48 protein-coding genes and 1 tRNA gene are annotated in these 55,255 nt (G+C 34.2%); 24 read left to right on the top strand and 25 right to left on the bottom strand.

Annotated features, from left to right (window positions below; genetic code table 11):
* Positions 1 to 98: 98 nt before the first annotated feature.
* Together AB1410_01955 and AB1410_01950 are read right to left on the bottom strand one after the other, a co-directional pair.
* Positions 99 to 440: a hypothetical protein gene (locus AB1410_01955; GenBank protein ID MEW6455465.1), complete on the bottom strand. Its 342-nt coding sequence runs from the start codon at positions 438 to 440 to the stop codon at positions 99 to 101.
* Positions 437 to 880 (bottom strand): Rrf2 family transcriptional regulator, encoded by a 444-nt coding sequence (locus AB1410_01950; protein MEW6455464.1) that lies wholly within the window; start codon positions 878 to 880, stop codon positions 437 to 439. Before AB1410_01950 ends, AB1410_01955 begins: the two co-directional genes overlap by 4 nt.
* Positions 881 to 1,063: 183 nt before the next feature.
* On the opposite strand from AB1410_01950, the gene glp reads away from it, so the two are divergent.
* From glp to AB1410_01920, 6 genes are all read left to right on the top strand, one after another.
* Entirely contained in the window at positions 1,064 to 2,290 is a 1,227-nt protein-coding gene (gene glp, locus AB1410_01945; protein MEW6455463.1) for a gephyrin-like molybdotransferase Glp, read from the top strand.
* A 105-nt stretch (positions 2,291 to 2,395) separates the two neighbouring features.
* Positions 2,396 to 3,310, top strand: a complete 915-nt coding sequence (locus AB1410_01940; protein ID MEW6455462.1) for a DUF6599 family protein — start codon at positions 2,396 to 2,398, stop codon at positions 3,308 to 3,310.
* A 30-nt stretch (positions 3,311 to 3,340) separates the two neighbouring features.
* Positions 3,341 to 4,936 (top strand): D-aminoacylase, encoded by a 1,596-nt coding sequence (locus AB1410_01935; protein ID MEW6455461.1) that lies wholly within the window; start codon positions 3,341 to 3,343, stop codon positions 4,934 to 4,936.
* A gap of 370 nt (positions 4,937 to 5,306) precedes the next feature.
* Positions 5,307 to 6,377, top strand: coding sequence for a N(4)-(beta-N-acetylglucosaminyl)-L-asparaginase (locus tag AB1410_01930; protein MEW6455460.1), 1,071 nt, complete (start codon positions 5,307 to 5,309; stop codon positions 6,375 to 6,377).
* Between the two features lie 222 nt (positions 6,378 to 6,599).
* Positions 6,600 to 8,660 (top strand): PilZ domain-containing protein, encoded by a 2,061-nt coding sequence (locus AB1410_01925; GenBank protein ID MEW6455459.1) that lies wholly within the window; start codon positions 6,600 to 6,602, stop codon positions 8,658 to 8,660.
* 36 nt (positions 8,661 to 8,696) lie between these two features.
* Positions 8,697 to 10,646 (top strand): HD domain-containing phosphohydrolase, encoded by a 1,950-nt coding sequence (locus tag AB1410_01920; protein ID MEW6455458.1) that lies wholly within the window; start codon positions 8,697 to 8,699, stop codon positions 10,644 to 10,646.
* A 2-nt stretch (positions 10,647 to 10,648) separates the two neighbouring features.
* Here the strand turns inward: AB1410_01920 and AB1410_01915 are convergent, their stop codons facing one another.
* The 6 genes from AB1410_01915 to AB1410_01890 all read right to left on the bottom strand — a co-directional run bounded on the left by AB1410_01915 (position 10,649) and on the right by AB1410_01890 (position 16,144).
* Complete coding sequence (locus AB1410_01915; GenBank protein MEW6455457.1) at positions 10,649 to 11,458, bottom strand: methyltransferase domain-containing protein; 810 nt, start codon at positions 11,456 to 11,458, stop codon at positions 10,649 to 10,651.
* Positions 11,459 to 11,460: 2 nt separating this feature from the next.
* Entirely contained in the window at positions 11,461 to 12,843 is a 1,383-nt protein-coding gene (locus tag AB1410_01910; GenBank protein MEW6455456.1) for a radical SAM protein, read from the bottom strand.
* A gap of 84 nt (positions 12,844 to 12,927) precedes the next feature.
* Positions 12,928 to 13,380: a DUF488 domain-containing protein gene (locus AB1410_01905; protein ID MEW6455455.1), complete on the bottom strand. Its 453-nt coding sequence runs from the start codon at positions 13,378 to 13,380 to the stop codon at positions 12,928 to 12,930.
* The gene (locus AB1410_01900; protein ID MEW6455454.1) at positions 13,381 to 14,634 is read right to left on the bottom strand and encodes an ABC transporter permease; all 1,254 of its coding nucleotides are present in this window, start codon (positions 14,632 to 14,634) and stop codon (positions 13,381 to 13,383) included.
* Entirely contained in the window at positions 14,631 to 15,545 is a 915-nt protein-coding gene (locus AB1410_01895; protein ID MEW6455453.1) for an ATP-binding cassette domain-containing protein, read from the bottom strand. The genes AB1410_01900 and AB1410_01895 overlap by 4 nt, the downstream gene beginning before the upstream one ends.
* An 89-nt stretch (positions 15,546 to 15,634) precedes the next feature.
* Positions 15,635 to 16,144 (bottom strand): Mut7-C RNAse domain-containing protein, encoded by a 510-nt coding sequence (locus AB1410_01890; protein ID MEW6455452.1) that lies wholly within the window; start codon positions 16,142 to 16,144, stop codon positions 15,635 to 15,637.
* Between the two features lie 100 nt (positions 16,145 to 16,244).
* On the opposite strand from AB1410_01890, the gene AB1410_01885 reads away from it, so the two are divergent.
* Positions 16,245 to 16,727 (top strand): adenosine-specific kinase, encoded by a 483-nt coding sequence (locus tag AB1410_01885; protein MEW6455451.1) that lies wholly within the window; start codon positions 16,245 to 16,247, stop codon positions 16,725 to 16,727.
* 13 nt (positions 16,728 to 16,740) lie between these two features.
* Here the strand turns inward: AB1410_01885 and plsY are convergent, their stop codons facing one another.
* Positions 16,741 to 17,400: a glycerol-3-phosphate 1-O-acyltransferase PlsY gene (gene plsY, locus AB1410_01880; GenBank protein ID MEW6455450.1), complete on the bottom strand. Its 660-nt coding sequence runs from the start codon at positions 17,398 to 17,400 to the stop codon at positions 16,741 to 16,743.
* A 329-nt stretch (positions 17,401 to 17,729) separates the two neighbouring features.
* Here plsY and AB1410_01875 point away from each other — a divergent pair, with 329 nt between their 5' ends.
* On the top strand, positions 17,730 to 19,808 hold the full coding sequence (locus AB1410_01875) for a S46 family peptidase (protein ID MEW6455449.1): 2,079 nt from the start codon (positions 17,730 to 17,732) through the stop codon (positions 19,806 to 19,808).
* A gap of 6 nt (positions 19,809 to 19,814) precedes the next feature.
* Here the strand turns inward: AB1410_01875 and AB1410_01870 are convergent.
* Both AB1410_01870 and AB1410_01865 read right to left on the bottom strand, forming a co-directional pair.
* Positions 19,815 to 19,889 (bottom strand) — tRNA-Ala (locus AB1410_01870).
* A gap of 769 nt (positions 19,890 to 20,658) precedes the next feature.
* Positions 20,659 to 20,781 (bottom strand): hypothetical protein, encoded by a 123-nt coding sequence (locus AB1410_01865; protein ID MEW6455448.1) that lies wholly within the window; start codon positions 20,779 to 20,781, stop codon positions 20,659 to 20,661.
* A 207-nt stretch (positions 20,782 to 20,988) separates the two neighbouring features.
* Here AB1410_01865 and AB1410_01860 point away from each other — a divergent pair, with 207 nt between their 5' ends.
* The 3 genes from AB1410_01860 (at position 20,989) to AB1410_01850 (ending at position 22,657) form a co-directional block, all read left to right on the top strand.
* Positions 20,989 to 21,669: a type IV toxin-antitoxin system AbiEi family antitoxin gene (locus AB1410_01860; protein ID MEW6455447.1), complete on the top strand. Its 681-nt coding sequence runs from the start codon at positions 20,989 to 20,991 to the stop codon at positions 21,667 to 21,669.
* Complete coding sequence (locus AB1410_01855; protein MEW6455446.1) at positions 21,662 to 22,450, top strand: GSU2403 family nucleotidyltransferase fold protein; 789 nt, start codon at positions 21,662 to 21,664, stop codon at positions 22,448 to 22,450. The genes AB1410_01860 and AB1410_01855 overlap by 8 nt, the downstream gene beginning before the upstream one ends.
* 84 nt (positions 22,451 to 22,534) lie before the next feature.
* Positions 22,535 to 22,657 (top strand): hypothetical protein, encoded by a 123-nt coding sequence (locus tag AB1410_01850; GenBank protein ID MEW6455445.1) that lies wholly within the window; start codon positions 22,535 to 22,537, stop codon positions 22,655 to 22,657.
* A 223-nt stretch (positions 22,658 to 22,880) separates the two neighbouring features.
* Here AB1410_01850 and AB1410_01845 read toward each other — a convergent pair whose 3' ends face one another.
* On the bottom strand, positions 22,881 to 23,117 hold the full coding sequence (locus tag AB1410_01845; protein MEW6455444.1) for an Lrp/AsnC ligand binding domain-containing protein: 237 nt from the start codon (positions 23,115 to 23,117) through the stop codon (positions 22,881 to 22,883).
* 122 nt (positions 23,118 to 23,239) lie between these two features.
* Between AB1410_01845 and AB1410_01840 the strand changes: the two genes are divergently transcribed.
* Together AB1410_01840 and amrA are read left to right on the top strand one after the other, a co-directional pair.
* Positions 23,240 to 23,662 carry a hypothetical protein gene (locus tag AB1410_01840; protein MEW6455443.1) on the top strand — a complete coding sequence of 141 codons (423 nt, stop codon included), beginning with the start codon at positions 23,240 to 23,242 and terminating at the stop codon, positions 23,660 to 23,662.
* Positions 23,655 to 24,209 (top strand): AmmeMemoRadiSam system protein A, encoded by a 555-nt coding sequence (amrA, locus tag AB1410_01835; protein MEW6455442.1) that lies wholly within the window; start codon positions 23,655 to 23,657, stop codon positions 24,207 to 24,209. Before AB1410_01840 ends, amrA begins: the two co-directional genes overlap by 8 nt.
* Here the strand turns inward: amrA and AB1410_01830 are convergent.
* From AB1410_01830 to AB1410_01805, 6 genes are all read right to left on the bottom strand, one after another.
* Positions 24,202 to 25,212, bottom strand: coding sequence for an SAM-dependent methyltransferase (locus AB1410_01830; protein MEW6455441.1), 1,011 nt, complete (start codon positions 25,210 to 25,212; stop codon positions 24,202 to 24,204). The two genes, amrA and AB1410_01830, sit on opposite strands and share 8 nt — an antisense overlap.
* A 65-nt stretch (positions 25,213 to 25,277) precedes the next feature.
* A complete protein-coding gene (locus AB1410_01825; GenBank protein ID MEW6455440.1) occupies positions 25,278 to 26,027 on the bottom strand; it encodes a radical SAM protein in 750 nt (249 codons plus the stop codon).
* 153 nt (positions 26,028 to 26,180) lie between these two features.
* Positions 26,181 to 26,606 (bottom strand): NUDIX domain-containing protein, encoded by a 426-nt coding sequence (locus AB1410_01820; protein ID MEW6455439.1) that lies wholly within the window; start codon positions 26,604 to 26,606, stop codon positions 26,181 to 26,183.
* The gene (locus AB1410_01815) at positions 26,603 to 27,364 is read right to left on the bottom strand and encodes a DUF72 domain-containing protein (protein ID MEW6455438.1); all 762 of its coding nucleotides are present in this window, start codon (positions 27,362 to 27,364) and stop codon (positions 26,603 to 26,605) included. Before AB1410_01815 ends, AB1410_01820 begins: the two co-directional genes overlap by 4 nt.
* A gap of 280 nt (positions 27,365 to 27,644) precedes the next feature.
* The gene (locus AB1410_01810) at positions 27,645 to 29,834 is read right to left on the bottom strand and encodes a GWxTD domain-containing protein (GenBank protein ID MEW6455437.1); all 2,190 of its coding nucleotides are present in this window, start codon (positions 29,832 to 29,834) and stop codon (positions 27,645 to 27,647) included.
* Between the two features lie 323 nt (positions 29,835 to 30,157).
* Positions 30,158 to 32,974: a carboxypeptidase regulatory-like domain-containing protein gene (locus tag AB1410_01805; GenBank protein MEW6455436.1), complete on the bottom strand. Its 2,817-nt coding sequence runs from the start codon at positions 32,972 to 32,974 to the stop codon at positions 30,158 to 30,160.
* Between the two features lie 403 nt (positions 32,975 to 33,377).
* Here AB1410_01805 and tmk point away from each other — a divergent pair, with 403 nt between their 5' ends.
* Positions 33,378 to 34,058 carry a dTMP kinase gene (gene tmk / locus AB1410_01800; protein ID MEW6455435.1) on the top strand — a complete coding sequence of 227 codons (681 nt, stop codon included), beginning with the start codon at positions 33,378 to 33,380 and terminating at the stop codon, positions 34,056 to 34,058.
* A gap of 83 nt (positions 34,059 to 34,141) precedes the next feature.
* Here the strand turns inward: tmk and AB1410_01795 are convergent, their stop codons facing one another.
* From AB1410_01795 to thiL, 3 genes are all read right to left on the bottom strand, one after another.
* A complete protein-coding gene (locus tag AB1410_01795; protein MEW6455434.1) occupies positions 34,142 to 36,457 on the bottom strand; it encodes a PBP1A family penicillin-binding protein in 2,316 nt (771 codons plus the stop codon).
* A gap of 278 nt (positions 36,458 to 36,735) precedes the next feature.
* A complete protein-coding gene (locus tag AB1410_01790; protein MEW6455433.1) occupies positions 36,736 to 38,544 on the bottom strand; it encodes a DUF6600 domain-containing protein in 1,809 nt (602 codons plus the stop codon).
* 180 nt (positions 38,545 to 38,724) lie between these two features.
* The gene (gene thiL / locus AB1410_01785) at positions 38,725 to 39,702 is read right to left on the bottom strand and encodes a thiamine-phosphate kinase (GenBank protein MEW6455432.1); all 978 of its coding nucleotides are present in this window, start codon (positions 39,700 to 39,702) and stop codon (positions 38,725 to 38,727) included.
* A gap of 96 nt (positions 39,703 to 39,798) precedes the next feature.
* Here thiL and AB1410_01780 point away from each other — a divergent pair, with 96 nt between their 5' ends.
* On the top strand, positions 39,799 to 40,098 hold the full coding sequence (locus AB1410_01780; GenBank protein ID MEW6455431.1) for a hypothetical protein: 300 nt from the start codon (positions 39,799 to 39,801) through the stop codon (positions 40,096 to 40,098).
* Here the strand turns inward: AB1410_01780 and lon are convergent.
* The 4 genes from lon to AB1410_01760 are packed head-to-tail and all read right to left on the bottom strand — an operon-like array spanning position 40,080 to position 44,435.
* Positions 40,080 to 42,470, bottom strand: coding sequence for an endopeptidase La (gene lon, locus AB1410_01775; protein MEW6455430.1), 2,391 nt, complete (start codon positions 42,468 to 42,470; stop codon positions 40,080 to 40,082). The two genes, AB1410_01780 and lon, sit on opposite strands and share 19 nt — an antisense overlap.
* A gap of 12 nt (positions 42,471 to 42,482) precedes the next feature.
* Positions 42,483 to 42,923: an Hsp20/alpha crystallin family protein gene (locus AB1410_01770; protein ID MEW6455429.1), complete on the bottom strand. Its 441-nt coding sequence runs from the start codon at positions 42,921 to 42,923 to the stop codon at positions 42,483 to 42,485.
* 8 nt (positions 42,924 to 42,931) lie between these two features.
* A complete protein-coding gene (gene nrdR / locus AB1410_01765; protein ID MEW6455428.1) occupies positions 42,932 to 43,387 on the bottom strand; it encodes a transcriptional regulator NrdR in 456 nt (151 codons plus the stop codon).
* A gap of 1 nt (position 43,388) precedes the next feature.
* On the bottom strand, positions 43,389 to 44,435 hold the full coding sequence (locus tag AB1410_01760) for a lysylphosphatidylglycerol synthase transmembrane domain-containing protein (GenBank protein ID MEW6455427.1): 1,047 nt from the start codon (positions 44,433 to 44,435) through the stop codon (positions 43,389 to 43,391).
* Positions 44,436 to 44,993: 558 nt separating this feature from the next.
* On the opposite strand from AB1410_01760, the gene AB1410_01755 reads away from it, so the two are divergent.
* The 9 genes from AB1410_01755 (at position 44,994) to AB1410_01715 (ending at position 54,983) form a co-directional block, all read left to right on the top strand.
* Entirely contained in the window at positions 44,994 to 45,413 is a 420-nt protein-coding gene (locus AB1410_01755; GenBank protein MEW6455426.1) for a secondary thiamine-phosphate synthase enzyme YjbQ, read from the top strand.
* Between the two features lie 292 nt (positions 45,414 to 45,705).
* Complete coding sequence (locus AB1410_01750) at positions 45,706 to 46,854, top strand: acyl-CoA dehydrogenase family protein (protein MEW6455425.1); 1,149 nt, start codon at positions 45,706 to 45,708, stop codon at positions 46,852 to 46,854.
* A 251-nt stretch (positions 46,855 to 47,105) separates the two neighbouring features.
* Positions 47,106 to 48,023 (top strand): DmsE family decaheme c-type cytochrome, encoded by a 918-nt coding sequence (locus tag AB1410_01745; GenBank protein MEW6455424.1) that lies wholly within the window; start codon positions 47,106 to 47,108, stop codon positions 48,021 to 48,023.
* A gap of 12 nt (positions 48,024 to 48,035) precedes the next feature.
* Positions 48,036 to 50,285 (top strand): MtrB/PioB family decaheme-associated outer membrane protein, encoded by a 2,250-nt coding sequence (locus AB1410_01740; protein MEW6455423.1) that lies wholly within the window; start codon positions 48,036 to 48,038, stop codon positions 50,283 to 50,285.
* Between the two features lie 269 nt (positions 50,286 to 50,554).
* Positions 50,555 to 52,201 carry a methylmalonyl-CoA mutase family protein gene (locus AB1410_01735; protein MEW6455422.1) on the top strand — a complete coding sequence of 549 codons (1,647 nt, stop codon included), beginning with the start codon at positions 50,555 to 50,557 and terminating at the stop codon, positions 52,199 to 52,201.
* A 53-nt stretch (positions 52,202 to 52,254) separates the two neighbouring features.
* Entirely contained in the window at positions 52,255 to 52,671 is a 417-nt protein-coding gene (locus tag AB1410_01730; protein ID MEW6455421.1) for a cobalamin B12-binding domain-containing protein, read from the top strand.
* Between the two features lie 207 nt (positions 52,672 to 52,878).
* Complete coding sequence (locus AB1410_01725; GenBank protein MEW6455420.1) at positions 52,879 to 53,145, top strand: HU family DNA-binding protein; 267 nt, start codon at positions 52,879 to 52,881, stop codon at positions 53,143 to 53,145.
* A 68-nt stretch (positions 53,146 to 53,213) separates the two neighbouring features.
* Positions 53,214 to 53,534 carry a thioredoxin domain-containing protein gene (locus AB1410_01720; protein MEW6455419.1) on the top strand — a complete coding sequence of 107 codons (321 nt, stop codon included), beginning with the start codon at positions 53,214 to 53,216 and terminating at the stop codon, positions 53,532 to 53,534.
* Between the two features lie 543 nt (positions 53,535 to 54,077).
* Positions 54,078 to 54,983: a DMT family transporter gene (locus AB1410_01715; GenBank protein ID MEW6455418.1), complete on the top strand. Its 906-nt coding sequence runs from the start codon at positions 54,078 to 54,080 to the stop codon at positions 54,981 to 54,983.
* Positions 54,984 to 55,255: the final 272 nt, after the last annotated feature.

Genomic DNA, 55,255 nt, shown 5'->3' with positions numbered 1-55,255 from the left:
AGGAAAAGAAAGTCATCCTTGACTCAATCCAGCCACTCTGAGGTATAATGAAAATTCAGCGTCACTTCGCTCCGACAGGTGGCCGGTTTCAATCAGAATCAGTGGCCAGATTCATCGGAATATGCAGCTTTAATTTCTCCTGCTGTTATATCGAACGCAGGGAGATAAAAACCATGGGAAACCGTATCCACATTCCTTATCAAAATATTTACTTCTTTATCTTTCTCAACTTTGATTTTTTTTGGATACCAGTTTCCTCTTTCAGGAGCTCTTGCAAGAAGCTCTATTTCTGGGTTTGAATTGTTTTTGAACAAAATTGTTCCAAGTATAACGCCTAAGGATGCAATCAATACAAGGAAAAGTGCTATAATTTCTGAAATTAATTTTTTCATGTCTAACTCCATAAAAATAAAAAGAAGAATTGAATCATATAATTTCAAAGTCCCTTCTTTTTTGAGAAAGATTGTTTTTCTAAATTTATCTTTACTAAATCTGCCAGAGTAATCCTTTGAAAAAATGTTACGAATGATTCCTTTATTCTTGACCAGGTAAAATGGAGAGGACATGGATTTTCAGGACCATAGCAATTCTCACTCCAGAAGATACACCGGTTGAATATATCAGGGCCTTCTATTGCAGTAATAATATCTGTCAAAAAAATTTCTTCAGGAGGTTTAGATAGACTGAATCCTTTTTTTCTTCCCTTAAAAGAGGTCACAATTTCTGCGCGTGCCAGCTGGTGGAAAGTTCTTGCAAGCAGTGGCTGAGGCAAACCTTCTTCTTGAGCTATTTTCTTAACCTGGACTAGGCCTTCGTTTTGATAGTTAGCTAAAAAAATGAGCCCTCGAATCCCATATTCAGTTTCTTTACTTAATTTCAATTATTAATACTCCTTAAATCTTTAGTTGATAAAAGATTGTATTTCTTACATTTTTTAATTATAATAAAAAATATGACCATTTCAGTAATATTTTATTTTTAGTAAAATTTATTTGTCAAGAGGAAATTTTATTTTTTTGAGCTGATTTGACAAAAAAAGCTTTGTTTATTATAAGAGATGACTGTGGAAAGAAGAATGGTTTCTTTTGAAGAAGCTTTGAGCATAATATTGAGTAAAATCAATCCGTTGGAATCCAAAGAAACTGAACTTTTGAATTGCCTTGATTTAGTTCTTCAGGAAGATGTAATCAGCCCCATAGACATACCACCATTCAATAATTCTGCCATGGATGGATACGCTGTCAGAAGTGAAGACATTAAAAGGGCTTCTTTTGAAAAACCAGTAGTTTTAGAGGTGATTGAGGAGTTATGGGCAGGTAAAAAAACTAAATGTAAAATTGGGGAAAGAAAAGCAGTAAAAATTATGACAGGAGCTCCTATCCCAGAAGGAGCAGATACAGTTGTAAAAGTGGAAGATACTAAAAAAATTGTAGATAGAAAAGAATATGTAAAAATTTTTGTCTCGCAAAGCCCAGGAGAGAACATAAGATTGGCAGGAGAAAATGTTAAAAGAGGAGAGCTAATCTTGTCAAAGGGAAGGGTATTAGGTCCAGCTGAGATTGGAATGGCTGCTTCCCTTGGTCTTACTAAATTGAAAGTTATAAGAAAGCCTAAAATTGCTGTAATTGCTACGGGGAATGAATTGGTTAAGCCTGGGAAAAAACTAAAAGAATTCATGATATATGAATCAAATCTCTATGCTTTAGCTTCTTTAATAAAGAAATATTCTGGAATTCCTATAAATATGGGAATTGCACGGGATAATTTAGCCAAGATAAAAGATAAGATAAATCATGCAATCATGAAATCAGATTTAATCTTGACCTCAGCAGGGGTCTCGGTTGGAGAATATGATTTTGTAAGGGAAGCCTTAATTTCTATAAATGGAAATATTTATTTCTGGCAGGTTGCTGTCAAGCCAGGAAAACCCCTTGTCTTCGGAGAGGTTCATGGAAAGCCTCTCTTTGGACTTCCAGGAAATCCTGTTTCAAACATTACTTCATTTCTCTTATTCGTAAGACCTGCCATATTAAAAATGATGGGGAAAAAACCAGAAAATCTACCGATCGTAAAAGCAATTCTTGAAGAAGAGATAAAGAAAAAAGGAGGGAGGAGACATTTTTTGCGAGGAATCATAAGGTTTGACGGCGATAGAGCATTTGTAAAAACAACAGGACCTCAAGGATCAGGAATCTTGAAATCAATGGTTCTTGCAAATTGTTTAATCGTTATTCCCGAAGATGTTAAATTTATCCCCCATGGCGAAAAAATTGATTGTTTGCTGATTTGATTTTCCTTTTATTATTAAAAAAATTTAAAAAAAATAAGAAAAATTTCTGCAGATCGAAAATGCAACACTAAATTATATATGTAAAAGGAATATTTGGAGAAAAGAATGAACTTTTTAAAAATTCTTATAATGTTATTTGTAATTTTTACTGTTCTGTGTTTGTTCCCACAGAAATTAACTGATTTGAAGGATTATCTTCCTTTAGAAAAAGATATACCGGGGCTTCGAATCGTTGAAAAACTTAGATATTTTTATCCTAAAAATCTCTACGAATATATAAATGGAGCAGCTGAAGTTTACAATTCTTATGGGTTTAAAAAAGTTATTAACGTTGAGTATGAATTTAAGAGAAAATCCAGATATACGTTTATTGTAGATTTGTATGAGATGAAGGATGTTAATAATGCTTTTGGAATTTATAGCAATGAGAGGCCTCCGGAAGCCAATTTTATAGAGGTTGGAGCTGAGGGTTATTTTGAAGAATTTATACTAAATTTCTGGAAAGATCGATTCTACATCAAAATTCTTACTTTTGATGCGGGAGATGAATTTAAGAATGTACTTATTAAAAGCGCAAAAGTTATTGCAAATAAATTACCCGGAAAGAATGAGAATCCTCCTATAATTTCTCTTTTTCCTGAGCAGAATAAGATAAAAAATAGCGAGATATTCATTAATAAGGGAGTTTTAGGTTATTTATTTTTAAAGGAGGGTTTTATAGCAAATTATAAATACAATGGAAAGCAATTCCGAGTTTTTATTATCTTTTCAGATAATATCAAAGAAATAGAGAAGATGTTTAGTGATTATAAAAATAATTTAAGTCTCCAAGGTATTTTTGCTGAAAAAATATCCGGATTAGGAGAAGAGGCTTTCTTCAGCAGAGATCCTTATCACAGAGAGGTTTATGTAGTAAAATACAGAAAACATTTAATAGGAGTAATTGATGGCATCGATAAAGGTATAGCCTTTTCTTATCTCAGTAAAATCCTCCAAAGAATCAGAGAAAAAAAATCATAAAAATTATATGATTAAGGATGGAGGGGAAGAATGAGGTTAACTAAATATGTGTTCATTTTAATGTATTCTTTCTCCCTTTTTTCTGGATGGATCATTTTTTCCAGAAAATATGATTTTGTTATCAAGAATGGATTGATAATTGATGGCTCTGGAAATCCCTGGTTTATGGGTGATGTGGGGATTATCGATAAAGAAATAAAAAAAGTTGGTGTGATTTCCGAAAAGAAAGCAAAAAAAATTATAGATGCTAAAAACCTTATAGTTTGTCCTGGTTTTATAGATATCCATACACATGCTGATAGAGGAATACTTGAAGTGCCAACCGCTTATAATTATGTGTTACAGGGAGTTACATCAGTAATAGGCGGAAACTGTGGAGGTTCTGTTTTTCCCCTTAAAGAATTTTTTAAAAAAATAAAAAACACAGGTATATCATTAAATTTCGGATCCTTAGTGGGGCACAACACAATAAGAAAAGAGGTTATGGGACTGAAAATGGCTGACCCGACAGAAGAGGAAATGAATAAAATGATGGAGCTTTTAGAAAAAGAAATGAAATCAGGAGCTCTTGGTTTGTCTACAGGTCTGGCATATATGCCAGGAGTTTATTCAAAGACTGAGGAATTGGTAAAGCTGGGGATGGTAGTAGCAAAACACAATGGAATATATGCCTCCCACATAAGAAACCAGGGAAAATACATTGAACAGGCAATTGAAGAAGCTATACTGATAGGGGAGAAAAATAAGATTCCTGTTGAAATATCTCATGTTAAGCTTGCCGATGAAGTGGTGTGGGGTGAAATTGACAAAATTCTCAAACCAATTTTAAATGCAAGAAGAAGAGGGATCGAAGTAACAACAGACCAGTATCCTTATACAGCAACGAGCAGTGGTTTTTCCAGCAGTTTTCCATCCTGGGCTCTTGAAGGAGGAAGGGAGAAATTTATCGAGAGAATCAAAGATAATGAGAATTATAAGAGAATAAGAGATACTATTATAAATAACAGATTGACATCCCAGAGAGGAATAAACAAGCTCCAGGGGATTTACATAGTCAGTTATCCATACGACAGAGCTTTTGAGGGAAGAAATTTGGAAGAAATACTGGATATGATTGGAAAAAAGCCCACTATAGAAAATGCAGCAGATTTAATTATTGAAATTGAAAAAAACGGTGGAGCTCAGGCAATATTTTTTCAGATGGATGAAAAAGATGTGGAAGAGATTATGAAGCTTCCTTTTAACATGATCGGCTCGGATGGAGGAGTTATAAAATATGGAGAGGGATTTCCCCATCCTCGTTCGTATGGGACATTTCCAAGAATTCTCTCCAAGTACGTAAGAGAAAAAAACATGATAGAGCTTGAAGATGCAATAAGAAAGATGACATCCCTTCCAGCCCAGACATTAAGACTTGAGAAAAGAGGGATGATAAAAGAAGGATATTTTGCAGATATAGTAATATTTGATCCAGAGAGGATAAAGGACAGAGCTGATTTCAGTTCTCCCCATCGATATCCTGAAGGTATCAAATATGTATTTGTAAACGGAGAAATTGTTGCAGAGAATGGAAATCATACCCGGAAATTTCCAGGAATGATTCTTTATGGAAAAAAGGCAGATTAATTTTCATTCTATATTGAAGTATGCCTATTTTCATTTTTATCATTTAAAAAATTGAAAAATTTAAAAGCATTAAAGGGCAAGAAATTAGTAAGCTTGAAACATTTCTTTCAACACATCCATCTCCATCAGAGAGAATCGAAAATGTGAATAGAGAGATTAAAAATATCGAGAGGACTAATTTATTAAAATCTACTCTTGCATTTGAAAATGTTAAGTCTTATCTATCAAAGTTACCTCCCCCCAAAGAAAAGCAAAAAATAAAATAGAAATAAAATCATTTTTTCACTTATAATCAATTTATTTTCTCTTGATCTGAGGGTTAAATTGATTTTAAATTGTGTTTAATTTATTTTAATGTAGGAGGACAATTATGTCTAAGGATTTTTCAAGAAGGAATTTTATTAAATCAATCGCTGGTATTACAGCTGGAGTCAGTCTTTTGAACAGATCAAACATTTTTGGGTTTAATAATACAAAAAAAGAAATAGTACATTCAGGTGGTCCTTTAGCCATTTCAAGCAGAAATGGATTGAGGGCAACTGAGAAAGCTATGGAAATGTTAAAAGCTGGTGCTGATCCACTGGATGCAGTTATTGCAGGGATTAATATTATTGAAGACGATCCAGAAGATATCAGTGTTGGATATGGGGGGCTTCCAAATGAGGAAGGAGTGGTTGAGCTGGATGCATCTGTTATGCATGGTCCTACCCATAATGCTGGTGCTGTGGCTTCATTGAGAAACATTAAAAATCCATCAAAGGTTGCAAAACTTGTGATGGAAAGAACAGACCATGTTTTGCTTGTGGGAGAAGGAGCTTTAAAATTTGCAAAAGCCCATGGCTTTAAAGAAGAGAATTTGCTAACAGAAAAATCAAGAAAGATATGGCTCTACTGGAAGGAAACCCTTTCAGATAAGGATGACTGGTTTCCCCCAAAGAAACAAGAGATTGAAGAGGAAATAAGACGGTATGTGGAACATTACGGGACGATAAACTGTTTAGCTATTGACTCTAAAGGAGACATTGGAGGTGTTACCACAACAAGCGGTTTGGCTTTTAAGATACCTGGAAGGGTTGGAGATTCTCCTATAATCGGAGCCGGTCTTTATGTGGACAATGATGTGGGAGCTGCCGGTTCCACTGGAAGGGGAGAGACAAATATTTTAAATTTAGGAAGCTTTACAGTGGTGGAATATATGAGAAATGGACTATCTCCTGAAGAAGCATGTTTAAAAACACTTGAAAGAATTGCATACACATCGAAAAAACAACCCCATCTTTTAGATAGCAATGGAAGACCTAATTTTAATCTGAATTTTTATACATTGAATAAAAAAGGGGAATATGCAGGCGCTGCTATCTGGAGTGGCTCAAGCTATGTGGTTCATGATGGGAAAGAAAATAGAATAAAAGACTCAGCATATCTATTTAAAAGAAAATAAATCAATTTAAATGAGTTAAGCTTTCTCCAATTTTTATTTCTATTTTTCGCTTTCTTTCAATTTATTTTCATTATAAAGTCTTAAGAGAAAGGATTCTTTCCATTTATTTTCTGATGTATTTAATTATTTCAAAGGCAAAAAATTCGACTAACGAAAAACTTAGAAAACTCTATTAAAAGAATGCTTGAATTATAGAGAAATTAGTGATAAATAATGATGAGAATGAGTAATCTACAAAAAATTGCTCAATTGTTTGATCCCGATAACCAGAGAAGCAAATTAGAAGAAGGAAAAAAAATCAGTAAAAAGCATTTAATAAACACTCTAAATTACATTAATTTTCAAGACGGTACTATCTTTGTAAATTTTAAAAACTTGAAATATGGTAATATTATTTCACTTCAAGCCAAGCCCAAGCCATGTGTGGGAAATAACTTAGATTGTTACTGGGTTAGCAAAACAGGGCTTTCCCAAAAAATTAATTTATATAAATTTATAAATTTCATCTTAAATGACGGTATGAAATTGATTCTTGTTAAACCAGAAGTTAAAAAAATAACAGAAGAAGGTATTAGTTTTGACCTTCCTGAAATTTGTTACGAAGTTAGTTCTCGAAAGGTGAAAAGACATCCTTGCGAAGGTATTAAGGTTGAATTTATTCAGAATGGTGTAGTATTTCATGGGATTCTTCTTGAATTTAGTGCCGTCTCTTTTAGCGTAAAGGTATCAGCTGAACCACCCCAATCATTTCAATGGGTTAACCCTGAACATCCAGTTTATGTAATCTTTAAGAATGATCAGGAGACTCTTTATTCAGGGGAATGCAGGATAATCAGACAAACTTTTAATAAAAAAACAAGGATCTTTGTATTAAAACCTATAAAAAATAATATAATAAGGTTTAATCCTAAAGAAATCCGGAGTTCAAGACATAAATTAATGCCTTCGCCAAATGTATTTTTCAGGCATCCTTTTACAAATAAAATGATTACTCTTGAAGTTGATGATCTGTCTGGCTCTGGCTTTTCAGTAGAAGAATATTACGATAGTTCTGTACTTTTACCTGGGATGATTATTCCAGAACTCTACTTAGAATTTGCAAATAATTTTATGATCAGGTGCAAGGTTCAAGTTGTTTATAGTAATGTATATAAAACCGATGAGAAAAGAGCTTTTGTAAAATGTGGTATGGCAATCTTAGATATTGATATTCAGGATCAGGTTAAGATTTCAAGCTTTCTGCATCAATTAACGAATAGAAAATCCTATGTCTGTAATGTAGTGGATTTGGAGGCTCTGTGGAAGTTCTTTTTTGAGTCAGGCTTTATCTATCCTGAAAAATATACATTTATCCATGCAAGCAAGGAGAAGTTTAAAGAGACTTATATGAAGCTTTATGTTCAGAATCCGACAATAGCAAGACATTTCATCTATCAAGATAAAGGAATAATTTATAGTCATATATCCATGCTCCGTTTTTATGAAAATACATGGTTATTTCATCACCACGCAGCTAACCGGTCAGAGTTTAACAGGGCAGGTCTGGTTGTGCTAAATCAGATTGGTCGTTATGTAAATGATTTTTATCGCCTATATTCAACCAGAATGAATTTTATAATCTGTTACTTCAGACCTGACAACAAGTTTCCAAATCGTGTTTTTGGAGGCTTTACCAAATATTTAGATAACCCAAAAGGGTGTTCTCATGACATTTTTGCTTATCTCCATTTCTTAAGAGCTTTTGATCAGTTTGATCAGAAAACTTTTTCAGGAGCATGGTCATTAGAAAAAACTCAGCCTGATGACTTAGTAGAACTAAGTGGTTTTTATGAATACATATCTGGAGGCCTTATGCTTAATGCACTGGATTTAGAACCAGATATGATTGATAGTGATGAACTAAGCAAAGAATATCAAAAGCTTGGTTTTAAGAGGGAAAGGCATCTTTTTTCGTTGAAGAGAGATGGGCTTCTTAAAGCAATTTTCCTGGTAACCATTTCGGATGTTGGTTTGAACATGTCGAGCCTGACTAATTGTATACATGTTATTATCCTTGATTCGGAAGGTCTTCCTCATAATATACTCTTTTCAGGCCTCTCACAGCTATCCAAATATTATGAGCAAGATGAAATACCAATACTCCTCTATCCTGTTAAGGATATTGAAGCAAAATCCATCTCCTCTGACAAAATATATAATCTTTGGGTCTTGAATGTTCCAGTAGCAGGAGAGCATTACTTAAAATATATGGAAGATTTAATCACTCACAATAAATTAGAATAAAATTGAGATATAGTATGTTATTTAGAAGGTGCTTATATGGAATCATTGAAGAGAGATAATCAACCTTTATACAACAGTAGAATAATAAATACATTTATCAAGCTTATTAAAATAAAATATAGTTATGCAAATGTTTCTGAATTGTTAAATTATGCAAAGATAGAGCCTTATCAGGTTGAAGATGAAGGACATTGGTTTACACAAGAACAAGTCGACCTATTCTATGAAAGGCTGGTAAAACTGACTCGAAACGAAAACATCGCAAGAGAAGCAGGCAGGTACTCAGCATCGCCAGATGCAATAGGGGTAATGAGACAGTATATCCTAGGTTTACTCGGCCCATTAAAAGTCTATGAGATAGTAAGAAAAGTTGCCTCTAATTTCACTAAATCATCAGTTTATGAATCAAAGAAGATAAGTTCCAACAAGATTGAAATAACTGTTACACCTTACGAGGGAGTTAACGAGAAACCCTTTCAGTGTGAAAATAGAATCGGATATTTTGAAGCCATTGCTTTGGGATTTAGCTCTCGGTTGCCGAGGATAGAACATCCTGAGTGTCTCTTCAAAGGAGGAAAGGTATGCCGTTACATTGTTTCTTGGAAAGAATCACAGGCTGTTTTCTGGAAAAAAATGAGAAATTATGCAGCTTTATTTTTCTCTGCAGTCTGCTTCGGTTTTTATTCCATGTATTCAGAGGTTGCACTTTTCGTGGCTTTACCAGTTTCGATTTATCTCATTTTACTATTGACCCTGTACGCTAAAAATATAGAAAAAAGGGAATTAAATGCTGCCATAAACAACATTAGAGATTCGACTGATAAACTTTTGGACCAGATTAATGTAAATTACAATAGTGCTCTTTTGATAAATGAGATAGGGCTTGCCCTTAGCAAGGATATAAACATTGATAGTATTTTATGGAAAGTTATACAAATATTAGAAAAACGGCTCGATTATGACCGGGGAATGATTCTTTTAGCAAATAAAGATAAGACAAGACTCGAGTTCAGAGCAGGCTTTGGATACACTGATGATCAATTGAATATCTTGGAAAATGCCAGTTTCCATTTAGATAGACCTGAATCAAGAGGAGTATTTGTTGTCTCTTTCCGTGAACAGAAACCTTTTTTGATAAATAACATAGATGAGATAGAAGAAGACCTTTCACCTCGTAGTGTTGAATTTGCAAAGAAAATGGGTGCAAGGTCTTTTATCTGCTGTCCCATAACCTCCGAGGAAGAGTCATTGGGAATCCTTGCAGTAGATAATATAAAAACGAAAAGACCATTGCTTCAGACCGATATGAATTTGCTCATGGGTATAGCACCTGAAATCGGGATAAGCATTCGTAATGCTATGCTTATGGAGGCTAAGGAGCGTCAATTTAACTCAATATTACAGACTTTAGCAGCAAGCATCGATGCCCGTGATCCACTGACTGCAGGACATTCTGAAAAGGTTACTGAATATGCTGTAGGAATATGTTATGAGATGGGTATGTCAAAGGATTACTGTGAAGTAATTCGAGTAGCTTCATTATTACATGACTATGGCAAAATAGGTATAAGGGATGATATCTTGAAAAAAAAGGGTAAGCTCAACATCGAAGAATATGAAGAAATAAAAAGTCATGTGGAAAAAACCAAAAACATATTGGAAAAGATAGAATTTGAAGGAATTTATAAAAAGATTCCTGAGATTGCAGGGGCTCATCACGAAAAAGCTAATGGAAGTGGCTACCCAAAAAATCTTAAAGGAGAAGAGATTCCCCTGGGAGCCAGAATAATAGCTGTGGCTGACTTTTTTGAAGCTGTAACATCAAAACGTCACTACCGGGTTGCAATGCCCATTGATAAAGCATTTAAACTTCTCAAAGAAAACAGTAGTGTGCACTTTGATAAAGAGGTTGTTGAGGCATTTATCAGGTACTATAATAAAGAATATAATAATAGAATTACCTACTCAGTTAGTCTTAAGAAATAAAATCAGATGGCAGGCTTACGACCCCGACAACAGATGATTGGAGTGTAAGTGAATCGTCCAGGGTTATAAAAATATCTTTTAAATTCCTCGAGGAACTCTTCGAATCCTCCTTTAAATTTTCCAGGTTGAAAATTTATCTTTTTTGAGATAACTTCAATCTTCTTCATCCAGTTAAAGGCATCTCTTTCTTTCAATTTACCGAATATAAGATTATGAGCTCTTACGTCCACATCTATATCCTGGTAACCAAGGTTATAGAGGTAAGAATAGAGTTTTCTTCCTGCATACGGGTCGAAATCTGCCTTTTTCTCTAAATTTTTTATTGCATCAGTGAGGGTTTTTTCTAACTTTTTCGAAAGACCGAAATGAGTCAAACAGTTGTAGTCCAAATCGATGAGGCACAAGATACCATCTGGTTTTACAATGTTGGATATGTTCTTGACTATATGAAAACTTTCGGATAAGTGATATTCAAGGACAAAACGCACCCAGATGAAATCAAACATTCCAAGGTCTTTAAGGGGCTTCCGTATATCTATACGTATAAATTCTATTCCTTTAAGGCCATAGTGCTTTTTTGCATATTCAATTCTTTTTTCTGAAAAATCCACTCCTACTGCTCTCCCGCGGGGTTGAACCAGTTTATGCAGCGTAAATGTAGTTTTTCCTGAGCCACAGCAGATATCAGCGACACGCATACCTGGTTTTATGCCAGCCCAGAGAGCCTGTTTTTCAACAGCTTCGCTATCTGTTTTTATATCCAGACGGAAAGCTTCTTCCTCGCTTTCCATCAGGTATTCAATTTCTTCCACGATTATATCTCCAGATTGTTAAAGCTCAATTGGCTTTTAAATTTTCTTGGATATTTTCCGTAATAATGGGAATTAATCCAATTCCTTTTAAGGGCTTGGTTAAATTTGTAGATAGTATAGAAGTTAGAAATGTTTTTTAGTTTATAAAGGGATTTAAGGAGTCGGAATTGGTATGTGGGGAAGGAATAAATACGGTCTTTTATATAATTGTTTCCGATATATATAGTATCTATATCCACTCCTTGCGGCTGATGAACCATATAAGAGAAGCGGTATTTATCCCAATCATGAGGGAAATCTTTGTAGATTAACCGTTCCTCTTTTTGTATTTGCTCCATTAAATTGGTGCCAGGAAGGGGAGTAAGTACAGTAATCTGGACGCTACTGATGCCAGAATTAACCAAGAAATCCGCCAATTCTTTATAGTATTGAGGGGACTCATAGTCATTGCCGATGATAAATGCACCCAACACTCCAATTCCATATTTATGTAATGTATCTACTACTTTTTTATAGTTTTCTACACCAGTTTTCAGGTTAATCCCTTTTTTCATTTTGTTAAGTATTGTCTTGTTAATAGTTTCAAATCCAATGAATACAAATATACAGCCACTCTCAGCTGCTAATTTGATCACTAGTTCATCGTCAGCTACATTAATTGAAGCCTGCATCCACCACTTTTTTCTTATCCCACGATTTATCATACCTTCAAATAATTCGATTGCCCTTTTTTTACTCTCCTGGCTATAGCCAATAAGATTATCATCCACGAATACTATATGTTCATCTTTTATTTCTTCGAGCTCATCCAGGATGTCTCTAGTTTTACGTTGACGGAACTCTTTACCCAGATATTTGGAAACCGAGCAGAAATTACAATTAAACGGACAGCCACGAGAAGTTTGGACAGATTGCCAATAATATTTAGGGTCAAGCAAATCACGACGAGGAGTGATTTTGAATTGAGTCAAATCAACTTGAGGGCCTATATATTTGGGTAACAGCGTGTTATTCTCAAAATCCTGAATTACCCTTTCCCAGATACGCTCTCCCTCGCCAACCACAACTGCATCAGCATACTGCAAGGCTTCCTCTGGAATCATAGATGCATGAATTCCTCCCATGATTACTTTGATTTTCCGCTCCCGGTAAATCCGGGCAATTTCATAAGCTCTGTTGATATTACTGGTAAAGGCAGTAATGCCTACTAAATCTGCTTCCTCAAACTCAAATTTATTAAAATTCTCATCCACTATTTCGACATCCCAGGTAGAAGGAGTTACTGCAGCTATGTAGGCCAAGTTTAATGGTGGTAATGTGGAGAGTTTGCTTAATAGATAACCAGTTCTTTGTCCTACTGGGTTTATTAATAAAAGTTTTTTCACTATATAAAATTCCTTAATCCGCTATTATAGACAAAATAATTCTGTTTTACAAAGCAATTAAATTTTTTCTTTTATTTTTATTCTCTAAATATGGTGTATTGTCCATCCTTTTTCCTCTAGAATCTTTATGATGAATCTACGATGGCAGCGCATGTAATACCCCTCAGCGCACATAAAAGCTGTTCTTTTTTCAGCAGCAATCTGTTCAAGCATTTCAATTCCTTTTTTAAATTCAGAAGTTTCTGTCCACTTTTCATATCCTCCTTTTCTGAACCCGCCAAGCTCATTTCCAAGCCAGAGATAATCAATTCTCCTTTCTGAAAGAAAATTTTTCAGTGAGTCTTTAAAAAAATGGGGAAATTTTTTTGACCCAGGAAATCTCCTTATATCTACAAGGAGCTGAATATTATTTTTAATAAGTTTTCTAATAAAATCTTCAATCGTTAAGGTCGAATGCCCTATATCCCAGATTTCCACTATTCTGAAATTTCTTCTAATTCTAGTGTTCTTCTGCGGTAAAATTTCTATAGAGTTCATTCATTTTGCTTTTATCCATCTTAGGATTTCTTTAAAATTTGGCCTTTTCCCATACATCAATATTCCGGTTCTGAATATCTTTGCAGAAACCCATGTAGTGAAAAGAGTAGCGATCATCAAAAGAACAATTGAAATAAAAATCTGAATACCAGGAGGAGGTGTAAATGTAATTCTCATGAACATAAGAGTGGGAGTGAACAGTGGAAAAAGGGAAAAGAGCGTTGCAAGCATGGTGTTTGGATTCTGGGCTACTGCGATTCCTAAGATAAAAGGAATTATTAAAAAGTAAGTTATCGGAGCCATGAGTTGTTGGGCTTCATGGAGAGTTCCTGAGATGGCACCAATAGCGGCAAACATTGTTGAATAGAGGAAGTATCCAAGCAGGAAGAAAATTGTGAAATAAATCATCGTGGAGAAATCAAGGAAACCAACCTGCATCCCTTTCATTAAAAATGAACTTCCTCCTAAAAGATAGATGGCAACGCTTATCCAGATTAAAAGCTGAGTTATACCGGCAGCGCCAATTCCTATGATTTTACCAGCCATAAGCTGGAATGAACTGACAGAAGATAGCATTATTTCAATTATTCTGTTGTTTTTTTCCTCCAGAACTCCGTTCATTATTACCTGACCGTATCCCAATATCATTGTGAGAAGAATTGTTATGAAGAATATGGAGCCGAGGTATTCTGACATAAAACCGGATTTCTTTTCTTCTCCTTTTGCAATTTTTACAGTTTTCATACTAACTTTTCTTATCAATAATCTCACTTTTTCAGGGTTCATTCCCTCAGAGAGAAGAGTTTTTTCTGAGATGATGTTTGAGAGTTTATCTTCAATTTCGTTTATTGTTTTGAGGTCTGATACATTTTTTGCATAGAATTCTGCATATCTTTTAATAATTATATCTTCAGGAAGTATTATGAAGGCAAATATTTCATCTTTTTCAACCAATTTTTTTAAATTTTCTTTCGTACTCTCTTTGTTTTCAGAGTCAATTTTTTCAAGTTTATAGGCAGGAGAACTATCTTTTAGCCTTCTATCAAGCTTTAACTTTAAATCAGAAAAGATTTGTTTTGAATTATCTATTATAAAAATATTTTTCTGTTTTTCCTCAGAAATTTTCGCCACATAAGTTGGAAGGTAGATAAGAGCGCCCATGATTAAAGGGGTTAATACAGTGCTGATGAGGAAGGTCTTTCTTTTAACAATCTTAAGGTACTCTCTTTTTATTATATGAAAAAGCTTTTTCATTGGTTTTCTCCTTTTACCACCTTTATGAATATATTATTTAATGATGGCTCAACAATATCGAACTTTCTCAAATTTACTGTATCCATAGATTTCCTTAGAATGAAATTGACATCAGCTTTTTCATCCAGTTCAAGTTCAACCCATTTTCCAAAATCGTAATATCTTCTAACACCCGGGAGAGTTTTGAGGGAATTTCCATCTCCTTCAAATTCAAGAACAAGAATATTTTTCCCGAACATGGCTTTTATGTCTGATAATTTTCCATCGATCATCTTCTTTCCTTTATTTATTAGAGTAACATAATCGCATAGCTTTTCTGCATGTTCCATCAGATGGGTTGAAAAAAGGATTGTTTTACCTCCTCTCTTTAGGTCAAGCATAATATCTTTAAGAACTTCAGTGTTAATCGGATCTAGTCCAGCAAAGGGCTCATCAAGAATTATAATTTCAGGCTCATGAATCAATGTAATAATAAACTGAAGTTTCTGCTGCATTCCTTTTGAGAGTTCTTCCACTTTATTTTCTTTCCATGAAAGAAGTTCAACTTTAGCGAGCCAGTACTCGGAGTTCTTTAAAGCTTTTGAGTAATTTATTCCCTTCAACTGGGCAAAGTATATGAGGAGTTCTTTGACCTTCATTTTTGGGTATAGTCCTCTTTCTTCCGGAAGGTATCCTATTGCATTCTTCATTTCTTCGTTCATGGATTCTCCCATTATTTTTATTTCGCCCTCGTCAGGAGATATGATGTTAAGTATCATTCTTATCGTTGTGGTTTTTCCAGCTCCATTAGGACCGAGAATTCCATATACTGAGCCTTTTGGTATCTGAAGAGAAATGTTTGAAACTGCCTGAAGGTCTCCGAACCTTTTGGAAACGTTTGAAATTTCGATGCTCATTCCATTTTCCTGCATTTATCCTCCATCTTTAAATTATACGAAAATTTCCCTTCCAAGTTAAATATAATTATTATTAAAGTGGGCTTTATTTTTATATCTTTTTTTCAATTATCATTTATAAGCTTTGTTATTTTTAGGCGCATGACATCAAAATGGGTTCCAGGCCAGTATGTTTTTCCACATTCAGGACATACAGCAAATTCATCGAAAGTTTCATAGGGAAAAGGAGGAACGAGGTTTTTTGCTGAAGATTTCTCTATTATTTTAAGAGGATAATTACAATTTAGACATCTTGAGAAAGGAGAGATTTTATCCCACAGATTATAATTATCAATTACTTCCTTTGCCTGCTCCTCCCATTGGTCTGATTTTACTAAAAAAGCCCTTGATTTTTTTGCAATGTTGAAAAGATTTCTATCCCTTGTCAGAATAATTCTTCCTTCATTAAGACACAATTTTAATATTTCTTCATCGTTTGCTGTTTTAAAATAAACAACATCAAATCCAAGTATTCTCATCCATTTTGCAAGCTTTCCAAGCATGCAGTCAACAACAAATTTAATTTGTTCTTTCTCTCCCACAACAATAAATATTATTGAAAAAACAAAATCCAATCAATAAAAAATAAAGAAAAATATTAAATTAATTTCTCCTGCAACAATGTTTTTAGCACTTACAAAAAAATAATTTATAATATGTCTTTAAGGAGGAAAAATGGAGATAAAAACAGTAAGAATTCAAAAACCGGATGATATGAATTTTATCTTAGGTCAATCGCATTTTATAAAAACCGTTGAAGACCTTTATGAAATACTTGTATCTTCAATGCCTGGAATAAGATTTGGAATTGCTTTTGCAGAATCCTCAGGGCCCTGTCTTATAAGAATTGCCGGGAATGACGATGAACTAATTGAACTCGCAAAAACGAACTGTTTGAATATAGGATGCGGACACGCTTTCATCATATTTTTAAAAAATGCCTTTCCGATTAATGTTTTGAATGCTGTAAAAAACTGTCAGGAAGTCTGTAATATCTATTGTGCCACTGCAAACCCAGTGGGAGTGATAATTGCTGAAACTGAAGAGGGTAGGGGAATACTGGGCGTTATAGATGGGCAAAAATCGAAAGGAATTGAGTCAGAGGAAGATATTAATAAAAGAAAAGAATTTCTTCGAAAGATTGGCTATAAATCATAGAAAAAAGGAGAGGCTACTTTTCCTTTGGCTTAAAAATCATTAATTTGACTGAACGAATTTCAGTTCCTGAAAGAAGTCTTTTGATGTTATTTCTATGCGTAAAAAGAATAAAAAATGGGATAAAGAAGCTGAAGACAAGAAATGTCGAATCTACAGGTTTCCCCATGAGATAAAGAGTCGTTGTAAGAATGGGAAAAGAGATAGAAGCTCCAATCGAACTCAAAGAAACATAACCTGTAAGAACTAAAATCGAAAAAAATATTAAACCGCAAAATGGAATTATTAACGGAAAAAGAGATATGAGTATTCCAGCACCAGTGGCAATGCCTTTTCCACCTCTAAACCCGGCAAAGATTGTAAAGCTATGTCCCAGAACAGCAGAAAATCCTGCTAATATTTGAATTGGGACTAAATAGGTAGAGGGAATTTGATTCAAAGCAATTTTTGAGAACCAATGGGTTGCAGCAAACCCTTTGAAAACATCAATTACTAAGACTGCAATTCCTGCTTTCCAACCTAAAACTCTAAAGGTGTTTGCTCCACCTGGATTTCCACTTCCATAATTTCTTATGTCAATACTTCTTAAAAGCTTTCCCATTATAATACTTGTCGGGAAAGAGCCTGCAAGATAACTTGTTATTGCTACAAGAAGGATAAACATTATTTCATTCATTTATTTTCGTTTTTTGTTTTTCATTTTCCATAATTTATACCAATGCTTAGATCTGATGTCAAATATTTTTAATAGCTGTTTAGATTATATAAGTTTCCTTTGATAAGAACTTTATCTCTCAAAATAAATTCATATTTATTTTGAGAGATCACTTCCTTTTTCTTCCGTGTTTCTGATAGATTTTCATTGTATTTATACTGTTCCTGAGTTTTTAATTTTAAGTATATCAAGTCATAACTGCATTAGAAATAATAATAAAATTAAATTTAAAATATTTAATTAAATGGTATATGATTTATTTTTAATATGATTCTAAAAAGGAGGAATATATGAAAAGAAACAGGTTCATATTTTTTCTTTCTCTCCTTATTTTTACCATTATATCCTTCATATTTGCTGATGAAGGAATGTGGTTATTCAACAAACCTCCGACTGATTATCTCAAGAAAAAATATGGGTTTGAAATTACATCCGAATGGCTGAAACATGTCCAGCTTTCCTCCATTCGCTTTGGAGGAGCCTCTGCTTCTTTTGTCTCTCCAGATGGGGTTGTTCTTACTAACCATCATGTTGGCTCTGGTGCAATTCAGAATCTAAGCACAAAAGATAGAGATTTGATGAAGACAGGTTTCTATGCAAAGACAAAAGCAGAAGAGCTTAAATGCCCAGGAGTAGAAATACATGTTCTGATGGAAATTGAGGATGTGACTGATTTAGTAAACAGCGTAGTAACTCCTCAGATGACATCTTCGGAGGCAAATGAAGCCCAGCAGAAAAAGATTGCTTCGATTGAAAAAGAATGCTCTGAAAAAACAGGTCTTTTCTGCCAGGTAATAAACCTTTACTCCGGTGGTATGTTTCATCTTTATAAGTTTAAGCGTTACACAGATGTGCGTCTTGTTTTTGCACCAGAATTTCCAATTGCCTTTTTTGGAGGAGACCCTGATAATTTTACATACCCTCGATATGATTTGGATGTTTGCTTCTTCAGGGTTTATGAGAATGATAAACCGATAAAATCACCTGATTATCTTAAATGGTCCACAGAAGGGGTGAAAGAAGGAGAGCTTGTTTTTGCTTCAGGTAACCCTGGTTCCACTGGCCGCTTACTCACAATGACTCAACTTAAATATCTTCGTGATTTTAGTTATCCATATTCAATTGCAAACCTGAAACGTCAGAGAGCTCTCTTAACTGAGTTCAGCAAAAAGAGTGAAGAACATGCCCGTATTGCTCAGAGAAGTTTATTCGGAGTTGAAAATAGTTTAAAGGCTATAACTGGTTATCAGTCTGGACTCCTTGATGAAAAAATCATGGAAAAGAAACAGAAGGAAGAAAAAGCCTTTAGAGAAGAAATCAATAAAGACTCTGAAATGCAAAAAGAATTTGGTAAAGCCTGGGACGAGATTGAGAAAGCCCAGAAAAGCCTTGTTACATTTTACAAGTCCCTTTCATTGTTAGAACGGGCAGGAGGATTCCGCACAACATATTTTCGAATTGCAAAAACCCTCGTTCGAATAGCAATGGAAAAACCGAAGCCAAATGAGGAAAGGCTAAGAGAATTTAGAGAATCAAACCTTCCTTCAATTACAAGAAGTATCCTATCCCAAGCTCCCATATACGATGAACTTGAAGTTGTAACTCTAACGAATTCGTTGGCTCAACTGAAAGAGGAATGTACTGAGTATCCAGAGTTGACAGAAAAGATTTTCAAAGGTCGTTCAGCAGAAGAAGTTGCAAATGAATTGATCAAAGGAACTAAGCTGAAAGATGTAGAAGAAAGAAAGAAATACATCGATGGAGGTATTGAAGCTGTAAATAAATCAGAGGATCCGATGATAAAACTTGCTTTATTGATTGACCCTGTTTCAAGAGAATTACGCGATAGATATGAAAAGGAAGTTGAGAGTGTTGAGACAAAGAACGGTGCATTGATTGCAAAAGCAATGTTTAAACTTAGAGGGACTTCAATTCCTCCTGATGCAACTGGAACTTTGAGATTAAGCTTCGGACCAGTTAAGAGCTATGTCGAAGATGGAAAGAAAATTCATTTTCAAACAACATACAGAGGATTATATGAATGGGCTGATAAGCATGGAAATAAACCTCCATGGGAATTGCCAAAAAGTTTCATTGAGAAAAAATCTGCATTAAACCTTGATGTGCCTTTAAATTTTGTATCAACTCTGGATTCAATTGGGGGGAATTCAGGAAGTCCTGTGATAAATACAAAAGCTGAGCTTGTTGGAGTGCTTTTTGATGGAAACATTCAATCACTGCCAAATCGCTTTGTATACACAGATGAAATTGCCCGTTCTGTAATGGTTCATTCTCAGGGAATTATCGAAGCCCTTATCAAAGTGTATGGTGCTTTTGAGTTAGTTGATGAGATTATAGGGAAAAAATAAAATTCATGGTGGACGGTAGGGGATTTGAACCCCCGACCTTCCCGTTGCGACCGGGACGCTCTCCCTCTGAGCTAACCGCCCTTACTCAGAAATTAAATTAAATTTCTTTTAAAGTCAATCATTCCAATCCTTAAATAATGAAAAATGAATATTTATAGAAGTATTAGAAGACAGGAATTTAAAAAGAAAGCTTCCAAATTTTTTATTGCAAATCACAAAAATTAATGTTGAAATTGTGAATATAAATCACAAACTTTAATAAAAAGTATGTGATTAGCAGAAATCAAAAGGGAACTTGAAAGTAAGAGAGTTAATTCAGGTATCCTATCATGTGGAAGATTTTAAAACAAAGGAGAGAGAAATAAGATCTTTAATTAAGGCAAGTCAGGAATTAAAATGCACTAACCTTTTGGTTATAGCAGATGATTAATGAGGGAGTGGAACTCCATCAGGGGAAAAAAATAAAATTTATTCCATTGTTGAAGTGGTTGTTAAAAGTATAAAAAGAATAAGCTTCCCTCTATGGCCAACTAACAACATATAGTACCAAACCCATTTTCTCCCGTTTCTTAAATGCTGAAAAAAGTACAAAGAATCCACCAATCACAACAGGTAATGCAAATCCAGCAGCTAATCTTTCAATAGCTAATATGTAATTTGCTGCCTTTGAACTTGTCTCAACAAAATCAGACCAAGATTGTCCAGTAAATCCAGGAAACGATCCAAATACTTTTTTGGGTTTAAATATATTTCTCTTCCATTATCATTTTTCTTAGTTGCGATATGGAAACCCATTAAATTAGGATCTTTATTATAAAAATTTCTAATATCATAAAAGTGAACTTCTTTTTTATAATTTTTTTGATATTTCTTTAATCAATTTGTCTAATTTTTGACTTACTCCAAATATTTTTCCATTTTTCACTATAATTCTTCTTTTCACTTTCATCGTAGGGATTCTTTCCTTTTTCATTTTAAATTCTTTTTAATATATTTTAGAAGATCTAGCCTTCTCTATTAACAATTTATGTTTTTAGTTTATCATGTTAATAATATCATATAAAATTATTTAGTTGAGTGAATCGTAAGCGTGAGAAAGTATTTTAGATGGCTTGATAATAATGTTCATTTATTATATATTGTTCACTATTTAGTGAACAATATAAGGAAGGTAAACATTATGGAAAGAAATCAAAAAATGAAAAATATTTTTGGTGACAAAGCTACCCTTATAGCGAGAAAAATGCTTAAAGACCCAAAAAGAGAATGGGTGGTACGGGATTTTACAGGTTCTGAAGGTGTAAGTTTAGGAATGGCTCAAGCAATCCTTGAAGCAATGGCAAAAAAGGGATATGTGGAAAGAGTCAAAAAGGGACCTGAGAGCTACACGCTTCTTACCAATAAAGATATGCTTATTGCCGACTGGTTAAAAGATTATCAGTTCGACTTAAACACAATTGATTCTTACTATAGTCCAGATAAAGATATCCTCAAGAAAATTAAAAATCTTTTAAAAGAAGGTCAATATGCCCTAACGCTACATACAGGTGCTAATCTTATCACCTCTTTTGTAAAGACAGAAGAGATATTTATTTATCTTAAACTTGCGAATTGGGATAAGGATATTCTGGCTTTGAGGCAGAAATTGGAGTTAAAAGAACTGGTAAGGGGTGGTAACATTCATGTAATTCAGCCCTATTATAAAACCAGCGTATTCTTTAATAGGCAAAAAATAAAAGGATTTATAGTAGTTTCCAACCTGCAACTTTATCTTGACCTGTATAACTTCCAGCCGCGTGGAAGAGAACATGCTGAGTATCTTAAGAAGCTTTTAGAAGAGAAAGGAAAACATTTTGACTGAACTTGAATACATTGAGTCAAAATTTTTTGAAGTCTTGACAGACCTTAAGGATTATCTTGATGACTTAACCTTGGTTGGCGGATGGATACCTTATGTGTATTCCCGTTTTTTGTGGAATAATCTTTCCATAAGACCAGTGACCACCACTGACATTGATTTTGGTATAGGGATAAACAAGCCAAAGGTTTATCCGCGGACGATTTTTGAGTTGCTTTCTTCCTTGAATTACAAAGAACGCCACCCTCAAATGGATAGACTGTATCCGGTAATTTTGTATAAAGAGGGAAAGATACGTATAGATTTTATCGCTCCTAAAGAAATAGAAGAAGAAATTATAGAAAAATTAGTTGGCAGACAGATTGATATCAATAAAATTGATAAATTTGATTTTCTTCTTAAACACCAAATCGCTCTTAATATTAAAGATAAAAAGAGGAAACTGAGCTACAAAATCAATTGCCCTAAGCCATCAGCTTTTTTATATCATAAGGCAGCCACATTTATTGATAGAGAAGATAAACAAAAACAGGCTAAGGATTTGCACTATATGTATTTCATATTGAGATATGCACCAGACCGGGAGATTATTCTTAAGGAAGTTGAGCTATATAAGAAAGAAGGTTATTTCAAAGAAATACCGCGAAATCTTAGCAAATATTTTGAAAGAAAGACAAGCCAAGGCTGCCTTATGGTAGAGAAAGAAAACGGCCCAGATGAATATATAGACGATTTAAGGAAAGATATATTTGAAAGATTTAGTAAATTGCGCGAAGTAATATGAAACAAGAAAAATATTCGATAAGCAAATTAAGTTAAATGATATGACCAAAAGATATATACAACAAACGTTCAGCCAGCTTTCCTCATGTTTAAAGAAAGGATTTCAGGTTTGACATTTGATTTTAATGCAGCAGGAGAATGGAAAGTTTTCAATTCTCTCGTTACTTTCGTAGTTGTAATGAAAAACCCGGACTTAAAAGAACTTTAAATACCATAGATTTAATAACTAAGTTTCAATAGGGATGTTTACATCCAACCTTAATAATGAGTCCTTGCTTCTTGGAGATTTACCCTACATTTTTCCAAAAAATATAAATTGTAGGGCAAATGTTATTTTAGGGAATCCTTCAAATATTCTTAATAATAAAAAAATTCACTTCACATAGGGTAAAAGAACTAACTTTACTTTGCTTAATGACTAATAATAAGTTTTAAATTTCCATTACTACACAGGTTGTTGTTCTTACAATACCTTCAACCGATTGTATTTCATTTGCTATTGTCTTTCCCAGCGAATTCAAATCTTCTTTCTCCACAAAAGCAATTACATCAAATGGGCCTGTGACACTAAAAGCACTTTTTACACCATCTATCTCTAAAATTTTCTTAGCAATATTTCCTGACTTTAAAGGCATTGCCTCAATCAGTACATATGCACATACACTCATTTTTTACCTCCATTTAAATTATAATGAAAAAATTTATTTCTGCAAATTAATTGAATTTATATTTTTGTTTCGTTTCAAGAATTTCTATTCGCTTGATTGAGGGTGTGATATAATTTAATAAAATGGAGATATGGATTCTTGAAGAGGTTTACAACATAATAAAGTTTCATACGGAAGAGTTCAAAGGAAGAAATATATTCGGAGCACTTTTAGGTCATAAAAGGGGAAGGGTTTTTATAGTGGAAAAGGCTTTAAGAGTTGAGGAAAAATTTTTACAGAATGAGAAAAAATACTTTAAGAAAAAAGAAGAGATTGAAAGATTATTTGACAGAAAATTAGTCGGTTATTTTTATATTTCCAAAGCTGATTTTCCTCAGCGATGGATAAAAATAAACACTGCAGGAGATATTTTAGTCAGAGTCGACTCAGAGAAAGATGAATCAATTTTTGGATATTTATTTGAATTCGATGAGAATGAAAACAAAATGGAAGTAAAAAATGTTTTTATTAAGATAATTAAAAAACAGGAGGAAGTTATTGAATGAATTGAATACTAAAAAGAAAAAGTTTTTATTAAACTTAGCAAGAAAAGCAATAGAGGAATATCTCAAAAAAGGAAACACTATTTCTCCGGAAATCAAAGAAAATTGGCTTAAAGAGAAGAAAGGAGCGTTTGTTACATTGAAGGTCGGAGGAAACCTTAGGGGGTGTATAGGATATCCACTTCCATATAAATCTCTTTATGAAACAATAATAGATGTAGCAATTTCAGCAGCAACCTCTGATTTCAGATTCGAGCCTTTGTCAGTTGAGGAACTGGATGAAACTGAAATAGAAATTACAATCCTATCTATACCGAAAGAGATAAAATCATACGATGAGATTGAAATCGGAAAACATGGGATAATAGTCTCAAAAGGAGCTTTCCAGGGACTTCTTCTACCTCAGGTTCCAGTAGAATACAACTGGGATCTTGAAACTTATTTGACTCACGGTTGCATGAAAGCAGGTTTAAAGGGTGATGAATGGAAAAGAGGAATTAAGGTTGAAATTTTCTCAGGAGAGGTATTTTCCGATAGAGAAATTAAGTAATTTTCTTTAAAAATAAAACTTTAAATTTTTCTCCCATAAACTCAGGGTTTAGAAGAACTTTTAGTTGATTGATTTTTGAAATATCATTATTTATTTTGAAGTCCAATATCCTATTTTCGAGGAGAAATTTCTCCTGAGTCCATAAAAATATCTTTTTTAGTCTTATTTCTTCCCCTCCCTTTATAAGAGTGGAGAAATCCACATCTGAAGTGATATCTTTATTTCCTAAATCATCAAATAAATCATCAGATATTCTGTGTCTTTTAAATGACCTGGAAGTTTTTCTAAGAAAATTTTTATTTTCCCTTTCTTCTCCGTAATCAATTGTTAACATGTAGCCTTTATTAAGTGCTCTTCCAAGTATTTTTATCCAATTATAAGCTTGAATATTTATCTCTGTTTCCTCGAATTTTTTGGAGTCTAAATGGAAATTTTTGATGAATTCAGTGGCTTCGGAAGTTGGATTATCAATAATCTCAAAGAGTTTTCCATTTTTTTCACCAATGAAGATTTCATAAATTTTTCCATCTTTCTTCAATATCCTTTTAAAAGGAAGGGCGTCAAAAAATTCATTGGAAATTATCCACCCATTTATGGATTTTTCTTTTAAGTCAGATTCTTTTATGTATTTTATTCTTTTATTAAAAAGCAAAGGTTTAAGTTCAAGGAATAGAAATTCAATCTTCTTCGAAAGAGTTGGATTATTTTCATCGAAATATTCAATCAGGCCGTTCATTAAATAACCCTTTCCTCCTCCTATCTCCAAAATCTGGATTTTTTCATCCTGCAGGAATTTTTCATTATTCCTCTCAATAAATTTTGCAATCGTAAGGGAAAAAAGGCTTGAAACCGATGGTGAAGTGAAAAAATCTCCCTTTTTCCCTATTTCTCTTTTGATCATATAATAACCATATTGAGGATGATAAAGGGCAACTTCCATGAATTCATCGAAAGGAATCTTCCCTTTTTTCTTTATTCTTTCTATTAAAATATTTTTAAGCATTTCTACTTCTTTACCCTTTCGTTTAATGCTCTCGCATTTTTTAAAAACAAAATTAATCAAATAAACTAAATAAATGCTTCAATTTTTTTTATGTCCACATTTTTAAGAAAAAAATTTTTAACATTTTCAAAATATTCATCGCTGAGATATTTTGCAAGTCCGTATTTTTTATAAATCGATGTCACTTTATTGCAATAATTCATCCTGTCTAAATAAATAAAATCTACTTTATCGATTATCATATTTAAAAGATTTTCAGGGTTCATCGGAAGGATAGGGCCTACAAAGCAGAAAGTTCTTATCCCGTTTTTGTGTAATATTTCTATTGTATTTACTCTTTCTGAAATCGAAGAAGAGCGAGGCTCAAAGATTTTTTTTATGTATTCATTGTCAGTTGTGATTGTAAGCCCCACGCATAGGTCATTAAATTTTTTAAGAATTTCTATATCTCTCAAAATCAGGGAAGATTTTGTGAGAATCTCAACTGGAAATTGATAGATTAAGAGAATTTCAAGAATCCTTTTTGTTATTTCATATTTTTTTTCGATAGGCTGATATGGGTCTGTCACAGAACTAATCATTATCAATCCTTTCCTCATACTTTTAATTTCTTTTTCAAGAAGCTCAGGCGAATTAATTTTTATGTCTACAAATTCTCCCCAGTTTTCTGTGTGGAATGTGTATTTTTTCATAAACTCGGCATAACAGTATTTGCAACCATGAAAACATCCGATGTAAGGGTTAATGCAGTAGTCGACCCCTTCTATTTTAGATCTGTTCAATATTTTCTTTGAGTTAGTTTCTTTTATTTTCATTAATGTAATACAAACGCACAAATATTTGTTACATTCTATTTTTACCCCTCACCCCGCATCAAGTACGGGGCAAGCTTTAATCCTCTCCCCTTAGGGGGAGAGGGGAGGGTGAGGGGCAGAAATGTATTAAAATTAGATACATTCTCATTAGATTTAAATTTTATTTATAATTTCAATTGCTTTTTTTACAATTTCTTTCTCATTTTTATAGCTCATAAAATTAAAGATTTCACCTGTAGAAAACCATTTTACATCTATAACTTCCCAGTCATGATTTTTTATGTCGCCGTTCTCAAATTCATACAAAAAGAAATAAACAAACTTGTGATATCTAATGAGGTTTTTTTTGTCAACATACCAGTATTCAATTTTATCGATTTTATCGATAAGTCTTCCCTCCAAGCCTGTTTCTTCCTTAATTTCTCTTTTTGCAGCTTCTTCAGGTTTTTCCCCTTTATTAACGATTCCTTTTGGAAGACACCATATATTTTCTTTCGGAGAGATAAGAGCAATTTCAACAGTATTATTTGTTTTCCTGAAGATAACACCACCTGCAGAAAATTGTAATTCTGTTTTCATCTGTTGCTAAAGAATTCTTTTAAATTATTTTTAAGTTCCAGGACATTTTTTATTGCCCATGCGTTTGCATCATTATTGAAATAGACGTAGACAATTTTTCCATCTTTAACAAATTTCTTTATTTCCTCCGAGAGTTCGTAGATTTCTTTTAAAGAGTAACAGGAAGAATAAAGGCTTCCTGGCCCATGTTTTCTGATGTAAACGATATCACTTGTGACTGGACCATCTACGGCACATTCGGGATGGTCTGAAAAACATAAACAAATATTTTCATTCCTGAGGATTTCATAAATTTCTTTATTTTTCCATCTTTCATCCCTTAGTTCTATAACGAATTTTAAATTGGAAGATGCTTTTGAATGTTTTAGAGAAACTAAAAATTCTTTGAACCTTTGAATGTTTAAATTCCACGAGGGCGGCAGTTGAAAGAGTATGGGACCTAAATGCGCTTCAAGCTCTGAGGAAATATCTATGAAATTTTTAACTAAATTTTCTACATCTTTTAATTTTTTTATATGGGTGATAATTCTATTTGCCTTAAGAGAAAACAAGAAATTTTTTTTCAGGTCTTTTTTCCATTGAGAAAATATTTCTCTTTTTGGGAATCTGTAAAAAGTCATGTTGACTTCAACCGTAGAAAAGAAATTTTGATAATATTCAAGCCATTTTTTCTGGGATAATTTTTCAGGATAGAATCTTCCCTTCCAGTGATTGTAGTTCCAACCGCTCGTTCCTATATATATTTTATTTCCTGCCACCTTGTTTCAATTTTAATTGACAAAAAGCTCTTTTACAAGGAAAATTTTAAATTTGGATGTCTCTCATTTTTTTAAATTTCTTTTTATCAATTGAGATTTATTTCTCGATTGAAAATTTTATATTGTGATGAAGATTTATTAATACAAATGAATTAAATAAATTGACATGTAGGGCAAGGCTTTAGCCTTGCATTAAGCAACCCTGAAGGGTTGCCCTACAAATTATTTATTGCTTTTATATTAGTAATAAAAAATAGTCGCTGTCCCTATTTTATTTATTTTATTTGATTTTTTCTAAAAAAAGTTTGATTTCTTTCTGATCAGGGTTTAAAGATAAAGATTTTTGAAAATATTTTATTGATTCGTCCTTTTTTCCTGTTTCATAAAAACAGATTCCCAGAGAATTAAGAAGTTCAATTGTTTCTCCTCCAATGTTTATTGCTTTTTTAAAGTGAAAAATTGCTTCATTATAATTTTTCAAATTCAGAAAAGATTTCCCCAGTATAATGTTTAATTCAAGGTTTTCCATTTCTTTTAAGGGGAGCAGGGTTTGAATTGTTTTTTCAAAATTATTTTTATAGAAGTATGCTTTTGATAGGCATATGGCAATATCAGGATGGGGTTTTTCTTTTCGATAAAATTTTTCGATTTCCTGAATAGCCTCATCATACCTTCCTGAGTTAATTAGCTGGTAACTTCTAATAAGTGAGAAATAGGGATGGTTTATATCTGGATATATTTTTGAATAATTCCATGGTCTTGGAACGCTTGCTACCGGTAATACATTAAAATCAGCTAACTGAGAAAGAATTTCATTATTTTTATCAAGAACAGAAATTTTTAATTTATACTCAGATGGTGGGAATTCTTTAAGAGGAATTTTTTTCAGGAAAATAGGCGAACCGCTTATTCTTTCATAAATATCTTTCAATACTTTTCCATCTTTTTCTATCTGGATTCTCATCTCCTTATTTTTTATGTCCTCATTGAAATTATAAATTTCAAAGAAAAAAATTAGCTCTTCATCGGGAGTGTAATTTTTCTGAGAATTGGGATAGAGTTGAGAATTATTAATATTAAAGGGGATCAGATTGTTGTTCTTTTTCTGGAGGGATTTTTCATTGTATAAGAATAATACTGGGCTTATGATTGAGTAAGGAGATTTTTTCGGTGAGTATATTTTTTCTTCAAATGATGTAAATTCTTTTGATGCCGTATTTCTTATAAGAAAATTTAAGGTAAAATTTCCATCTATTATGGGAATTAAATCTCCAAGAGCCGGGATTCTTCTTTCAATCTTTTTAAAATTTTCTTCTGTAAATTCAACCGAAAAATCTTTTTCATCCTGGAAAATTATCTTTCCATTCAAATCAGTTATTTTAATGTTTATTTTCAATGGAGCAAAAACTTTATTTTCATACTGATTTAGATTCAGGGTGTAGGGCTCTACAATAATATGGAGAAAATTTTTTCCGTCCATTTGATGAAGAAATGTAGAGTGATTACTTCTTACATATTTAACAGAGTAATCCGTGGTAATAATTTCCTTGTATTTAAGAAATTTTTCAGCCCACTGGCTATCAATTTTTTTAATTGGAGAATGAAATACATTTGAAAGAAGAATGTCAGAAGATAAAGATTGAAACATTCCTGCTGGATCGACTCCCTCTCCTGGAATGAGGCTTAGAGAAGCACTTGCTAATTCAGAAGAAACTTGCTTTATCTCATAATAAATTTCAGCCCTATTCTGAGAATTGAGTGATAGAGAAGGAACGATCAGTTTTTCAGGACCATCTCCAGCTGGACTATAAAGCTTGTATTCTCCAATCCCTTTGTCTTTATAGAACAAAATATAAAAATATGGAGGAAACCCCAATGAAGTATCGCCATGGTAATACCATAGTTCGGCAGGATAAATATTTTGATAAGTTTCATATCTTTGAATTTCCATGGGCTCTCCAAGCACAATGTAAACCCTTCCTCTATCTGTCATCCATCCTGGTCTTACAGTATCCCTTCCTAAAAATTTATTTACGTATTCAATCCTTCTGTAATGCTCTTCTTTGAATTCATTTGCTGGAGTTCCAGGAGTTGGGTCTCTCTGGAGCCAGAATGCCTCAACAAATGTTTCCCTTTCCCTGTCAGATTTCAAGGATAAAAATATTTCCTTTTCCTTTGGTGAAGTTATATAAACAACCTCTTCCTCAAGCCATTTTTTCCATTTTTCGCTCAGAGAATTTTTTGAATCCTTTGAATTAGTTGGATCTACTGAATTATTGTAATTTAATAAGTTTGCAGGATTTATTGGGTAAAATGAGTTTTTTAAAATTAATGAATTTATTGAGTCTTGAAAATTATAGAAATTATTTATTTTATTAGAAGTATTGGAGAAGATTGTTAATTCATTGGAGATGAGATTGTGAGATATCAATGATAAGAAAAAAAATGTAGTTATAAATCTCAGACTCATTTTCGATAAAATATGATAACATAAAAAAATTTCATATTCTATTTAAAAAAGAGAGTTTTGGAAGCAAGAGAAATTTTTTTCGTGACGGTTTTCAGACCACTCTTCCAGCTCAGAAAAGATAAATTCTCTTACTACAAAACTTTACATGCTTTTAAAACTTTTTAAAAAGTGATTTATCCTTTTTATACGGAAGAAAATATTAATTAATTTCTTTATTAGGTTTTATTAAAGAAATATTTTTTAATTTAAATTTTAATTAAATCTTTAAAAAAACTCTATGGAGGAGAGAAATAAATTCTCTCCTCCATTTTAAAAATTAATTTCTAGAAGAAGTATCTGATACCCAATCTTAATGCTCTTGGTGTGACAATTCCTCGAATCTTATTGAAAGAAGCTCCTGTGCGATTATAGCGAGATCTAACTGTATCTGAATTGAAAACATTGAATATATCACCAACAAATCCCAATCTGCCGTTTGCCAATTTGAAAGTCTTCTCAAGTCGTAGATCCAGGTTATTGATTGCATCATATTCTCTTGAACCCATAGGTTCAGCATTTATCCATGGTCTTCCCTGTCCCAGCGCCATTCCTCTTCTTGTGTCTCTGAACAGTCTCGTGTAGTAATATCCACTTATATACTGGTAGGAGACAGTTAAATTTACATCAAGGGGAAGAATAACTGTTCCGTATAATTTCAAAACATGCTTTGGAACATATTCAGCTTTTCCCTCTGTGTTTATCTGATAGTTTGGATCGGTAAAAAGACCTGTCCATCCAGTGTTTGTTGACCACGTATTGTTTATGTTGGCTTTATTATCCACATAGATATACGAAAGCAATAACTGCCACCTGTTGGAGAATCTTTTGTTGAACCTGAAATCATATCCCTTATAGCTTCTGTACGGGTCAATGTAAACATTTTTCATACCTTTGGTAGGATTCGTGATTAGATAAAAATCTTTTCCTGGATTTAGCTGATTATAAACTTGAACTGTTCTGTCATCTCCAGTTCCTGTTACTCCATCAGGTCCTGGATCTAGCCATGTTTTAGGCTCATATATTCCTGCGGTATTTACAGCTCCTATTATATTTTTCCATCTTCTGTCGATGTATGTGAAACCAATTGATGCATCTCTGAAAAGTTCTCTTTCGAAACCGACTGTGAATTCTTCCATGTAAGGATGTTTTATGTCTTTATCAATATCATAGATATTCTCTGATAGGGGTGAGCGATAGAATTCTACCCATTCAGCTCCATCCCAGTAATAGCCGATGTAATCTGCATAACGGGGATCCATTCTCATTATGGTCGCTGCAAATATTCCTTCATAGTATTTCCCCCAGTGAGCTTTTAGGACATTTTTTCTATCACCAAGAATATCGAAAGAGAACCCAATTCGAGGAGCTAAATTTGTTGGTTTATATATTACATCCACATACTGTGTTCCACGAGGTTTTCTATCTCCAAAACCTGCCTGTTTATTTTTTGGAAAGAAAGTATCATTTGCTTCATCAAGGATTGATTCTCTGATTATGTCATATCTTAGACCTGCATTGATGTTCAATCTTTTTGAAACAGCCCAGGAATCCTGTCCGAAAAGTGTGTATCTTGTCATGCCTATTCTCTGGTCATATCCTTCCCACTGATAGGCAAGGTATGGTTCACCATAATAATCCCAGTAAACCATGTTGTTCTTTCCTGTGTATGCATACCTTGACCTGTTATAGTTACGCTCGATTTCCATTCCGAATTTGAAATCGTGGGAGCCTTTTATGAATTCATCAGCATAATGAGAAAGGTTCACATTCAGCTGTCTTCTTATTCTATCAGCCATATACCAGTAAGGAGAATTCTTTGTGAAGCTAAAATCTGCTAAGTCAATATGAGAATTTTTATCCCTCCCACTTCTTGGCTCTAAGTAATAATAACCCCAGAATCCTGCAAATTTTGCATCTAAAAATGTTTTTGGCCCAAATACCTTTGTCCAGGTTACATTCCAATACCATTCAGGAGATATTTGAGTTACTGTGGCTTCGGGTGAGGTATTAGGTGCAAAATCTGTGCCCCATGGAATTCTGTTGATTCCTCCATACTGATCATGTTCAAATGAGAGGGAGAACTTGTTTGTTTCAGTTGCCTGATAGGATGTTTTGAAAAATGCTCTTGGCTGGCGATAATCTCTGGCTTCAGGAAAGCCAGTATACCAGTGATAGATTCTGTAATACTGAATTCCTCCAAAATACCAGAGTTTATCCTTGATGAATGGCCCTCCTAAATGGAAGTTTGCATCGATAAATCTGTCTTTTGGCGGTTTTTTCACATTTTCAATTTTCTGATACCATGCTACATACCAGTCTTCATCTTTTATTTTTTTAGTGTTATCCGTTGCCCATTTTTCGTTCTGATAGAGGAACTCGTTGTAAGATTCAAGTCTATTGCTTCCGGATTTTGTTACAGTATTCAAAATTGCTCCTGTAAATCCTCCGAATTCAGCCGGTAATCCAATTCCTATGACCTGAGCTTCTTCGATTGTCTGATAATCCATGAATACCCAGGGTGTACCTCCTTCAGGGTCAGAAACATCCACTCCATCGATTGCATAAATATTTGCAGAAGAACCTGCTCCTCCAAATGCATTGTATCCAGAAACTCCAGGAGCCAAAGTGATTATCGCTGTCATGAACTGTGTGTTGGGAACATTTCTTAAAAGTTCATCAGTTAAAACAACGTTTGCTGCTGGAGCAGATGATTTTATGTCGACAACAGGTGCTTCTCCTATAACTGTTACTTCTTCTGCGATTTTCGCTGGTTCCATCGTGATATCCACTGTAAGAGTGATGTTTGCGTGCAACCTAATGTTTTCTCTTTTAACTGTTACAAATCCAGAAAGTTCTGCGGTTAATGAATACATGGCTGGAGGAATTGCAGGAAATCTGAAAACTCCTCTGGTGTCAGTTATGACAGATTTTTTTCCAAAAGCACTCTCAATTGTAACTGTAATACCTGGTAATGGTACTCCTGTATTATCAACTATTGTTCCCTGAATTGCTCCAGTTTCTTTGCTCTGTGAGAAGGAAAGTGGAGATAGAATAAGGGTCAGAATTAATAGTATTAAAAATTTTTTAATTGTGGTTTTCATTTAACCTCCTTTTTAACCTTTAACTTTTTGTTATTCCTTGTTTCCCTTAATCATTATTAGCCATTACGTTAAATTTTTTTCCTTCTTTTAATTCACACCTCCTTTCTTTTTAGATTTTGATTCTCATTAATCTTATCAAAAAATATATTTTTTTCAACTCTTTTCATCAATTTTTTTGTTATGATAGATAATAAAAATATTTTTTTCAATATTTTTAGTTCATTCATTTTCAATGTAACTTATTCATAAATCGTGCCAAAATTAAATATTTATTTTTCAATAACTTACAAATTCAAATTTTTAGAAAATCCAAAAAATAAAATGATAAATCCAAATATTTGAATTTAAAACTTTTTTGTCGATATGTCGCTCAGAAAATGATTGACCTCTTTCTGTGAGAGTTATGAGGAATTATGTTTTTTCTTTATTTTTTGGGGTTTATGTAGTAATAATAATTTTGTTTATGATGAAACTTAAAAAAGGGATACTGATTGTATTTGAGGGAATTGATGGTTCTGGGAAAACAACCCAGGCAGAAATAATGCTGAAAAAATTAAAAGAAAGAGGGTTTGATGCTGTTTTATTCAGAGAACCTTCCAACTCCTATTGGGGTAAAAAAATAAAAGAGTTGTCGAAAAAAGAATTTTCATTGTCGCCTGAAGAGGAACTCGAGTGTTTTCTAAAAGACAGGAAGTTTGACGTAGAAAACAACATAAAACCTGCTCTTAAAAATAAAAAAATTGTTCTCCTCGATAGATACTATTTTTCAAACATTGCCTATCAGGGAGCAAAAGGAATCGATAAGAAGAAGATTGAGAGATTGAATAAAAAAATAGCGATTAAACCTGATCTGGTTATTATACTTGATATTGAGCCGGAAACAGGTCTGAAGAGGGTGAGTAATGTAAGGAAATTTGAAAGACTCTTTGAAAAAGAAGATTTTTTAAAAAAAGTGAGAGAAAATTTTTTAAGTTTTAAAGCAAATAACATCAAATTTGTCAATGGGTCAAAAACTATTAAAGAAATTTATTCAGAAATAGAGGATATTGTTTTCCGGCTTATTAAAAACAGAGAGGATAAATAAGAAAAATTTTTTTAGAGAGGTCAATCATCCCCTTCGCTCAGAAAATGGTTGACCTCTCTTGAAAAAAGGTAGTCTTTTTTCAGTTATTCGATAGCCTGGATGGTTTTGAAATAATCTGAAATTTTATAGTGTTCCTGTTCAGAACAGAACTTTGTTGGCTCTGTCCCGGGAATGAAAGCTTCTTCAATTACATGAGAACAGTAAGGCGTTGCTAAAAGTCCTGTCATTCTGTCGATTTTTATGAAAACCACATTAGGAGGAGCAGTGAAATTCTCAACAGGCTGATTCTCTAAATATTCTTTCATGAAATCAATCCAGATCGGAAGAGCAGCCCTTGCTCCAACCTCATTTTCTCCAAGAGATTTTTTTTCATCAAATCCAACCCAGACCCCAGCTATCAGGGATGGAGTTGACCCGATGAACCAGGCATCGGTGAATTCATTGGTTGTTCCAGTTTTTCCTGCTATCGGTCTATTCAAAACTAAAGCTTTTGTGGCAGTTCCTCTTTTTACAACCCCTTCCATTAAATTTGTTATTAGATAAGCGTATGCAGCAGGCATTACCTCATGGGCTTCAACATTGTTTTCTTCGAGAATGTTTCCTTCCATATCTTCTATTCTTTTGATGATATAAGGTTTCATCCTTATTCCATTATTGATGAACGAAGAAAAGGCAGAAACCATTTCTAAAAGGGAAACTTCAAAAGAGCCAAGGGATAAGCTCATAAAAGGGTCCAGCTTTGAGGTAATTCCAAGTTTTCTTATATATTCTATTGTACGCTCAGGAGTTATTTTTTCAACGATTTTAGCAGTTACGACATTTCTTGATTCTTCCAGACCTCTTCTCAATGTAACAAGTCCTTTATAACTATCTTTAAAGTTTTTTGGAGTCCAGGGTTTTCCTGTCCATCTGTCAAAAAAAGTGATTGGTTCATCGATAAGAATCGAAGCTGGAGTAAATCCGTCCTGCAAAGCAGCAGCATAAATTAAAGGCTTTATAGCCGATCCTGTCTGTCGCAATGCTTGAACAGCCCGATTGAACTGACTTTTGTGAAAGGAATATCCTCCTACCATAGCTTTTATTTCACCTGAGCGGGGGTCTAATGCAATGAAAGCGCCTTCAACAATTGGTTCCTGTTCGAGGGAGAGAATAGCTAAATTATTTTTTTCATCAATAGTTACAATCTTTACTGAAACTATATCACCCTTTTTTATTAATCTTTGAATACTATCTCTGCCTGCCCATTGTATTTCTTTTTTATCTAAAATTCCGGTTAAGTTTCCCAACCTGATGAGGGCTTTATCTTTTTCGGAAAGAAGGGTCATTCCCTGATATATTTCTCCCTCCTGAAATCTTCTCGGCCATGGGGACATTTTATAATTTTCTAAATCATGAACCCCATTTTCTAAGAGGTTTATCTGGGGCTTTCTCCAGCCCTGTCTTTTATCAATTTTTCGAATGCCATCTTTTATATACTTTTCTGCTAATTTTTGGGCAATGGGATCAATTCCTGTGTATATTTTTAATCCGCCTTCATATATTGTTCTGGTATCGTATTTTTCTTCCAGGTATTTTCTGATTTCTTCAAGGACATAAGCAGAATAATCATTTATCTGCTTTGGAAAAGGATTTAAAATTATCGGTTTTTTCTTTTCTGCTACTGCCTCTTTTTTTGTAATGTAGCCTTCATTTTTCATCCTGTCCAGAACCCAGTTTCTTCGCGAAACAGATAGGTTAGGATTGATATAAGGAGAGTATCTTTGTGGAGATCTGTGGAGGGAAGCTATGAGGGCAGCTTCTCCTAAATTTAATTCTTTTGCACTTTTTCCAAAATAGAATTGGGAAGCAGCTTCAACTCCATAAACTCCGTGACCTAAATAAATTTGATTACAGTAAAATGTAAAAATTTGTTCTTTAGTGTAATTTTTTTCAATTTGAAAAGAAAGCAGCATTTCTTTAATTTTTCTTTTTAGAGTTTTTTCGGGGGTGAGAAATAGAAGCCTGGCCAATTGCTGGGTAATTGTACTTCCACCCTCCTTTGCTCTGATTGCTATTATATTTTCCTTAATAGCTCGAAGTATTCCCCATATATCAATTCCCCAATGCTTAAAGAAACGGCTATCTTCGGCAGAAATAATTGCATATTTTAGAACATCAGGAATAGAACTGTAAGCAATGGGGATTCGCTTTTCTATCGCAAATTCTCCAATTTTTTCTCCATTAATCCCATATACAATGCTCATCGTATTGGGTCTGTAATCCTCGAGCTGAGAAATTTTAGGGAGGTCTCTTTCATAGGAAAGAAAAATACCAGAACCCACACCTGTTAGAATTGCAAGCAGTGTGAATGCAGAGAAAATAAAAAGTTTGAAATGAGATTTTTTTACTTTTAATATCATCGAACTTGAGAAATTAGCTTATTTCTTTTCGGACACATAAAAAAAATTATATCACAATTGAATAAACAATAAACAGCGAAATTTTAGAAGAAGTAATTTTAAATTAAATTAAAGTTTTGTGTGAAGAGGGCAGGAATGGTGGTCAAGAAAACCGAAAAAGGGAAAAGAGGGGACACGCTACTTTTTTGTCGAATAAAATTATGGTTACGGGGTCAAAACTGACACCGTAAGTAAAAGTTGACCTCTGAGGAGTTACCCTTCCCGCTCAGGTTTTTGGCTTAGTCTTTTTTCTTGACTGCTTTTCTGCCTCCACTGCTACTTCTGCCACTGCTTCCTCTTGAAGAGGATGAACTGGAGGAGGAACTACGAGAGTCTCTGGTAATTCTTCCCCGAGAGGATCCATCGCCTCTCTCGGAGACTCCTCTTTTTACAGTGCCTCCTCCAGAAAATGATTTAAATATTTCTCTTATGGAAGATTTATTTTCCTTTCTCTCACTTCTTGAGTATGGTTGATATTTTCTTAAATTCTCAGGTTCTCTTTCACGACGATCTCTTGATCTAAATTTAGTTCTTGAATCATTAAAAACACTGAATGGATATTCGTTCTTATAATCTCTTTTCTTTATAATTTTTTCTCTTGATGGAACTGAGGCTGAATCATCACTCTTTGGCTCTCTTGTTATTCGAGATGTTTCCGGGATTTCTTTTCTTCTTGAAAATGTATTTTTATCGATTGCATTTTTTTCGGAAGCGGGAAATTCTTCCATTCTTCTGGAAGATCTTTTTTCAATAGTTCTTGATTCATAACCTTTTTCAGGAGAAATTGTGGGCTCATTTCTAAGAAATACTTTTTTCCCTTTGAGAGGTTGAGCCTGAACCTTTCCAAATACTGGTTTAAGGTCAGGTTGATTTTTTGTAACCTGCACTGTGCCGATTTGTTTTATTCTATCCTTGCTTAAAACAGCCTTGGAGATATCTCTTGCCTGGAGCTGGTCTTTTCGAATAAATGTCCATGCTGAAGAATTTGAAGGAATATTGTTGTTATAATTTCTGTAATAAAAATTGTTTATTATTACAACAGGATATCCCCAATAGTCGATAGGACACCAGCCAATCCAGTCATATCCCCAGCCCCAGTATACCCAGGCAGGACCCCATATAGGGGTAGGAATCCAGTACCACCCTAATGAAAGGTTCCAGCCCCATCTTCCATAATGATAAGCAGCCCATCCCCAGGGTTCATAAGGAATCCAGGTCCATCCCCATCGAGGATACCAACCCCATCTTCCCCAATAATAGGGCCTCCATCCATAATAAACACTCACCGGAGTCCACACCCAGCCGTAAGGATTTAAATAGTGCCATCTTCCGTAATAGTCAAATTCCCATTCATAATCGTTTAACTCTGAAGGGAGGTAAGTTCTTCTGTATTTTCTTGCCTGAATCATTTCTTCCCTTGTTCTATTGAAATCTGAAAAACTATCTTCAACAAAAGTAATATAAAAAGGTCTTGAGGTAAATTTCCCATTATAAGTTTCGATTTTCTGATTACTTCTCAAAATATAGGTGCCTTCATAGGAAGAAACTTCAGCCAGTCCATCCAAAACAGAGACTTCTGTATTTCCTTCATAATTTATATCGATTCTATAAAGACCTTCTTTTAGTACATAGACTGTGACATTTTGAGTTGTTATCTCGATTTCCTTCTCATTATAAATATTATTAACTCTTAAGAATGTTCTTCCTGCCCATAATTTTATTGATAACTTTCCATAATCTTCAGAAGGAAAAGAAAGAAAATCAATTTTTGTATCATAATCAAGTCTCAGATAATTTGATCTGCCTAAATAAACTTCAGCTCTTCCATCAGAGGTTCCAATTCTATCACCTTCTACAACAGGCAAATTTATTGAGGCTTCCTCATATCCAAGCTCAGAAGCTCTCTGTATGTAAACATTTCCCTGAATGTAGCTTAGCCTGCCGATTCCACCCTGCATATTGCCAGTGGATTGTTCCTCAGAAAATAGAGTTAATGCAAATATAAATATTATTAATATTATCAACGAAGATAATTTTATGTATTTCATTTTTTCCTCCTTCCATTATAATTTTAAGCAAAAATCATACCATTAAGAAATCCTTATAAATTGTAGATCCTTATCAATTAGTATGTCCACCTTGGAGGACAATTGACCTTAAAATATATTAAAATTAAATACGTTCTCATTAGTTACAGTTTACAGTTCACGATTTACTGTTCGCAGTATTTAAAAGTGTTCCCAACCCTCAGGCTTTAATGGAATCTTTTTCCCATCTTTAATGAGATTTATTCCCTTCTCTTTTTCTTTTATTATGCCAATAATTTTTATTTTTTTTGAGATTTTTTTTATTTTATCTGATTTATTTTTCGAAGAAGTAAAGAGAAGTTCATAATCTTCTCCACCATGGATTGAGTAAAAATATTTATCTTTATTAAGATACTTCGAAAAATATTCAAGTTCTTTGGATACAGGGATTGAATTGAGATAGATATCTGCTCCGCAGGCACTCTCTCTGCACAAATTATGAATATCTTTTGATAATCCATCGCTTAAATCAATCATTGAATTAACCAGATTATTTTTGACTAAATACTTTCCAAGTTTAAGTCGGGGTTCTGGATCAAGATGGGATTTAATGAGTTTATCAGCAATTTTATCTTCACCAAGTCTTTTTCCGGAAATTAACAATTCAAGACCCATTGATGAGTTTCCAAGTTCACCGGATACAAAAATTTTATCCCCAGTTTTTGCTCCTTTTCTCATCGAATATTTTTTACATCTTCCAATAAGAGTTATCGATATAAATATTTTTTCGGATAAGCATATATCTCCTCCGATCAGCTCAATTTTATACTTATCTAATGAAGATTTTATCCCGTTTAGGAAATCTTCAAGCCAATCCCATTCTAATTCTTTAGGAAATCCTCCTCCCAATAAGGCATAAAGAGGTGTTCCTCCCATTGAGGCTACATCAGAAACATTTACTGAAATAGATTTTTTACCCAGGATGAACGGCGGATGAAATTCTTTTTTAAAATGGACATCTTCAATTAATAAATCCTTGGTGATGAGAAAATTATTCTTCCCAAGTCTTAAAACAGACGTATCATCTCCAATACCCACCAGAACATTTTTTGAAGATAATTGAAAATTATTTTTTATCCATTCGATTATTTTTATTTCACCGATTTCCTTTAAAATCATTTAGTGTACTGTCGCATAAATATCTTCGTAAATAGAGAATTTCTCCTAAAGCACACTGAAGGGGCATGGGGAAGGAACTTTCCCGAACATAGGAGGGTGTCGGAATATGTATTCCGCACCCTCCTATATGCACCATTCTGGTGCATGGAAATAGATGATTTAAATTTAAATAAAGACCTTTTACACACTGCCCTTAAGGGCAGTGCTAGGAGCCTTTCGGATAAAAGAGAAGTGATTAATTCTTCTGATATTTCAGTTCTCCGAAAGGCTCCTATGTGCTGCTCAGCGAAGCGTCTAAGGAGATCTTTCTCCCATAGGGAAAGTGTCATGTCACATAAGAATAAAGAAAGATATTTAAGTGACATGACACTAGGAGATTACTTTTTTAAGGGATAACCATCAATAAGGGCATATTTTATAGCTTCTCCAATTTCTCCAACAAATATAAAATTCATTTCCTTTCTGATTTCCTTGGGAATATCCTCGAGGTCTTTTTTATTCTGTTTTGGTAAAATTATATTTTTTATTCCTGCTCTTCTTGCAGCTAATATTTTTTCTTTTATTCCTCCGACTGGAATTACATTTCCCCTCAAAGTGATTTCTCCAGTCATTGCTATATCTCTTTTTACAGGTTTGTTTGTGAAAACAGAGATCAATGAGGCAGCAAGTGTGATACCTGCAGAAGGTCCATCTTTTGGAGTTGCTCCCTCAGGAATATGGACATGGATATCTCTTTCAAAGAAGATATTTTCATCTATGCTAAATTCTTTTGAGTGAGCTTTTGCATAGCTTAAAGCTGCATGAGCTGATTCTTTCATTACGTCTCCAAGAGAGCCGGTGAGTAATAAATTTCCCTTTCCTTTCATTACAGTTGTTTCAACAAAAAGTATGTCTCCCCCATAAGGGGTCCAGGCAACTCCGGTTGCAACTCCAACTTGGTCTTTTTCTAAAAGCATGTCTTTAAATATTTTTGGTGGTCCGAGGTATTTTTCAAGAATACCTGAGGTTATTTTAAATTCACCTTTTTTCCCAGAAGCTATATTCTTGGCTACCTTTCTGCAGACAGAAGCAATTTCTCTCTCCAGGTTTCTAACTCCCGCTTCTCTTGTATAAAGAGAGATAATATTTTTTATGGCGTCATCAGAAAATTTTATCTGATTTTCTTTTAGCCCATTTTCTTTTATCTGTTTTGGTATCAGGTGTCTTTTAGCTATTTCTATTTTTTCTTCTTCTGAATATCCGGGAAGATGAATTACCTCCATTCTATCAAGAAATGCTGGGTGTATTGTATCGAGTATGTTTGCAGTTGTAATGAACATAACCTTTGATAGATCGAATGGCACACCAAGATAGTGATCTCTAAAAGAATGATTCTGTTCAGGGTCTAAAACTTCAAGGAGAGCAGAGGATGGGTCTCCTCTGTAGTCAGCTCCTATTTTATCCACCTCATCCAGCATGAAGACAGGATTGTTTGAGCCAGCCTGTCTTATTCCCTGTACGATCCTTCCTGGAAGAGCTCCAACATAAGTTCTTCTATGTCCTCTGATTTCAGCTTCATCTCTTATCCCGCCTATCGATATTCTTACAAATTTTCTTCCCAAAGCCCTTGCAATGGACTTTCCGAGAGAAGTCTTTCCAACTCCAGGGGGTCCGACAAAACAGAGGATAGGGCCTTTAACTCTGTTTCTCAATTTTCTGACGCTTAACAACTCAACTATCCTTTCTTTTATTTTATCGAGACCATAATGGTCTTCATCAAGAATTTTATGAGCCTTTTCTAAATTAAGGTTGTCCTTTGTGTTCTTTGACCAGGGAAGTTCAAGCATCCATTCAAGATAGTTCCTCAAAACTGCTGTCTCAGCTGAATCAGGATGCATCCTCTCCAATTTTTTTATCTGTCTTTCCACTTCTTCTTTTGCTTCCTTTGGCATTTTTATTTTTTCCAATTTTTCCTTCATGTTCTTTATTTCTTCCTGAATCTCCGATCCTTCTCCAAGTTCTTGCTGGATGGCTTTTAGTTGTTGTCTTAAAAAATATTCCTTCTGGGTTTTATCCATCTCTCCCTTTGCCTGAAGACTTATTTGATGTTGAATTTCTAAAACCCCCAGTTCTTTTTGAAGGAGTTCATGAACTTTTTTTAATCTTTCATTGGGATCGAATAATTCAAGAATCTGTTGAGCTTCGGGCACTTTCAATTCAAGATTTGCAGCTGTAAGGTCTGCCAGCCTCCCTGGGTCATCTAAATTCTGGGCAATTATTAAGATTTCAGGCGATAATGGCTTTCCTAAAGATGCAGCCTTCTCTAAACCTGTTCTTATATTTCTTATAAGGGCTTCTGTTTCCATTGACCACTTTTCTTTTTCTTCCTCAGGAATAAAAGAAATCTTGGCGGAATAAAATGCTTGTGTGTCGTCGAAATATTCTAACTTTGCCCTTAACATTCCCTGAACAAAAATTCTTACTCTTCCATCAGGAAGCTTTAACATCCTTAAGATGCTTCCCACTGTTCCAATATGATAGATTTCATCTAATTTGGGTTCTTCCACCGAAGGATCTTTCTGAGCGAGTAAAAAAAGAAGCCTGTGAGAAACTAAAGACTGGTCAATTGCTTTCTTGGACTTTTCCCTTCCCACATAAAGGGGGATTCCCATAAAAGGAAATACTACTATGTCTCTGAGAAGAAGCACAGGAAGTTCAGGAGGAATCTGAATTTTTTCTCTGTTATTTTCTATCCCGATTTCATCTTTAATTTCTTTTTCTTCTTGCATCTTTCACTCCATCTAATCTAATTTTATTTCAACCTGCCCTTTTTTAGTTTCCTGAAATTTAGTAAATTTTATCGTAAGAATACCATCTTCAAATACAGTCTTTACACCTTCAGAATTCACAGTGACTGGAAGAAAAACTCTTCTTAAAAATCTCCCGTATTCTCGTTCGACAAGAAGATACCAGACTTTAGCATCCTGTTTTAAGGGTTCTTTTTTAACTCCTGATATTTCCAGCTTATTCCCGGTAAGATAAATTTTAATATCCTTTTTGTTTACCCCTGGTAGTTCTATTCTGATTATGAGTTCTTCATTTTTTTCACAGATATCAACGTTAGGAACCCAGGTGACATTTAATATATCGTTAGATTTTTCTACAGGAAAGAATTCTTCAAAAATTTTCATCATCTCAGTTTCGAGCCTTATAATTTCAGAAAACGGAAATATTTTCTTCATAAATCCACCTATTTCTCTTTTAAGAGTTGAGAAAGTTCATCCATAAACTGGTCGACATCTTTAAATTCCCTGTAGACCGATGCAAATCTTACATATGCAACTTTATCCAGCTTTTTTAGCTTTTCCATCACAAATTTACCTATTTCAGAAGTAGAAATCTCTCTTTCCTGTTTTTCCTGCATCATAACCTCTATTTCATTCGCTATTCCCTCTATTATTTTTACAGAAATTGGTCTTTTTTCGCAAGCTTTTCTTATTCCCAGAAGAAGTTTCTGTCTGTTAAACGGCTCTCTTCTTCCATCTTTTTTAATAACCATAAATGGCAATTCTTCTATTTTTTCATAAGTTGTAAACCTTCTTCCACATTTGATGCATTCCCTTCTTCGTCTTATAGTTGTGCCATCTTTTGCTATTCTCGAATCGATTACTTTGTCTTCGATTTCTCCGCAGTGGGGACACTTCATTTTAGAAAATATATTGTTTTAATTTTTTGGTTTTTTCAATGCTTTTAAACTTTGAAATAGACAATCCTTCTTTCCATGAAAAAAGAATACCCAGAAATATTGTTGTTACAACCACAATTATGTGGAGGATTAATGTTATTCCAATCGCTTGATTCTCATCCAGTGAGAACAGGGATACCAGACCAATTTTACTTGCTGCATGAAACCCGCCAACCATTCCTGGTGTGGGAACAGAAGCACCAACGATCAGGATAAGGATGTACGGAAAGGAATAGAAAAATGGAATTTTTATCCCAGTGAAATAGAGAAAGAACCAGTAAGAAAAGGAAATAAAAGTCCATAGAAATATTGAATAAAATATGATAAAGAAAAGATTTTTTTTATTGTAGAAAAAACAATTAATTCCATTAAGAAAATTTTCTCCGATGTTTAATACATTTTGTTTTATTTTTGGGGTGAAAGGTTTCATAAAAAAAAATATTAAAGACCTTAGAAAAGTTTTATTCTTATGGAAAATAAATAGTAGAAAAATTAAAGAAAATACAAGAGAGAAAGCAAAAATGCTTCCTTTCTTGATTATTTTGAATACTTCTTTATCTTTATAGAGGGAATCATTGGCAAAGAGACTCCAGAATAGAAAAGTTCCATACAAAAAAATTGCTGAGATGATATCAAAAAGCCTTTCGACTACAACTGTTCCAAAGGCAAAGCTTTTGTTTATGTTTTCCTTATAGCCGATTAAGACAGGACGAACAACCTCGCCAACTCTTCCAGGGATGGAATAAGATATTGCAAAGCCGATGATAATTGCTGAGAGGAGATTCGAAAATTTAATATTCTCTTTTTGATTAATCAACATATATTTCCACCGAAAAGCTCTTATAACAAAAGAGAGAAAGACAAATAAAATGAAAGAAAGAATTGAAATGGAGGAAATCTTTTTCAGGTGATAATGGACTTCTTTTAAATCCGTGTTTTTAAAAAAGAAAAAGAGCAGAAGCAAGGTAATCAGAAGGGTAAGAAATATTTTTATAAAACTTTTTTTCATGGTGAACTGGATTTTAACATCAGAAGTTGCATTAGTCAATTTTTTAAAGAGAGGCCAACCATCTTCTTAACGATATATCGAAAGGAATCAAAATCTATAAAGAAGTGGAGTGAGCAGGAAGGGTGGCGGAGAAACCGAAGGTTCCTGAAAACCGTCACGAATGCGAAGCGGGATAAGTGAGGGGGAGCGAAGCATGAGTGCTCCTGCACTAACTGTATTTATTCCAAAAAAATTAAGTGATTGAAGGAGAGATATTATGAATTCCTTAATTTATAGCAAACTCATAAAATATTGTTACATGTAGGGCAAGGCTTTAGCCTTGCATTAAGCAACCCCCGAATCAAGTTCGGGGCAGGCTCTAAAGGGTTGCCCTACAATTTATTCAATGCATTTGTATTAGGTAATAATAAGTTAGTGTGGGACGAAGTCACCCTTGCTGGTCACTATATAAAGTATGAGGATAATCATATTCTGAGCGAATGGGATGGTTGGCCTCTCATTTTGTTATTTTATTGTTGATTTTTAAGCGAGAATAATTTATAAAGAGTCTTATCAAAAATGAAAATAATTAATTCTTCGATTTCATTACAGACAAAAGGGTTCTGTGATGTGAAAGATATAACAGAGGAAATTTCAGATCTTGTAAAGAAATATGGAGTAAAGAATGGTCATGTATTAATTTTTGTTGCTGGATCAACAGGTGGATTAACAACCATTGAGTATGAACCAAATTTAATAAAGGATTTTAAGGAAATTATAGAAAAAATTATCCCCAGTTCTAAATCATATCATCATGACAGTACCTGGGGAGATGGAAATGGTTTTTCCCATTTGCGAGCATCTCTAATAGGATCTTCCCTTGTGGTTCCAATATCAGAAGGAAAACTGCTCCTTGGGACATGGCAGCAGATAGTTTTTATTGATTTTGATAATCGGCCCCGAAGAAGAGAGATCAAAGTTCAGATAAGCGGAGAATAAAATTAATCAATTACAGAATTAATACAAAAGCATTAAGTAAGTTGACATAGACATTTAGTGTTGTCATTCCCGCGCAGGCGGGAATCCAGGGTTTCCCACGAAAGTGGGAATCCAGTTCCTTTATGTAGTTCCCCGCTTCCGCGGGGACGACGTCTGGATTCCTGCTTTTGCAGGAATGACGGTAAATGTAACATTGTTAATTTCGTTTGTATTAATTGAGTTTTTTGTTTTAAAGAGAGTGATGAAATGGTTACTTTATTTTTTAAAATCATAGATATAGAAGGAGGAACTAATGGTTGATTTTAGATTAACTGAGGAACAGATAGCATTACAGGAAATGGCAAGAGAATTTGCCTTAAAAGAATTAAGACCGAATGCTGCAAAATATGATGAAAGTGACGAGTTCCCTTGGGAAATTATGAAAAAAGCTTTTGAGGTTGGATTTTTGACATCCTCGATTCCTCAAGAATATGGGGGAGGAGGTCTTTCTACTTTAGATACTGTTATTATATGTGAGGAACTAGCATGGGGTTGTGCAGGGATGTATACATCGATAATGGCAAACTCCCTCGCCCTTACTCCTATTATTCTGTTTGGAAATGATGAGCAAAAAAGGAAATTTTTTACATCATTTACAAAAGAAATGGGCTTTGCCTCTTTTGCATTAACTGAAAGAGAGGCTGGTTCAGACGCTGGAGGAATAGCTACGACTGCCAAAAAAGCAAATGGAGAATATATAATAAACGGTTCAAAATGCTTCATAACAAATGGAGGAGTGTCAAAGCTTTCAGTGGTATTTGCAACAGTCGACAGAACAAGAGGTCCGAGAGGAATTACAGCCTTTATAGTTCCAATGGATACCCCAGGAGTTAAAATTGGAAAAATTGAAAATAAGATGGGACATAGAGCATCAAATACAGCAGAGATATTTTTTGATGATGTAAAAATTCCTGAAGAAAATTTGCTCGGAAAAGAAGGTATGGGATTTCTCGTCGCGATGAAGACCCTTGATAAAGCTCGTCCTTCTGTTGGAGCAGGAGGACTCGGGATTGCAAGAGCAGCCTATGAACATGCCTTAGAATATTCAAAGACAAGAAAGCAATTCGAAAAACCAATCGCTTCTTTTCAACATATTGCTTTTAAACTTTCAGAAATGGCAACCGAGATTAATGCAGCAAGACATCTTGTATATCATTCTGCATGGCTTCTTGATAATGGACTGAAGGCAACAAAAGAAGCTGCGATGGCAAAGTTATTCGCTACAGATGTAGCGATGAAGATTACAGTTGATGCCCTCCAGATATTCGGAGGATATGGATACATGAAAGACTATCCGATGGAAAAACTTGTAAGAGATGCAAAACTTATGCAGATATACGAAGGAACTAATGAAATTCAGAAATATGTGATATCAAGAGAAATACTCGGTCCTTTGAAATAATTTTTAATACAATAAATAAAAATTAATATTTTATTGATAATAAAAAAATTAGATTAATATTTATGTATAATTTTTATGGGGATTTATTTATTAATATTCACTAATGTCTAAAAATGCTTGACAAAATTTTTTAATATGCGTTATAAATTTAATTCATATTATATGTTATTGAAATTTATACTTTTATAGAATTTTAATTTAAAAAAGCGTGGCATTATTTATAAAATTCATGTAAAGGAGGAGGTGCAGTGATGGAGTTTAAAAGTAGATTTAATCAGCTGGCATTCACTATTCTAATTCCTGTTGTCATATTAATACTTTCATTAATTTTATTCTCATCACCAGAGAGGGCGATTGCACAGCAAGAAGCAGAATATGCAGGGATAGAACAATGTGAAATGTGCCATGAGGAAATGGTTAAAGCCTTCAAAGACACAATTCATGGAAAGAAAGGATTTGAACTTCGTTCTGACAAAGCATGCGAAACCTGTCATGGACCTGCTGGTGCTCATGTGGAAGCTGGCGGTGATAAAACAAAAATAAAGTCCGTTGCAGCTCTTACGAGTGAAGAAAAATCCGATATGTGTCTTCAATGCCATGAAAGAGGAAGAAAAATGTTCTGGTTAGGAAGTGCCCATGATGCACGAGGACTTGCCTGTCAGAACTGCCACAGTGTTCATAATGCAAAAGCTGAAAAAGCTCAGCTTGTTAAAGCGAAAGAGACTGAACTCTGCTTTTCATGCCACAAACAGAAAGAATCTCAATTCTACAGAGCATCCCATCATCCAATTAGAGAGGGAAGGGTTAACTGTTCAGACTGCCATAATCCCCATGGAACTCAGACTGCCAAATTAATTGATGCTGATTCAATAACTGAGAAATGTTATGAATGCCATGCTGAAAAAAGAGGTCCTTTTATATGGGAACATGTTCCTGTGAGGGAAGACTGTTCATTATGTCATGAACCTCACGGAACGAATCATCTCAAAATGCTAAAAGCAAAGTTACCTTTTCTCTGTCAGAGATGCCATTCAGACACAAGACACCCTGGCACACTTTACGATCAAACACAGATCCTTTCTAACAGATTATTCAACCGTTCTTGCACAAACTGCCATGCCTTAATTCATGGCTCTAATCATCCTTCTGGAAAGACATTTTTAAGGTAATGGAGGTGTGAAATGAGGAAATTATTAAATTTAATATTAATTTTTGGAATTATTTTTGGTTTGTCAATTTTGCCAGTTTCAGCAGAAGAAAAAGAGAAAGAAGAGGTAAAGGTAAAGGGCAGAGCTGTAACAGGAGCAGAAGATATTCAGACAGATGCTAAATCTTCAAAGTACTATGAATATAGAGATGTTCCAAGAGGATTCTATTTCAATCTTTTTGACTTAACCGTTGAAAGAGGAGACAGATATTTAAATTTCTATGCAAACAGGATAAGGCAGAAGGATGGAAAATATGGATTCTCATTAGGAGATTATGGAAAATATAATGTAGACTTTGAATGGGATAAGATTCCCCACAGGTTCAGCTTTGAAGGAAAGACTCTTTATGGGGAACTCAAACCAGGTGTTTATACATTATCAGACCAGATTCAGTTGGACGCTCAGAATGCTGTTGGAGATGGCGGACTGAATGCGCTCAGGTATATTGGAAAAGCAAGGACTCTGATTTCAGACTTTCTAACAGGAGCCCATGATGTTGGACTTGGGCTTATCAGAAACAAGGGAACATTAGACCTTACCTACAATCCATCCGTTCCTTTAAGCATTAACTTTAATGCTTCAAGAGAGGCAAGAAAAGGCACACGACCTATTGGAGCTTCATTTGGATTCAGCCATGTTGTGGAAGTTCAAGAGCCTATTGATTATAATACTACAAATGTAGATGCGAACTTAGAATATTCAAAACAATGGGGAACACTCCGGGCAGGATATTATGCTTCTACATTTGAAAATGATATTCAGACTTTAATTTGGGATAACCCATATAGAATTACTGATCAAAGTTATCACGCTCCCGTAGGTGCGTATGTATGGGGAAATGGAAGTGTAAGAGGACAGATGGCTCTGATGCCTTCAAATTCAGCTCAAAAATTCTACATCAATAGTTCCTTTAAGTTATTAAAATCAACGAGATTGAATGGTTCAATTTCCTATGGCTCATTCTCTCAAAATGAAAAACTTCTTCCCTATACAATAAATACAGCGATAGTACATGAATACTCAGGCGCTTTAAATTCTCCTGCTGACACAGCCAATGCAAAAGCAAATATAACATCGATGGATTTTACCCTTATATCAAAAATTATTAAAAACGTATATTTGAATGCTGGATATAGATACTACAATTTTGACAATCAAACTCATGAATTGCATCTTCCCGGTTATTCAAGGTTTGATCAGGTTTGGGAAGAGGTTCCGGTGTCAGTTGAGCCATATAAATTTGTACAATCAAGATATTTTGGGGATTTATCGTTTAATCTGATAAAAAACACTTCGTTCAAAGTTGGTTACTCCTTTTACAGCATTGAAAGAAAATTAGGAGAAGAAGATGAGGGAAAGAGCGATGAAGGAACATTAAAAGCTTCTATTGACAGCAATTTAACTGACTGGCTTCTTTTAAGAGTCTCTTATCTAAGCGCTAAAAGAGAATGGTCTTTAGAGGGCAAAAAAGATCTTTATCTTCTCAGACTTCCGGGAAGCTTTAATTTCAGAAGATACCATGAAGCGAATAGAGACAGAGAAGGAATTAATTTCCTGGTTGGAATTTCACCAATTAAAAACCTTGATTTTTCAGCTTCATATATGTCAGGAAAAGATAAATATCCAAAGTCTGATTATGGATTAAAAACAGATGACTTTTCGTTGTATTCTTTTGATTTGTCATATTCTATTGGGGCAAATTCTGCAATTTATGGGTTTTATTCGAGAGAAGAATATAAAGGTTATCAGGGTGCAAGACAAACTGCCAACCCTCCCTATGATAAGATTTCTGCAAGTACTCTCAACGACTGGTTTGCAACCTTAAAAGATACAGTAGATACTTTTGGTGGAGGTTTAAATACATATCTAAAAAAGGATAAAATTAATTTTGACCTTTCCTATACATATTCAAAGGCTGATGGAACTTCTGATTTATATTCACCTCCTGGAAGAGAAGGAACAGGACCTGATTTAGCAGCAAATTTCACAAAGAAAATTGACACAACAACGCTTCAAACTATCAGAGCAAGATTACTTTGGAAACTAAGACCCCGTTTCTCAGTTGCTTTAGGGTACTGGTATGAACAGTACGACCTTGAAGACATTACAAGAAATGACTGGAAAGTCGACATGCTTGCTACAGGTTATGCCCTTTATTTGGGAGCCCTTGAACCAGCATATAAATATCATGTTGCATTTCTTACATTCATTTGTAGCTGGTAATTAGAAACAGTGAACCGTAAAGCGTGAATAGTAAATAGTAGACAGAAACCAGTAAAAAGAAAAAATAGAAGGCAGGAGTAAATCTTCTGCCTTTTTTATTTTTAGGGAGTTAAGATTGCGTTTAAATTTTTCGAGAGGCCAATCATCCTCTTCGCTCAGAAGATGATTGCCCTCTCTCAATATAGGAGTGACATTTGACTAAAAAAGTTAATTTATATATATAAAAAAGTGAATGGAGATGAAGTTTGGCTGAGGATAAGAAACGTTTAATGGATAAAAAAAAAGATTGGGAGAGAAAAAACCTTGAGCCATACGTTAAATCGTCTCCTGAAAGACAAAAAGAATTTACATCCGTTTCAGGAAGGAAAATCAAAAGACTTTATACACCCCTCGACCTTGATAATTTCTCATATTTAGAAAAATTAGGATTTCCTGGAGAATATCCTTTTACAAGGGGAATTCATCCAACGTTATATAGAGGAAAATTGTGGACAATGCGGCAATTCTCAGGATTTGGAAGTCCTGAGGATACAAATAAGAGATATAAATATTTACTCTCTCAAGGTCAGACAGGTTTGTCTGTAGCATTTGACCTTCCTACATTAATGGGAGTCGATGCAGACCATCCCCTTGCCACAGGTGAGATTGGAAAGTGCGGAGTGGCAATTTCATCATTAAGAGATATGGAAGTTCTTTTTGATGGAATAAACCTGGGAGAAATATCCACATCGATGACAATCAATGCTCCTGCAGCAGTTCTCTGGGCTATGTACATAGCAGTTGCGGAAAAACAGGGTGTAAGCCCGAAAGTTATAAGAGGAACCATTCAAAACGATATCCTTAAAGAATACATAGCTCAGAAAGAATATGTTTTTCCGCCAGAGCCATCGATGAAGCTTGTTGTGGATACATTTGAATTTGGTTCTAAAGAAGTTCCTCAGTGGAATACAATTTCTATCTCCGGATATCATATAAGAGAAGCAGGAGCAACTGCAGTTCAGGAACTGGCCTTCACATTGAGAGATGGCATTGAGTATGTAGAATGGGCAATAAAAAGAGGACTTAATGTAGATGAGTTTGCACCGAGGTTATCATTTTTCTTCAATTCTCATAATGACTTTTTTGAAGAGATTGCAAAATTCAGGGCAGCGAGGAGAATGTGGGCAAAAATAATGAAAGAAAGATTTAAAGCAAAAAATGAGAGATCCTGGTGGTTGAGGTTTCACACGCAGACCTCTGGTGTATCGCTTATGGCACAACAACCTTATAACAACATAGTAAGGGTCGCAATTCAGGCTTTAGCTGCAGTTTTAGGTGGCACCCAGTCTCTTCATACAAATTCAATGGATGAAACTTATGCCCTTCCCGCAGAACAGGCAGTAACCATAGCATTGAGAACTCAGCAGATTTTAGCCTATGAAAGTGGAGTTGCAAACACAATTGACCCTTTAGGTGGATCCTATTACATGGAAAAAATAACTGATGAGATTGAAGAAAAGGCAAATGAATACATTAAGAAAATTGATGATTTAGGAGGGATGGTTAGAGCAATTGAAGCTGGCTTCCCTCAAAGAGAAATTCAAGAGAGCTCATACTGGTACCAGAAAGCTGTGGAAAGAAAAGAGAAAATAATCGTTGGAGTTAATGAATTTATTATGGAAAATGAAAAAATACCAACTCTTGTTGTGGATGAGGCAGTGGTAGAACATCAACTTCAAAGATTAAAAGATGTAAAAAACGAGAGGAATACATCTTATGTAAAAGAAAATCTTGAAACATTGAAGAAAGCTGCCATTGATAATGAAAATTTAATGCCTTATATCTTGAAATGTGTTAAATCTTATGCCACATTGGGAGAAATAATGGATTCCTTGAGAGAAATATGGGGGGGCTATCAGGAGCCGATACAGTTTTAAATGAAAAAGAAAAGAGTAGACAGTGAAGAGAAGAAATTTTAAAAATAGATAGAATGGAAAGAAAGATTAGAGTTTTAATTGCTAAACCTGGTCTTGATGGTCATGATAGAGGAGCAAAAGTTGTTGCCCGTGCTCTGAGAGATGCAGGAATGGAAGTTATTTATACAGGTTTGAGACAGACTCCAGAACAGATTGTTAGTTCAGCTCTTCAGGAGGATGTTGATGTAATTGGCTTGAGTATTCTTTCAGGAGCTCATAATTATCTTTTCCCAAAAATTATGGATTTATTAAAAGAAAAGGAGATGGAGGATGTTTTAGTTTTTGCAGGCGGAATAATTCCAGAGGATGATATCCCCTACCTTAAAAGTATTGGAATCGAGGAAATTTTTTTACCAGGGTCATCAACAGAAGATATTATTAAAGCTATAAAAACCAGAATAGAGGAAAAAAGGAAAAAAGAAAAATCATAGTGTGCTGTCCCATAAATATCTTAAATTACAAACAGCTTCTCATGAAGCACACTGAAGGAGTATGGGGAAGGTACTTCCTCCCGAGACCAATGGCTCGGGAGGGGGTGCTCAGCGGAGCGTCTAAGGAGATCTTTCTCCCATAGGGAAAGTGTCGTGTCACAAAAGAATAATGAAAGAAATTTAAGTGACACGACAATAGGAGGAAATATGGTAAAGGCAGATATAATTAATAAGATTATTTCAGAGGCTGAGATAGAAAAAAAATATATAGTATCAGGAGTAAATAATATAATTGAGATAATGAGAGAAACCTTGAAAACAGGAGAGAAAATTGAATTAAGGGGGTTTGGAGTGTTTAAAGTTGTAGCGAAAAAGACCGGAATCGGAAGAAATTTACAAAATAACACTCCTTTAGAACTTAAAGAAGGAAAAAGAATTAAGTTTAAAAGTGGGAAAAATCTCAAGAAAATATAGAAATTAATTCCTTTTATAAAATAGATTAAAAATCATTTTTCATAACATTTATGAATTTAGAGGCAATAATGAAGATATTGAAAGTTAACAGTTTTAATTTTAGAGAACAAATTTTAAATTCTGAAAGATTAGTTTTGGTTGAATTTGGGGCAGAGTGGTGTCCTCCATGTAAAAGACAGAGGCCAGTTTTAGAAGAAATCGCTGAGGAGTATAAAGAAAAAATTATCGTGGGAATTCTTGATGTTGGTGAATCTCCTGAAATAGCTGAAGAATACAGTGTTATAAACGTTCCTCAGATATTGGTTTTTAAAAAAGGAGAGAGAGTATCGACACTTTCAGGATTCCAGCCCAAATCGAAACTCATTTCTGTGATTTCCAACCTGACTTAATCAGGAAGGAATAGGGGTCAAATCTTCATTGCTCATCTGAGATTACTTATTATATTTCGTAGAAGTTAAAGAGGGCGGAAAGAACCATGCTCCCTCAGCATTCGTGACGGTTTTCAGGAACCTTCGGTTTCTTGGCCACCTTCCTGGTCTTAAATCCTTGGCTCAGAAGATGGTTGGCTTCTTAACTTAAATAATGAAGATCTGACCCCTTGTAACTTATGTATTAAATTTGGAGAAAAACTTTCTTTCTGGTATATTAGAAAATTTCTGATTGCTGTATTTAAGATTTAATTAATAATATTAATTTAGTTTAAAGTTTTAACAGGGAGGAAATGATGGCAAAGATTGAAGAGAAAGAAATACTTGTTTTCAGGAGTGATAAAGTAATACAAACGAATTAAATAAATTGACATGTAGGGCAAGGCTTTAGCCTTGCATTAAGCAACCCCCGAATCAAGTTCGGGGCAGGCTCTGAAGGGTTGCCCTACAAATTATTTATTGCTTTTGTATTAGTTAATTGAGCAGTTACCTGAAAGAATAAAATTGAAAGAAAGAGTTAATTTTACAAAAATTGATCTTTTGATGATTACAATAATGTTAATCTGGGGGTTGAATCTTTCATTAATTAAATATTCCCTTATAGAGATGAACCCACTTTCGTTTAATGGAATTCGATTGATTTTAGCATCTTTTTCTCTTCTTTTCTTTACTTATATTTTCGAAAAAAATTTAAAGGTTCAAAAAGAGGATTTTATAAAGATTATTTTTATAGGAGTTGTAAGCCATACTGTTTATCAATTTGTTTTTATAAACGGAATTAACAAAACAACTGCTTCTAATACCTCAATTATTCTTGCAACATCTCCAATTTTTGTTTCTCTTCTCAGTTCGTTTTACAAACATGAAAAGACTCACTGGCTTGGATGGATAGGAATTTTTGTCTCTTTTTTTGGAGTATATTTAATAATCCTTGGAAAATCAGGTGGGTTTAAAATTTCTTCATCTTATTTTAAGGGTGATGTGTTAATATTGTTGGCATCGATTCTCTGGTCATATTACACAGTTTCCTGCCGTCCTTTGTTGAAAAGATATTCACCCCTGAAACTTACTGCAATTACAATGGGAATCGGCACTCTATTTTTTATTCCTGTGTCAATGAAGGATATGCGGAATATTCACTGGCAAAGTATTTCATTAAAGGCTTATGGAGGACTTCTATACTCAACTTTCCTTGCTATAGTCTTTGCTTTTGTCATATGGTATTATTCTGTTCAAAAGGTTGGAAATAGCAGAACTGCAATTTATTCTTATCTTCAGCCTGTTTTTGCGGTGATTTTTGCTTTTTTACTTCTTTCAGAAAGATTGACATTAATACAGTTTTTAGGGGCTTTAATAATATTTATCGGAATATATTTAGCTAAAGTGGGATATAATTCCTTAGGGACATAATAGTTTAGTCAGCAAAGAATAAGAAGTCAACCATCCCCTTTACTCAGAAGTTTTAGAGTGATCAGCAAGGGTGACTTCAAAAACACGCTGTATTTTCCCCAGCGAGGAAAATAACAGCTCGGCACTCATGCTTCGCTCTTCTCTCCCGATATCCATCGGGAGAGAAACCATGCCCGCTCCGCATTCGTGACGGTTTTCTCCGCCACCCTTCCTGCTCACTCTTTTATGTTCAGTGTTTAGAATTTGCTGTTTCTTAGGTATTTAGATGCTCG

The organism is Acidobacteriota bacterium (genome assembly GCA_040756905.1).
Classification (GTDB): domain Bacteria; phylum Acidobacteriota; class Aminicenantia; order JBFLYD01; family JBFLYD01; genus JBFLYD01.
The sequence above is the reverse complement of the archived record's forward strand: the minus strand, read 5'-3'. Positions and strand labels throughout refer to the sequence as shown.

Excerpts from the sequence above, each read along its gene's own strand:
- AB1410_01940 (MEW6455462.1), top strand. The coding sequence starts at position 2,396 with ATGAACTTTTTAAAAATTCTTATAATGTTATTTGTAATTTTTACTGTT.
- AB1410_01935 (MEW6455461.1), top strand. The coding sequence starts at position 3,341 with ATGAGGTTAACTAAATATGTGTTCATTTTAATGTATTCTTTCTCCCTT.
- AB1410_01930 (MEW6455460.1), top strand. The coding sequence starts at position 5,307 with ATGTCTAAGGATTTTTCAAGAAGGAATTTTATTAAATCAATCGCTGGT.
- AB1410_01925 (MEW6455459.1), top strand. The coding sequence starts at position 6,600 with ATGAGTAATCTACAAAAAATTGCTCAATTGTTTGATCCCGATAACCAG.
- AB1410_01920 (MEW6455458.1), top strand. The coding sequence starts at position 8,697 with ATGGAATCATTGAAGAGAGATAATCAACCTTTATACAACAGTAGAATA.
- AB1410_01905 (MEW6455455.1), bottom strand. The coding sequence starts at position 13,380 with ATGAACTCTATAGAAATTTTACCGCAGAAGAACACTAGAATTAGAAGA.
- AB1410_01900 (MEW6455454.1), bottom strand. The coding sequence starts at position 14,634 with ATGAAAAAGCTTTTTCATATAATAAAAAGAGAGTACCTTAAGATTGTT.
- AB1410_01895 (MEW6455453.1), bottom strand. The coding sequence starts at position 15,545 with ATGCAGGAAAATGGAATGAGCATCGAAATTTCAAACGTTTCCAAAAGG.
- AB1410_01885 (MEW6455451.1), top strand. The coding sequence starts at position 16,245 with ATGGAGATAAAAACAGTAAGAATTCAAAAACCGGATGATATGAATTTT.
- plsY (MEW6455450.1), bottom strand. The coding sequence starts at position 17,400 with ATGAATGAAATAATGTTTATCCTTCTTGTAGCAATAACAAGTTATCTT.
- AB1410_01875 (MEW6455449.1), top strand. The coding sequence starts at position 17,730 with ATGAAAAGAAACAGGTTCATATTTTTTCTTTCTCTCCTTATTTTTACC.
- AB1410_01865 (MEW6455448.1), bottom strand. The coding sequence starts at position 20,781 with ATGAAAAAGGAAAGAATCCCTACGATGAAAGTGAAAAGAAGAATTATA.
- AB1410_01860 (MEW6455447.1), top strand. The coding sequence starts at position 20,989 with ATGGAAAGAAATCAAAAAATGAAAAATATTTTTGGTGACAAAGCTACC.
- AB1410_01850 (MEW6455445.1), top strand. The coding sequence starts at position 22,535 with ATGTTTAAAGAAAGGATTTCAGGTTTGACATTTGATTTTAATGCAGCA.
- AB1410_01845 (MEW6455444.1), bottom strand. The coding sequence starts at position 23,117 with ATGAGTGTATGTGCATATGTACTGATTGAGGCAATGCCTTTAAAGTCA.
- AB1410_01840 (MEW6455443.1), top strand. The coding sequence starts at position 23,240 with ATGGAGATATGGATTCTTGAAGAGGTTTACAACATAATAAAGTTTCAT.
- AB1410_01830 (MEW6455441.1), bottom strand. The coding sequence starts at position 25,212 with ATGCTTAAAAATATTTTAATAGAAAGAATAAAGAAAAAAGGGAAGATT.
- AB1410_01825 (MEW6455440.1), bottom strand. The coding sequence starts at position 26,027 with ATGAAAATAAAAGAAACTAACTCAAAGAAAATATTGAACAGATCTAAA.
- AB1410_01820 (MEW6455439.1), bottom strand. The coding sequence starts at position 26,606 with ATGAAAACAGAATTACAATTTTCTGCAGGTGGTGTTATCTTCAGGAAA.
- AB1410_01810 (MEW6455437.1), bottom strand. The coding sequence starts at position 29,834 with ATGAGTCTGAGATTTATAACTACATTTTTTTTCTTATCATTGATATCT.
- AB1410_01805 (MEW6455436.1), bottom strand. The coding sequence starts at position 32,974 with ATGAAAACCACAATTAAAAAATTTTTAATACTATTAATTCTGACCCTT.
- tmk (MEW6455435.1), top strand. The coding sequence starts at position 33,378 with ATGAGGAATTATGTTTTTTCTTTATTTTTTGGGGTTTATGTAGTAATA.
- AB1410_01795 (MEW6455434.1), bottom strand. The coding sequence starts at position 36,457 with ATGATATTAAAAGTAAAAAAATCTCATTTCAAACTTTTTATTTTCTCT.
- AB1410_01790 (MEW6455433.1), bottom strand. The coding sequence starts at position 38,544 with ATGAAATACATAAAATTATCTTCGTTGATAATATTAATAATATTTATA.
- thiL (MEW6455432.1), bottom strand. The coding sequence starts at position 39,702 with ATGATTTTAAAGGAAATCGGTGAAATAAAAATAATCGAATGGATAAAA.
- lon (MEW6455430.1), bottom strand. The coding sequence starts at position 42,470 with ATGCAAGAAGAAAAAGAAATTAAAGATGAAATCGGGATAGAAAATAAC.
- AB1410_01770 (MEW6455429.1), bottom strand. The coding sequence starts at position 42,923 with ATGAAGAAAATATTTCCGTTTTCTGAAATTATAAGGCTCGAAACTGAG.
- nrdR (MEW6455428.1), bottom strand. The coding sequence starts at position 43,387 with ATGAAGTGTCCCCACTGCGGAGAAATCGAAGACAAAGTAATCGATTCG.
- AB1410_01760 (MEW6455427.1), bottom strand. The coding sequence starts at position 44,435 with ATGAAAAAAAGTTTTATAAAAATATTTCTTACCCTTCTGATTACCTTG.
- AB1410_01755 (MEW6455426.1), top strand. The coding sequence starts at position 44,994 with ATGAAAATAATTAATTCTTCGATTTCATTACAGACAAAAGGGTTCTGT.
- AB1410_01750 (MEW6455425.1), top strand. The coding sequence starts at position 45,706 with ATGGTTGATTTTAGATTAACTGAGGAACAGATAGCATTACAGGAAATG.
- AB1410_01745 (MEW6455424.1), top strand. The coding sequence starts at position 47,106 with ATGGAGTTTAAAAGTAGATTTAATCAGCTGGCATTCACTATTCTAATT.
- AB1410_01740 (MEW6455423.1), top strand. The coding sequence starts at position 48,036 with ATGAGGAAATTATTAAATTTAATATTAATTTTTGGAATTATTTTTGGT.
- AB1410_01735 (MEW6455422.1), top strand. The coding sequence starts at position 50,555 with ATGGATAAAAAAAAAGATTGGGAGAGAAAAAACCTTGAGCCATACGTT.
- AB1410_01730 (MEW6455421.1), top strand. The coding sequence starts at position 52,255 with ATGGAAAGAAAGATTAGAGTTTTAATTGCTAAACCTGGTCTTGATGGT.
- AB1410_01725 (MEW6455420.1), top strand. The coding sequence starts at position 52,879 with ATGGTAAAGGCAGATATAATTAATAAGATTATTTCAGAGGCTGAGATA.
- AB1410_01720 (MEW6455419.1), top strand. The coding sequence starts at position 53,214 with ATGAAGATATTGAAAGTTAACAGTTTTAATTTTAGAGAACAAATTTTA.